The organism is Stutzerimonas nitrititolerans, from assembly GCF_003696285.1.
Classification (GTDB): domain Bacteria; phylum Pseudomonadota; class Gammaproteobacteria; order Pseudomonadales; family Pseudomonadaceae; genus Stutzerimonas; species Stutzerimonas nitrititolerans.
Map to the genome: position 1 here is coordinate 228,977 of NZ_RFFL01000006.1, position 43,335 is coordinate 272,311.

Sequence of the window (43,335 nt, forward strand, 5' to 3'; positions counted from 1 at the left end):
GACGCAGGACGTGAGCAGCGCGGCCAACAGCAAACCGGCAGCGCGCAGCGGTCGCGACACGCGCACCTGCTCGACCGCCAGCGCGGCGAACAGCCCCGACGTCAGCAGGCTCAGCGTCAGCGCCAGTCCCATGGAACTGTCCAGCGCGGCGCGGCTCTGCGCGAACAGCTCGGGACTGAGCCATTGGGTGACGGCAAACGCGAGAATGAAGATCGCGAACACTGACAACTCGACCAGAATGAAGAACCACATGGCCAGGTCGCCCGGCAACCGCAGGCCGGACCTGGCAAAAACCTCAGGCGAAGTGGACATCGACTACATCCATCAGTGCGGCAACGGTTTGCGGATCATCGGACAGCGGCTCGGCCAGGCAGGACATGCACGCCTCGCGCGGGCTCATGCCGGCGCGGATCATCCGCGCCGCGAAGATCAGCAGACGGGTCGAGGCCACCTCTTCCAGGTCGTGCTGTTCCAGTCGCCGTAACGCCTGCCCCAGCTTGACGATCTGCGCGGCCAGCTCAGCATCGACCTGCGCCTCGTTGGCGACGATGCGCTGCTCCTCGGCCGCGGATGGATAGTCGAAACGCATGGCCACGAAGCGCTGCCGGGTACTGGGTTTCATGCCCTTGAGCAGGTTCTGGTAACCGGGGTTGTAGCTGACCACCAGCATGAAGCCCGGCGGCGCCTTGAGCGTCTCGCCCGTGCGCTCGATGAAGAGCTCGCGACGATCGTCGGCCAGCGGGTGCAACACCACCGCAGTGTCCTGACGCGCTTCCACCACCTCATCGAGATAGCAGATGCCACCCTCACGCACCGCGCGGGTCATCGGCCCGTCCTGCCACCAGGTGCCCTGGGCGCCGATCAGGTGGCGGCCGACCAGGTCGGCGGCGGACAGGTCGTCGTGGCAGGCCACGGTGTACAGCGGCAGATTCAGCCGGTGCGCCATGTACTGCACGAAGCGGGTCTTGCCGCAGCCGGTCGGCCCCTTGATCAGCACCGGCATGCCATGGCGCCAGGCCTGCTCGAAGAGCGCCTCTTCGTTGGCCTGCGGTTGGTAGAACGGAGCGCCATCCAGACCAACATCAAGATGTACAGGCGCATTCATTGGCAATACCTCACTGCAGCAGTTGGTTAATCATCTGCCGCCAAACTACCCCCCGCACCGCCCCCTCTCAAGCCATCCGCCGGCGAAGCTTGATTACGGTCAAGTCCCGCTTGAAATGGCACCTTCTCGAGGCCGTGCACCCGCCAGCAGCGCAGGCCGTACGCGGGCTCGCCGAGCCCTTTCGTTTCTGCATACAACCCTCGCCCGCACTGGCCTCCCCGCGACACGACGTCACGTTCGGGGGGTCGCCGAAAGACTCTTGACTGCCATCAAGCGCGTTCGCAAGAGGCCCACCTAGGATGCAAACCGCGCACAAGAAGAAAGCACCCGGGAACTGCCACATCGCCGTAACTAGCAGGAGCCGCCCCAAGCGCTCCAAAAAGGAGAGACATCCATGAGTACCATTGGTAAACCTCTGATCGCCGGCCTGTTCGCCGGCATGTCGATGCTCGGCATGGCCGTCGCCCATGCCGCCGCACCGGACATGACCGCGGAAGAAAAAGAAGCCGCCAAGAAGATCTACTTCGAGCGCTGCGCCGGCTGTCACGGTGTTCTGCGCAAGGGCGCCACGGGCAAGAACCTCGAACCGCACTGGGAAAAGACCGAAGACGGCAAGAAAATCGAAGGCGGCACCCTGAAGCTGGGCACCAAGCGCCTGGAGAACATCATTGCCTTCGGTACCGAAGGCGGCATGGTCAACTACGACGACATCCTGACCGCCGAAGAAATCAACCTGATGGCGCGCTATATCCAGCACACGCCGGACATTCCGCCAGAGTTCTCTCTGCAGGACATGAAGGACAGCTGGAACCTGATCGTTCCGGTGGCCGAACGCCCGAAGAAGCAGATGAACAAGGTCAACCTGCAGAACGTCTTCGCCATCACCCTGCGTGACGCCGGCAAGCTCGCGCTGGTCGACGGTGATACCCACGAGATCTGGAAGATCCTCGATACCGGCTACGCGGTGCACATCTCGCGTCTGTCCGCCTCCGGCCGCTATGTCTACACCGTCGGCCGCGATGGCCTGACCACCATCATCGACATGTGGTATCCGGAACCGACCACCGTCGCGACCGTTCGCCTGGGCTCCGATGCCCGCTCGGTGGACGTCTCTAAGTTCAAGGGCTACGAAGACAAGTACCTGATCGGTGGCACCTACTGGCCGCCACAGTACTCGATCATGGACGGCGAGACTCTGGAACCGATGAAAGTCGTCTCCACCCGCGGCCAGACCGTCGATGGCGAGTACCACCCCGAGCCGCGCGTGGCGTCCATCGTCGCCTCGCACATCAAGCCCGAGTGGGTGGTGAACGTGAAGGAGACCGGGCAGATCATGCTGGTCGACTACACCGACATCAAGAACCTCAAGACCACCACCATCGAATCCGCCAAGTTCCTGCACGACGGCGGCTGGGATGCCTCCCATCGCTACTTCATGGTCGCCGCCAACGCCTCCAACAAGGTCGCGGCAGTCGATACCAAGACCGGTAAGCTGGCAGCTCTGATCGATACCGCGAAGATCCCGCACCCGGGACGCGGCGCCAACTTCGTGCACCCGCAGTTCGGCCCGGTATGGTCCACCGGCCACCTGGGCGACGACGTGGTGTCCCTCATCTCCACGCCTTCGGATGAATCCAAGTACGCCAAGTACAAGGAGCACAACTGGAAGGTGGTGCAGGAGCTGAAGATGCCGGGCGCCGGCAACCTGTTCGTCAAGACCCACCCGAAGTCGAAGCACTTCTGGGCCGACGCGCCGATGAACCCGGAGCGTGAGGTAGCCGAATCGGTGTACGTGTTCGACATGAACGACCTGAGCAAGGCACCGACCCAGCTCAACGTCGCCAAGGACTCCGGTCTGCCGGAAAGCAAGGCAATCCGCCGCGCTGTGCAGCCCGAGTACAACAAGGCGGGTGACGAAGTGTGGATCTCCCTCTGGGGCGGCAAGACCGACCAGTCCGCGATCGTGATCTATGACGACAAGACACTGAAGCTCAAGCGCGTCATCACCGACCCGGCCGTCGTCACTCCGACCGGTAAGTTCAACGTGTTCAACACCATGAACGACGTGTACTAACCCGCCCGAGAACGGCATGCCGACTCCCCCGTGCCTGGCGCGGGGGAGCTGGCCAGGGAATCGCACCCATGACAGACCACAAAGACCCGAAACCGAAGGCTAGCCGCCTTTCATTCCTGCGCCGGCCGAGTACGCGCTACTCGCTCGGGGCCATTCTCATCGTCGGTATCGCGACAGGGGTGATTTTCTGGGGCGGCTTCAACACCGCCATGGAAGCCACCAACACCGAAACCTTCTGCATCTCCTGCCACGAGATGGGCGACAACGTCTATCCCGAATACAAGGAAACCATCCACTATTCCAACCGCACCGGCGTACGGGCGACCTGCCCGGACTGCCACGTGCCCAAGGAGTGGACGCACAAGATGGTGCGCAAGGTCGAGGCCTCCAAGGAGCTCTGGGGCAAGCTGATCGGCACCATCGATACCCGCGAGAAATTCGAGGACAAGCGCCTGACCCTGGCGCGCCGCGAATGGTCGCGGATGAAATCCAACGATTCGCGCGAATGCCGCAACTGCCACAGCCTGGAGAGCATGAGCTCCGACAAGCAGAAACAACGGGCGCGCGTGCAGCACAAGATGGCTGCCGAAGACAACATGACCTGCATCAACTGCCACAAGGGGATCGCCCACCATCTACCCGAAGGCATGACCGAAGAAGACGAAGAGTGATCGGCCGGTCCAGGCGGGCCAGCACCATCGAAGATGAGGAACCGAAGATGAAAAAGATCATGATGGCCAACGCTATCAGCGCCGCACTGGCGCTCACGGCATTCAATGCCCTGGCTGCCGCGCCCGCCGACTGGAGCGCCGTACCAGCAATCGAAACCGGCGTGTTCTATCCTGGCGTGTCGCCGGTCGAATGGATCACCAAGGGCACCGAGCACGGTGGCGCGCGCGTCCTGCGCAAAGGCGAGACCTGTGCCGCCTGCCACTCCGAAGAGATCGCCGACATGGGCGAGAAGATGGTCAGCGGCAAGAAGATCGAACCTTCGCCCATTCCCGGCAAGGCCGCGTTCATCAGCACGACCGTGCAGGCCGCCCATGATGGTGAGAATCTCTACCTGCGCTTCTCCTGGAAGCAGCCGGCGGCTTCCGGCAGCGCGCCGATGGATGAGCTGAACCCGATGAAGATCGCCTACATGCTAGAGGCAGGCGACAAGGTCGAACTGGCCGGTCAGGCCGGCTGCTGGGCCAGCTGCCACGGCGACGCCCGCACCATGCCCGGCGCGGACGCCAACAAGACCAAGTACGTCAAGGACGGCTCGCTGGCGGGCGGTATCTACTACGACCTGAACCAGTGGCGCAGCGGCGAGAACAAGAGCTTCGACGGTTATGTCGCCGATCACCGAGAAATGGAAGGTGGCCAGGCGCTGGTAGGGGCCGAAGGCAAGCTCGAAGGCGATACCTGGTCCGTGGTATTCACCCGCAAGTTCACCGGCGGTGAAGGCGATGTCGCGCTGGTGCCCGGCAACACCTACAACTTCGGCTTCGCGATCCATGATGACGCCACCTCAGGGCGGTTCCACCATGTGTCCCTCGGCTACAAGCTCGGTATCGATGCCGAAGGCGACATCACCGCAACCAAGCTCTGACCCCCTCCCCCGGGAAATGACGGGCCAGCACGACGCCGGCCCGTTCCATTTCCACCTCTCAGCAAGACGCGTCTTGCGCCGTAACCGGCCGCTGCAATGCCACGTCGCCAACGCAACGGGTTTTCAACGGTCTGTTAGGTTGATCCCAGTCAAGGACTCACCCGACCGCGCTGGCTCATGCTCACCCCGTCGCCGCAATGACATTTGCGCCGGGAGATGCATCGCCTGCGAATGGAAACAGTGATCCGGAACAAAAGGTTGCTTACCCATATCGGTAAATTTAACGTGCATCCACCCAGTACATTTGTTGCTGGGTTTTTCCACCGGGGCGGGCTCAGATCCTCCCCTCAATTAGCCTTGAGGAAGTACTCATGAAAAAAATCCTGGTTCCGCTGTTCGCCCTGAGCGGCGCGCTGATGCTGCAACCGGCGATTGCTCAGGACGGCGAAGCGCTGTTCAAGAGCAAGCCTTGCGCAGCCTGCCACAGCATCGATGCCAAGCTGGTTGGCCCGGCATTCAAGGAAGTCGCCGCCAAATACGCGGGCCAGGAAGGCGCAGCCGACCTGCTTGCCGGCCACATCAAGAACGGCAGCCAGGGCGTCTGGGGTCCGATCCCGATGCCGCCAAACGCTGTAACCGAAGAAGAAGCCAAGATCCTCGCCGAGTGGGTTCTTAGCCAGAAGTAACCTAGCGTCCTGGAGGACGTCATGACAGTGTCCCGACACGCAGTATCACGTTTGGGGCTCGCCCTGGCGTCCCTCCTCCTGATTCCCGCAGCCCTGGCCGCGGCACCTGATGCCGAACGCCAGGCTCAACTCGAACACCTTCTCGTGCAGGACTGCGGTTCCTGTCACGGCCTGCGCATGACCGGCGGCCTCGGCCCCGCCATCACCCGCGACGCACTGGCCGGCAAACCCCGCGACAGCCTCATCGCCACCGTGACCCACGGAAGACCCGGCACCGCCATGCCCGGCTGGAATGCCCTGCTCGACGAGCAGGACATCGTCTGGCTGGTCGATCTGCTTCTCGAAGGATATCCAAAGCCATGATCCGTCCCTTCCTGCTGCTGGCTGCGGCCGGCCTGCTTTGCGCCTGCGCGCAACAACCCCTGCGCGGCACCGGCGACCTGGGCGTGGTGGTGGAACGCGCCACCGGCAGCCTGCAACTGATCGAGAGCAGCGGCATGAGCAGCCTGGCGCGCATCGAGGGGCTGGGCGACCTGTCCCACGCTTCGGTGGTGTTTTCCCGTGACCAGCGCTTCGCCTATGTCTTCGGCCGCGACGGCGGGCTGACCAAAGTCGACCTGCTGCGCCAGCGCATCGACAAGCGCGTGATCCAGGGCGGCAACAGCATCGGCGGCGCCATCAGCCAGGACGGCCGTCTGATCGCCGTGGGCAACTACGAGCCGGGAGGCGTCAAGGTCTTCGACGCCCAGACCCTGGAGCAGATCGCCGACATTCCCGCCACGCCGCTGGCCGACGGCAGCCGCAATTCCCGCGTGGTGGGCGTCACCGACGTACCGGGCCAACGCTTCATCTATAGCCTGTTCGATACCGGCGAAACCTGGCTGCTGGACTTCAGCCAGAGCCGCACGCCGCAGATCAGCCGTTTCGAGAACATCGGCAACCAGCCCTACGATGCGCTGCTCACGCCGGAGGGTCGTTACTACATCGCAGGCCTGTTCGGCGAGGACGGCATGGCCAAGCTCGACCTCTGGCACCCCGAGCGCGGCGTCGAACGCATCCTCGACGGCTACGGCCGTGGCCAGCAGAAACTGCCGGTCTATAAGATGCCGCACCTGGAAGGCTGGACCGTGGCCGGCAACCAGACCTTCGTGCCCGCCATCGGCCAGCATCGCGTGCTGGTAATGGACAGCGAGAACTGGCAACAGACCGGTGCCATCGACGTCGCCGGCCAGCCGATCTTCGTCATGGCGCGCCCAGATGCGCGACAGATCTGGGTCAACTTCGCCCATCCGGACAACGGCAAGATCCAGGTCATCGACAGCGAAACCCACGACATCATCGCCACCCTGGAGCCCGGCCCTGCCGTGTTGCACATGGAGTTCACCGCGCGCGGCGACCAACTCTGGCTGTCGGTGCGCGACGGCGGCGAAATTCAGGTCTGGGACCCCTACACGCTGAAACTGCTCAAGCGCCTGCCGGCGGAAAGCCCGAGCGGCATCTTCTTCAGCAGCCGCGCCCACGAGACGGGGTTGTGACATGCAACTGGACAGCCTCAGCCGCCGCCTGATCGACCGCTTCCAGCACGGCATGCCACTGTGCGCCGAGCCCTACCGCGCCATGGCCGAGGCGCTGGAGTGCAGCGAAGAAGAGATCCTCGCCAGCCTTGAGCAGCTGGAACGCAGCGGCGGGCTTTCCCGGATCGGCCCCGTCTTCGAGCACAGCCGCGCCGGCGCCAGCACCCTGGTGGCGCTCGCCGTGCCAGTGGCGCGCGTAGAAGCGGTGGCAGCGCGGATCAACAGCTTCCCCGAGGTCAACCACAACTACCTGCGCGAGCATGACTACAACCTCTGGTTCGTGGTCACGGGCCCTGACCGCGCGCACCTGGACGCTCTGCTGGCGCAGATCGAGGCGGAAACCGGCCTCACGCCGCTGGACCTGCCGATGGAATGCGCCTACCGCATCGACCTCGGCTTTCCCATTGGAGATGCGCCATGACCGGCACCCTCGACCACTCGCAGGCAATGCAGCTGCGCAGCCTGCTCGAAGCGGGCCTGCCGCTTGCCGCCCGTCCTTATCGGATGCTGGCCGAACGCATCGGCGCCAGCGAACAGGCAGTGCTCGAACAGGTCCGGCACTGGAGCGAGGACGGGTTGTTCCGTCGCGTCGGCCTGGTGCTCAAGCATCGCGCGCTGGGTTTTCGCGCCAATGCGATGCTGGTGCTGGACATCGCCGACGATCAGGTCGACGAAGTCGGCCGACGTCTCGGCCAGGCCGCCGGCATCAACCTCTGCTACCAGCGCCCGCGCCGCCTGCCGGACTGGCCCTACAACCTGTTCTGCATGGTCCACGGCCGCGAGCGCGAACAGGTCTGCCAACTGATCGAAAACCTGCTGGCCGAACACGGATTGAGCGAAGTGCCGCACCAGCTGCTGTTCAGCACCCGCGCCTTCAAACAGTGCGGTGGCCGCTATGCTCCACCCGCTGCCCGGGAGCTGGCCCATGGATGACCTCGACCGCCGACTGATCAACCGCTTGCAACATGGCCTGCCGCTGGTAAAGCAGCCCTGGCAGGCGCTGGCCAACGAACTGGATAGCGATCCGCACACCCTGCGTGCGCGGGTTCAGGCGCTGCTGGACGACGGCACCCTGACCCGTTTCGGCCCCATGTTCGACATCGACCGCCTGGGCGGCGCCTTCACCCTCGCCGCCCTGTCCGTGCCGGAAGAACGCTTCGACGCCGTGGCCGCACAGCTCGACGCCCTGCCCGAAGTCGCCCACAACTACCGCCGCGAGCACGAGTGGAACATGTGGTTCGTACTGGGCTGCGCGACCCCTGAAGGCATCGCCGAAACCATCGCCCACATCGAGGCACAGACGGGCCTGCCGGTACTCAACCTGCCCAAGGAGGAGACCTACCATGTCGGCCTGCACTTCTCAGTTTGATAGCCGGTTTGATCCCGACCTGGTGCGCCGCCTGGTGAAACTCACCCAGTCCGGCCTGCCGCTGGTGGACAATCCCTGGGCCTGGATCGGTGAACACCTGGACCTTGAAGAAGACGCCGTGCTGTCCCTGCTGCGCCAGCTGCAGGAAGACGGCGCCATCCGCCGCATCGCCGCCGTGCCCAACCACTACCGCCTGGGTTATAAGCACAACGGAATGACCGTGTGGGACGTGGACGACGCCCATCTCCCTCGCCTCGGCCCACTGCTCGGCTCACAACCCTTCGTCAGCCACTGCTACCGCCGCCCCCGCCGCGAAGGCTGGCGCTACAACCTGTTCGCCATGGTGCATGGCCGCAGTGCTGAGGAAATCGAGGTATACCGCGCACAGATTCGCCAACTGCTCGGCGATGCGTGCCGAGCGGACGAGATGCTGGTAAGCAGCCGGATATTGAAGAAGACGGGGTTGCGCCTAGGCAATCGCCGCTAGTCAGCGACACGTCGCTGACGTCAGAACTGACTGCACAGCGCCAGGAGCAGCAGACAGAACACCACCAACCCGACACAGCACACGTAGCTGTCCGCTCGCGAGCCGTCCGGTCGGGCGTGCGTCGGGTAGCGGCCCAGCGTGAAAAGCCGGACCACTGGCCAGCCGCAGAAAAAGAAGAAGGTGCTCAGGATCAGCTCGGAAACCACATACCCGACGTATTGCACGAGCATGCTGATTAGAAATTCCACGCAACCACCGAGCCTGTCAGAACCGCCATTCGGGCTTGAACAGGCCAACCACGAAAACCAGCGTGGTAAAGCCCCACATCACGACCGCATAGAGGCGGATCTGCTCGGCGTTCCATGGCCAGGCGAACCACTCCAGCAAGGCCATGGCTTTCCAGCCCTCGAGCCAGTGCGCGCCACCCCAACTGATGATCCATTTCCAGAACAGGCTGTTCAGGCAGTACAGCGCAACGAACTCTCCAGTACCCATGGATCACCTCGGCATTCAAGCTGCGCCAGTCTATGCGAAGCGATCTTTAGCTGAGCTTGACGGCGATCTCGTTGCGAGCCGAAAAGCAACGCAGCGCTGGAGAGGCCTGCGACCAACCACCCGCCTTGCTTACCAGCCTTTATTTGTTTCGGATCAAGGACCTCTCCCACCGCCTCGGTAATGCTGCAGCCATCGATTCACCCACGAAGCCGCCGCTTCCTGAGGAGACACCCGATGTTGAGAATCAGCCATTACCTGCGTGCCCTGGCCCGGCCGACCCTGCCGGTGCTGGGCGCCCGCAGCGCCGGCGGCACACGCCCACCGGTGGTCATCTGGAACCTGCTGCGGCGCTGCAACCTGACCTGCAAGCACTGCTATGCCACCTCCGCCGACAGCGAATTTCGCGACGAGCTGGATACTGACGAAGCCCTGCAGGTGATCGACGATCTGCACGAAGCCGGTGTGCGCGTGCTGATCCTTTCCGGTGGCGAGCCGCTGCTGCGGGACGACATCTTCGAGCTCTCCGCCCATGCCCGCGAAAAGGGCTTCTTCGTGGCGCTGTCGACCAACGGCACGTTGATCGACGAGCGCAATATCGAGCAGGTGGCTGCGGCGCAGTACGACTATGTCGGCATCAGCATCGACGGCCTGGAAGCGGTTCATGACGAATGGCGCCAGCTCCAGGGCAGCTTCGTCGCCTCGATGCACGCCATCGACCTGTGCCGCCAACACGGCATTCGCGTCGGGCTGCGCACCACGCTTACGCAGAACAACTATCCACAATTACCCGCCCTGCTGGCGCTGATGCGCGAGCACGACGTGCAGAAGTTCTATCTCTCGCACCTGAACTACAGCGGGCGCGGCAAGCGCAGCCGCAAGGCCGACGCGCATCACCAGATGACCCGCGACGCCATGCGCCAGCTGTTCGAACAGGCCTGGGACGACGTGCAGAACGGCCGCGAGACCGATTTCGTCAGCGGCAACAACGACGCCGACGCGATCCTGCTGCTGCAGTGGGTCGAGGAGCGCCTGCCGCAACATCGCGACCGCCTGGAGCAGATGCTGCGCGCCTGGGGCGGCAACGCCTCGGGCAACGGTATCGCCAACATCGACAACATCGGTGATGTGCACCCCGATACCTACTGGTGGCAGCACACCGTCGGCAACGTGCGCCGGCAGAGTTTCCGCAAACTCTGGCTGGATGAGCCCGAGCCGCTGCTGCGCGAGCTGCGCCAGCACCCGCGCGCCGTGGGTGGGCGCTGCGCCGAATGCCGCTGGCTGCCGATCTGCAACGGCAACACCCGCACCCGTGCCTGGGCCGCCGGTGACCTGTGGGCGGAAGATCCCGGCTGCTACCTGAGCGACGAGGAAATCGGATTGCCGCTTCCCGTACGCATCCCCAGCGTGGAAATCAGTGCCCTGTAAATCAGTCACACCCAGCGGTCGTCAGAACCGTACTCAGCCAAGCGCAACCGTCAACCTGATGAGAATCACAGGAGTCCGCATGGACCAGCCAATCACACTCCCCGCTTCGCTGAGCGCCCCGTTCGCCCCCGGCGAGGTGGCCCTGGTCGGAGCCGGTCCTGGCGACCCGGGCCTGCTCACCCTGCGCGCCTGGAGCCTGCTGCAACAGGCCGATGCGGTGGTCTACGACCGCCTGGTCAGCGATGACCTGATGGCGCTGCTGCCCACCGCCTGCAGCCGCCACTATGTCGGCAAGACCAGCGGCTACCACAGCCTGCCACAACCGCAGATCAATCAGCTGCTGGCGGACCTGGCACGGCAGGACAAACGCGTGGTACGCCTGAAAGGCGGCGATCCCTTCATCTTCGGCCGTGGCGCCGAGGAGCTGGAGTTCCTGCTCGAACGTGGCATCGACTGCCAGGTTGTGCCCGGCATCACCGCCGCGGCCGGCTGCAGCACCTATGCGGGCATTCCCCTGACGCACCGCGACCTGGCGCACTCCTGCCAGTTCATCACCGGCCACCTGCAGGAGAACGGCGAGCTGCACCTGCCCTGGAACGCCCTGGCCGAGGGCAACCAGACCCTGGTGTTCTACATGGGGCTGGGCAGCCTCGGCGAAATCTCGCGCAACCTGATCGCCGCCGGCCTGCCGGTGGACACCCCAGCCGCGTTGATCGGCAATGGCACCCGTCAGGACCAGCAGGTGGTGCGCTGCAGCCTCAAGCAACTGCCGAGCATGGCCGAGGAGCAGCAGCTGACGCCACCGACGCTGACGGTGATCGGCAAGGTGGTCGGGCTGTTCGATGGCCGGCAGGTCCAGTACCCCGCCCGCCTGCATGGCGACAGTGCCGGACACGCGGAGGCCATATGCGGCTGATCTATGCCCTGCTGGCCGCGGCTGCGCTGCCGGCCGCCACCTTCGTCGCGCTCGACATGGCGATTCCGCGTGCCGCTGCCGCCGAGACAACCGATGCCCATGCGCTCTACCAGCAGTACTGCCAGAGCTGCCATGGCGTCGATCGCCTCGGTGGCGCCGGCCCTGCGCTGTTGCCGGAGAGCCTTGGCCGGATCAAGCCGGACGAGGCGCGCAAGGTCATCCGGGACGGCCGTCCGGCGAGCCAGATGGCTGCCTACTCGTCGCTGCTCGACGCAGCGCAGATCGACAGCCTGGTCAGCTACCTCTATCGGCCTTCCGCCATGCCGCCGACCTGGAGTGATGCCGACATTCGCGCCAGCCACCGGATGCTGGCGGATGTCGCCAAGCTGCCCGACAGTCCGCAACACGGCGCCGACCCGCTCAACCTGTTCGTAGTGGTCGAGGCCGGCAATCATCACGTGCGTGTTCTCGACGGCGATCGCTTCGAGGAACTGGCCAACTTCCCCTCGCATTTCGCTCTGCACGGTGGGCCTAAGTTCTCGCCGGACGGGCGCTTCGTCTATTTCGCCTCGCGCGATGGCTGGGTCAGCGTCTACGACCTGCATAACCTGACGATGGTCGCCGAGGTCCGCGCCGGGCTGAACACCCGCAACCTGGCCGTGAGCAACGACGGCCGCTGGGTGCTGGTGGGCAACTACCTGCCGGGCAACCTGGTGCTGCTGGACGCCCGCGACCTGTCGCTGGTCAAGCACATACCCGCGGTGGGTCTGGACGGCACACCGTCCCGGGTCAGCGCCGTGTACACCGCGCCACCGCGCGACAGCTTCGTGGTCGCGCTGAAGGATGTGAAGGAAGCCTGGGAGCTTTCCTATGCCGGCGAGCCGGACTTCGAACCTCGGCGCATCGAAGCCGCGGACTTTCTCGATGATTTCTCCTTCACCCCGGACTACCGCCACCTGCTCGCCACCTCGCGCAAGGCCCATGGCGGCCAGGTGATCGACCTCGACACCCGCAAGGCGGTCACCGACATCCCGCTGCCCGGCATGCCGCACCTGGGTTCGGGCATCTACTGGAAACGCGGCGGCGAATGGGTATTCGCCACCCCGAATGTCAGCAAGGGCCTGATCTCGGTGCTCGACATGCAGAGCTGGAAGCTGATCAAGGAGATTCCCACCGAAGGGCCGGGCTTCTTCATGCGCAGCCATGAGCATTCGAAGTACGCCTGGACCGATGTGTTCTTCGGCCCCAACAACGATGCCGTGCACCTGATCGACAAACAGACCCTGGAAGTCGCCCACACCCTGCGCCCGATGCCCGGCAAGAACGCCGCGCACGTCGAGTTCACCAAGAACGGCAAGCACCTGCTGCTCAGCGTCTGGGACACCGACGGCGCGCTGATCGTCTACGACAGTGACACCCTGGAGGAGATCAAGCGCATCCCGATGAACAAGCCCTCGGGCAAGTACAACGTCGGCAACAAGATCGAATTCGCCGAAGGCACCTCGCATTAGCGGCAAGAGACGATAAAGCGCTGGAAGCCTGAGGCTGGGCGTGATCGGTGCTCTCCAAGGGGTGCCTTTTCGTCCAGCTTTCAGCCTCCAGCGCTCTTAATCGGCCTTTCAGCTTCAACTTTTCATCTCAAAGTGCTCTCATATCAATTTCCCTGATACGAGCACAGCATGGATATCGATCTCGCCCGCACCTTTCTCGAGATCATCCGCAGCGGCAGCTTCATCGCCACCGCCGATCGCCTGCACATCACCCAGACCGCCGTCACCGCACGCATACGCAACCTGGAGCAGCAGCTCAACTGCCGGCTGTTCGTGCGCAATCGGGCAGGCGCGAAGCTGACACCCGATGGCGAGCGGTTCGTCGCCTATGCGACGCAACTGGTGCAGACCTGGGAAGCGGCGCGGCGCGATCTGCCGTTGCCGCAGGGCTATGGCGACCTGCTGTCGATCGGCGCCGAGGTCAGCCTGTGCAACCCGTTGATGCTGGCCTGGTTGCAGCGCATGCGGCAGACCATGCCCAGCCACGCGCTGCGCACCGAAGTCGCCAGCGACGGCGAATTGCAGGAGAAACTCGAACTGGGCGTACTGGATGCCGCGCTGGTGCATCGCCCCGAATACCGACCGGGGCTGCAGGTCGAACAGTTGCTCGAAGAAAAACTGATCCAGGTGGTGCAGACGGCCAATCCCGAGCCCTATCTGTATGTCGACTGGGGAACGGCATTCGGCAAGCAGCACGACATGGCGCTGCCCGACCATACACGCTCGCCACTCAGCTTCAGCCTGGGGCCGATGGCCCTGCAATACCTCCTGCAATGCGGCGGGCGTGGCTACTTCCGGACTCGCGTGGTGCAGCGCTACCTGGACGAAGGCATTCTCAAGCGCGTCGAACAGGCGCCGGAATTCTCCTACCCGGTGTACCTGGTCTACTCGCGCGCCAGCGAATCCCCGGCGCTGAACAAGGCCCTGGAATTGCTGCGCGAAGTGGCGCGGGACGACTACGACTGGTCGCGCTGGTATTACGAGATCTGACCAAGGTCCGCGCCCAGGCGCCGACCATCAGTCCGGTAGATGCTTGAGCCAGTTCTGGTACAGCGCGGCGATCAGGTCGGTCTGGGTGATCATGCCCACCAGCCGCTCCTGCTGGTCGACTACCGGCAGGCAGTGCAGGCCCCGGTCCGACAGCATGAAGACCAGGTCGGCCATGTGCGCGTCCTCCCTCACCGAGACCACAGGGCTGCTCATGATCGCGCGCAGCTTGGTGCCTCGCAGAAACTTCAGCTGACCGAAATTGACGCCCGCCGGGCTCGGCCGGAAATGCTTGAGCAGGTCCACCAGGGTGACGATGCCGATCAGCTTGTGGCTTTCCTTCTCCAGCACCGGCATCGCGCGCAGGCGGTGCTGCTGCAGGGTCTGCCAGGCCTGCTGGATGAAGGCATCCGGCGTGCTCCAGTAGAGATCGCGGGACATGATGTCCGCCGCGGTGATCTCGCCCATGCTGCGGCGCAGGGCATGCTTCTCGGTCTGCTTGATCAGCTGCGCCAGGTCGTCACGGGTCACGTCGACGTACTCGCCGAAATCCTCGAGCGCGCGCGTCACGTCGTCCTCGGTGAAGCTCAGCCGATCGCCCGGCAGCGGATCGCGGGTGTGGTGGATGTTTTCCTTGTTGGGTCGCCCCTTGGGATAGGCATGCCCGGTCAGGTTGTTGTAGACCAGCGCCACCGAGATCAGCAGAAGCGACACGAACGCCACCGGGATCAACAGCGTATAGCCCAGCGCATGCAAATCGGCGCTGCCGACCGCAGCGACCATCGCCAGCGCCGCCGCCGGAGGGTGCAGGCAACGCAGGCAGAACAGGCAGAGCAGCACCAGCGCGCCGGTCATGGCAGCCGCCGTCACCGGATCGAAGCCGCTCAACCCGAGGCTGATGCCCACCGTCGTCGCCACCAGGCTGCCGGCGAGCACCGACCAGGGCTGTGCGAACGGGCTGGACGAGGCCGCGAACAGCAGCACGGCCGACGCCGCCGCCGGGGCCGCCATCGGCAACATCACGGCCGCACCGAACAACCAGATGCCGAACGAAAGCGCGATCGCCAGGGCAATGGCGATGCCCAGGGCGACGCGGATCCATTCTTTGGGTGGGGCAGTCAGGGGAGCGGGCGCGAACGAACGGCACCAGAGCAATAGGCGGTCTTGCATGTTTTCTGCTTGAGTGGGGATTACTGGAGTGGGAACTGCTGGGGTGCGTTACCGGCGCCGAAAAAAATGCCCTTCCCTGGGCCGCGCACTAGCAACGCGTAAAAGGGGGTTCAGACACCACTGCCAACGAGCGGCTGCGAACCTTGGAGCGAGCGGCTTTCGCTGCGTGTGTGGCGCAGTGTCAGCCAGGTGTTGAGCGCCATCAGCAGCATCCCCGAAGCGAAGGCACCGCCGCCGATCAGGCGAACGATGTAGCCCGGATGGCTGGCTTCCAGCGCCTCGACGAAGGAGTAGGTCAGGGTGCCGTCGCTGTTGACCGCACGCCACATCAGGCCCTGGGCGATGCCGTTGACCCACATCGAGGCGATGTAGAGCACGGTGCCGATGGTGGCCAGCCAGAAGTGCGCGTTGATCATGCCGACGCTGTACATCTGCTTGCGATCGTAGAGCCGCGGAATCAGGTGATACAGCGAGCCGATAGAGATCATCGCTACCCAACCGAGGGCGCCAGCGTGGACGTGGCCGATGGTCCAGTCGGTGTAATGGGACAGCGCGTTGACGGTCTTGATGGCCATCATCGGGCCTTCGAAGGTGGACATGCCGTAGAAGGCCAGCGACACCACCAAGAAGCGCAGCACCGGATCGGTGCGCAGCTTATGCCAGGCGCCGGAGAGGGTCATCATGCCGTTGATCATGCCGCCCCAGCTGGGCGCGAGCAGGATCACCGACATCGCCATGCCCAGGCTCTGCGCCCAGTCCGGCAGTGCGGTGTAGTGCAGGTGATGCGGACCGGCCCAGATGTACAGGGAGATGATCGCCCAGAAATGCACGATGGACAGGCGATAGGAATAGATCGGCCGCTCGGCCTGCTTCGGCACGAAGTAATACATGATGCCGAGAAAGCCCACCGAGAGAATGAAGCCCACCACACTGTGCCCGTACCACCACTGGATCATCGCGTCGGTGGCGCCGGAATAGATCGAGTAGGACTTCATCAGGCTCACCGGCACCAGCGCGTGGTTGATCACGTGCACCATGCCGGTGACGATTATGAAGGCGCCGAAGAACCAGTTGCCCACGTAGATGTGGCTGACCTTGCGATACGCGATGGTGCCGAAGAACAGGTAGGCATAGGCCAGCCAGACCAGGGTCACCCAGGCGGCGATCGGCCATTCCATCTCCGCGTATTCCTTGGAGGTGGTGTAGCCCAGCGCGTAGCTGACCACCATGGCGACGCACGCGGCTTGCCAGGCCCAGAAGACGAACTCGCCGAGGCTATCGGAGATCAGGCGAACACGGCTGGTGCGCTGCACCACATAGAGTGAGGTCGCGAACAGCGCGTTACCGCCGAAGGCGAAGATCACCAGGTTGGTGTGCATCGGCCGTACGCGACCGAAGCTGGTCCAGGGCAGATCGAAATTCAATACCGGCCAGACCAGTTGCGCCGCAATGAACACGCCCAGGCCCATGCCGATGATTCCCCACACCACCGTCATCAGGGTGAACTGACGCACGACGCGGTAGTTGTAGAGGGGAGATGCCGATGTGGACGCTTCGATCATGGACGTGCATGAGGCAACTGCGCACGCGCCTGGGAAACACAGGCATGCCGCGCACCTGCCACTCCTTCGTGAGGTCAGGTTCGTGAGCGCGGCAAGCGGCCGCGTCGACTGGGAATGCCGCCCATTGTCGACCGACCGTTGAGTTATCTCTAATGAATAGTGTTGCCGTTATAGCGCAATTTTTTTGCTATATACGGTAACGCTTTGGCGGCATGTGAAGCGCCTGTTTAGCGATGCGCGGCTTCAGGCGATCGCCGCGCAGGCCTGACGTCCGTACTGCTCTACCACCGCGGCGACGATGCGCATCACTTCCAGGTTGGCTTCTTCCATCTGCTCGAGATGCTGCAATGCCTTCTCCAGATGCTGCGCCTGGAAGGCATCGATGGCGGCCTGGCCCTGATCGTGCACTGCAGTGTGCGGCCGCTCGATCCGCTGGAAGTGCTCCAGGTCCTGCATCTCGCGGTTGCCTTCCCCGTAGTACCAGCGGCCGAAACGACATTCGCGCTCGCTGGGCAGTTGCGCGCTGCCCTGGGTATCGCTGCCGAGCAGCTGGTTGTAGACGACGAACTTGAGTGACAACTCGTCGAGGTTGGCCAGTTCGATACCGGCACGGAACGACGAATTGTCGATGCCATGCCGCATGCTGCCGGCCAGCTGATGCAGGGTCCGCATGGCGCCGACGGCCAGCTCGGTGGTCTGGCTGAAACCCTGGGCGAGCTTGCCCTGCAACTGGATGTAGTCGTGAACGCTGGCGATTTCGGCCTGGACTTCGCCGATCTTGCGCACGATGTCCTCGGTGGCGAGCGCGGTCTTTTCCGCCAGGCTGCGAATCTCCCCGGCCACCACGGCGAAGCCGCGCCCCGCCTCACCGGCCCGGGCGGCCTCGATCGCGGCGTTGAGCGCCAGCAGGTTGGTCTGGCTGGCGATTCCGCTGATCAGATCGACGATCCCGTTGATCTCCTTGGAATGGCCGGCCAGGGTGTCGACTTTGTGCGAGGCCTGGTTGAGCCCGCTCTCCATGTCCGAAGCCTTGCTCTGCAGCTCGCCGAAATGCTTCTGGTTGCTCAGTGCCGCCGAGGCCACCTGCTCGGCATGCGCCTTGTTCTGGCCCAGCTGTTCGGTGAGGTATTCGAACGAATCCCCCAGATGCGCGATCGAGTGGCTGAAGCGAATCAGGTTGCCGGCCACGCCGCGGTAATAATCGAACTGCCGACCGCTGGTTCGATTGGCCTGCCTGGCGGCCTCCAGCTCCTGCTCCAGTTCGGCGATCCGCGAGCGCTGCTCGTTACAGGTCGCCTGGAGACGATCCTGTTCCTGCTGCAGCTTGCGCGCCGTTTTCTTCCATCCAAACAGCATCGAGGGTTCCTCGCTCTTTCAGCTCAGGGTGAAGCCGTTATCGACGACCCAATCCTGACCGTAGACGCCACGCGCTCCTTGCGACAGCTGAAACAGAATCACGTTGGCCACCGCGGCCGATTCCAGGAAATGCCCCGGCAGCAGGCGCTGGGCGATGCCATCGGCCACGCCCTCGAGCTGCTCGTCCGACAGGCCCAGGGTGCCCCAGATCGCCGTCGCGGTAGGGCCGGGCGAAACCATGTTGATGCGCACGCCCAGCGGCGCGAACTCCACCGCCAGGGTACGGGCCTGCGCCGCCAACGCCGCCTTGCTGGCGATGTAGGCCGCCAGGCCCGGATAGGTCGAGCGCGTCAGGAAGGTACCGATGAAGACCACCGAGGCAGACTTCGCCAGCTCATGACGCAGCGTTCCCAGCGTATTCAACGCACCCGCTCCGTTGACCGCCCATTGCCGATCGAACGCCGCCATGTCGAGGCCATCCGCCAGCTCGGCGATACCGGCATTGGGCACCAGATAATCGACCTGCCCCAGCTGCGCGGCGCGTGCCCGCAAGGCCTGCAAGTCGGCCGGCACGGTCACGTCGCCCGCCAGCCAGACCAGTTGCTCCGCGTAGGTCTGCAGCAGCGGCTCCAGTCCGCCCAGCGCGCGGGACATCGACAGCACCCGGGCGCCGCGTTGCAGCAGTGCCGTGCACAGCGCCAGTCCTATGCCCGAGCTGGCGCCGGTGACGACCGCCAGGCGATCCTGAAAATCGTTTTTCATCATCATCTCCGATGCTCGACATTGCCGAGCCGCAAGCTGCCCCTCCCCTCCGGGAACGGACAGCGGTTTGGAACTCTCGCCGGAAGACCTGAAAGGGCCGGCATCGCCCTCAGCCCGGATGCCCGTCGACCCGCGCGGCGACCAGCATCGGTGCGTAGCGCCAGACATACAGCGCGAAGGCCGACGCCCAGCAGATCGCCGCCAGCCAGAGCCCCGGCACAGGCCATGCGGTCGCCAGGAATACGCGTGCGAAGGCGCCCAGATTGAACAGCACGAAGGCCCAGACCACGCCCGCCGGCAGCTGCAACGGCCGGCCGGTGTGACCGAGGGTTACGCGCGCGATCATTGCCAGGATCAGCCCGCTCATGGACCCCACACTCAGCGCGTGCAAAGCGGGGCTGGATTGCGCCAGCACGCCGAAATGCCACAGCGCCAGGCCGAAGCAGGCCACCACCAGCCAGAGCATCGCCAGGTGCAGCGACCACAGCAGCGGCACCTTTCTGAGGTCGGCGTCGTACCAGCGGACCAGGCGCAGCAGATGCCCCAGACCGATAGCCAGGAACAGCAGCCCGATCAGTGCATGGGGCGCCAGCGCCACACCGAATGCATGCAGAAGCGCGATCAGCGCACTGCCGACCAGCAGCGACCAGTCGAGCCAGGGCCAGGCCTTGACCTGCGCCGTACGCCCCAGGCCGCGCTGAGTGAAGAAAGGAATCACCCGGCCGCCGATCAGCGCCATCAGCGCCGCCACAAGCCAAAGCCCCGCCAGTACGCCCTGGCGCTGCAGCGCGTCATTGCCTTGCAGCACGCCGGCCAGCATCAGCGCATCGGCACCGATCATCAGCGTCAGCACCACCACGATGGGGTAGTTGCGCTGCTGCCGCACGGCCCAGAGCATGCGCGCCATCATCCAGGCGACGACGAGCAGGAACAGCAGATCCAGCGGCACCAGCAGTGGCGCCGGCAACCCGAGCAGCCAGCCCAGGCGCGCCGCCAGCCAGATCAGCGCCACGCCCATCAGGCGGTTGCCGGAAGGCGCCACCTGACCGGTCCAGGTCTGGACCGCGGTCAGCAGGAAGCCGGCGACGATGGCCATGGCGAAGCCGAACAGCATTTCGTGACGGTGCCAGGCCAGCCAGCCGCCAGTGGGTTGGAAGCCGGGCCAGAAACCCGTCCAGGCCGCGACCCAGAGCGGAATCGCCAGCAGCGCATAGACGCTGCCAGCGAGGAAGAAGGGACGAAAGGCGAGACGCCAGACAGGCGGGATACTCAGGGCTTTTCGCCGGTCGACTACTTGCACGGAAGGCCTCCAGGGTTTCTTCTAAGCCCGCCGCGCAAAAGCGTCACTGCGCAGCGGAAACGACGCTCCAGCCAATGCGGGAGCCAGGACTACTTTCTACAGGGTAGGCGGCCTCGACAGACTTGATTGCAATCAGCTTTTTACCGAGGCGAGGGGAAAGCGACAGTCGGCGGGACAAAATATGGCATATGGCCATGGCGCCCTGCCGACGAGCAGCATCGTAGGATGGCGTTGAGCGAAGCGATACCCATCGTGATGCACCCGCATGCAAATGGGCTGCGAGCCTGATGGATTGGATGCACTTTCCTCTGCGAGAAAGGGCGTCTCAGGCAAGACGACAGATGCCCGGCGGATGCCAGGCGAAGGGGTGACCTCAGCAGGCCGGGTTCACCCTTCGGTGAACCCGAAGCAAGATACTTACTTGAGCTCCGGCTTGACCGGCTCCACCTGGGCCGTGCTTTCACCCTCGCTCACCGACTTGCGAAAGCCCGCGATCGCGCTGCCCAGATCCGAGCCCAGGCCACGCAGGCGCTTGGTGCCGAACAGCATGACCACGATCAGAAGAATGATCAGAAGCTGCCAGATGCTGATACCCATCATTTTGCTTACCTCGATTGCGTCGAATGCGGTCAATGACCCGCGTGATCGTTGTGTTCGGTTTCGGACATGTGCTCATGCATGTCGTGGTGCTGCATGTCCGCGCCCTGCTGCAGCACCGCATGGTCGATCTCTTCGAAGCGCAGCACCCGTCCGCCATGCTCGGCAGCAAGCTGCTGCGCCTGCTGCTCATCGGCGAAACTGGCCAGGGAGACACCCATGGCGCCCTTGAGCGGCGTACCGGCGACGTACCAGGCCGTGCGGGCGTCGATCAGGTGCTCGTCGCTGGGGTGCGCCCATTCGCTCTTGCCCATGTCATGCACGTAGAGCTTGGCATCGAGCAGCTTGTTTTCCGGCTGCAGGTACCAGCCGAGCATCTCGGCGGTGGAGCAGAATTTCTTCACGCCAGCCTTATCCACCGCCTGGCCTTTCGGGCCGGGAAAGTCGGCGATGATCATGCCGCAGACGTGGCATTCGTCACTTTCATGGAAAGCCACCGGGTCGAGCGATTGCTGGACTTCTTGCTTGTCGCCACAGGCGGCCAGCCCGAATGCCAGGAGCATCGCGAGCAGCGCCTGGCCGCCGGTACGGTACAGATTGTTCATCATTCGTTTCCCTCCAGAAAGTCAGGCCAGGCGCCGACGGAAGATGCCATAGGCCAGCAGCAGCGATGCGCCTGCCCAGGCCAACAGGCAGAGCCAGAGCACGGCGTTCGGCACGGGCAGGTCGCCGCCCAGCGACAGCACGCCCATGGCGCCGCCGCCTTCGAAGCCGGACAGGTTGATCAGCCGGTAGATGTCGGTGGGGTTGAGCAGCAGCAGCCAGGGCAGCAACTCGGGGCTGAACTTGCCTTCGCTGAGCACCAGCAGCGCCAGCAGCACCAGGTCGAACACCAGCACGAACAGGAACCAGATCCCCAGCGCCAGGCCGGCGGCGCTGGATTTCTCGTTGACCTTGCCGCTGAGCACGTAAGCCAGGGCAAGGAACACCCAGCCCAGCAGCGTGGAGGAAACCATGAAGCGACCGAAGGCCCAGAGCAGCAGGCCCAGCTCGATATCCTCGACCAGCAGGGCGATGGCCAGAGCGGCGCCGCCGAAGCCGATCAACACCGCCAGGGCAAGGATCAGCCCGTGGCCGACGAACTTGCCGAGCAGGATCTCGCCGCGCCCCAGCGGGTAGGTCAGCAGCAGCATCAGCGTGCCGCCTTCGTCCTCGCCGACGATGGCGTCATAGGCCAGCAGCAGCGCGATCAGCGGCATCAGGAAGGTGGCCAGGCTGGCCAGGCTGGCGATGGTCGCCGGGATCGAGGTGAACCCCACCTGCCCCGAGGCGGCCGCACCGAGCCAGGCGATCCCCACGGCCAGCACCGCGAACAACAGGCTGATGGCCAGCAGCCAGCGGTTGCGCAGGCCATCGCTGAGTTCCTTGCGGGCGATGTTCCAGACCTGGTTCATACCCTGCCCTCCGCGGCCTGCACATCGCCGGCGCGCTCCATGTAATAGCGGTACAGATCCTCCAGCGAAGGCTGGTGGATTTCCACATCGTCGGGTTCGCTTTCCCCGAGCAGCTCACGCAGCAACGGCAGCTTGTGGCCGTTGATGGCGATCACCTCGACGCCATCCTCGCCGAGACGCTGCGCCGAGTGCCCCGCATTGGCCCAGCGCTCCAGCCAGGCCTCGCTCTGACTGATGCCACTGGCGCGGATACGCACCGGCAGGCCGGCCTCGCTGCGCAGCTGCTTGAGGCTGCCGATGGCCTGCAGGCGCCCCTTGGCGAGAATCGCCGCACGGTTGATATGCGCCTCCACGCCGGGCAGCACGTGGGAACAGAGGATCACGCTGGTACCCGTCTGGCGCAGCCGATCGATCAGCAGGTAGAGCTCCTGGGTGGCGATGGGGTCGAGCCCCACGGTAGGTTCGTCGAGCAGCAGCAGGCGCGGCTCGCCGAGCACCGCCTGCGCCAGGCCGAGCCGCTGGCGCATGCCCTTGGAATAGGTCTTCACGCGGCGATCGGCGGCGTGGGCGAGGCCGACCTGCTCGAGCAGATCGTCCACCTGGCCCAGCGGCGTGCTCTTCAGGCGCGCGAAATGACGCAGGGTCTCGCGCCCCGTCAGTTGCGGATAGAAGGTGACGTTCTCCGGCAGATAGCCCAGGTGACGGCGCACGTCGGTGGTGCGCGGATCGCGACCCAGTACCTGGACGCGTCCTTCGCTGGCCTGCAACAGGCCGAGAATCAGTTTCATGCTGGTGGTCTTGCCGGCGCCGTTATGGCCGAACAGTCCCAGCACCTCGCCTTCGCCGAGGTTCAGGTTCAAATCATGCAACACGGTCATGTTGCCGTAACGCTGGCTGACGCCCTGGATCTCGACGGCATTCATGAGTGGGGCCTCTGCGTTGTGTTCATCGGTTCCTCTGTCACGCCTCGGGTAGGTGGCTTCATCAACGGATGGCTGTCCTGTACGCCCGGTGACTTGATCACCGGAAACGCGCGCTGCACCCAGCGCAGCACTTCGATGCTCGGGCTGTTCATCAGCAGACGCACCTGCGGATACATCCACAGCAGGCGATCGACGTTGTCGTTGGGCTCGTAGGCGATGTCGCCCAGGCCGTCTTCGTTGCGGTCCCAGCCCAGGTAGTCGCTCCAGTAGTTGCCGCGCCCGTCGACCGACCACTCCTGGGTCCGTATGGCGACGTACTTGACCTGCTGCGCGTTGCCGACGAAGGCGTTGCTGGAAATACGGTTGTCTTCCGAGCCGGCGGTCAGATGGATACCCAGATCGCTGCGCTGGAAGTGGTTGTTCTCGATGGTGTTGAACAGCGAGTTGTAGATGAACAGCGCCTTGCCTTCACCGCCGCTGATCATGCTGTCGCCACCGGTATCGCCACGCTCGACATCGGTGACGAAATTGTCCTTGAGGGTCGAGTAGGTGATGTAGTTCATCAGGATGCCGTAGTTCTGATCGTGCTCGGAGCGGTTGCCGATCACGGTCAGTTTGCGGCTCTGCATCAGCGCGTAACCGGTGCGGGTGCGGCGGGTGACGTTGGCGATCACGCGGTTCTCATGGGAGAACATGTAGTGCACGCCGTAGCGCAGGTCCTCGAACAGGTTGCGCTCGATGCTGTTGCCGTTGGAGTTGTCGATGTAGATGCCGTCGCGGGTGTTCCAGACATGGTTGTCGATGACTCGAGCACCGCGCACGGAGAACAGGTGGATGCCGTTGCCGCGATCCTGGGAACGCAGGCCGAGGTCGCCCTCGATACGGTTGCCTTCGACCAGCAGGTCACGATTGCGATCGGCCCAGATGCCGAAGCCCGGCCCTTGCAGGTCGTTGTTGCGAATCTGCGCGCCGGTGGCGGTCGGTTCGAGGAAGATCGCCGCGTTCATCGCCGTGAGGTCGCGCCCCCAGTCACGCAGCGCGCACCCCTCGATGGTCACGTTCGCTGCGCGCACTGTCAGGACGTTGCCTTGCCCCGGTGCCTTGATCACCGCACCCGGCGCGCAGTGCAGCGCCAGCGGTTGATCGATGATGAATTGCCCGATGTATTCGCCGGCGGGCAGTGTCCAGCGGTTCTCGCCCTGCGCTTGCAGCGGCAGCGAGGTGAGCGGTTGCGGTTCCGCCAGGGCGGATCCCGCGGGAATCATGAGCGCGGTAAGCGCCAGGGTGTAGCACGCACGCATAGCCTGAAATCTGAGCACATCAATTACCTTCTCTTCAGCGTCAGGCGGGGTTCGGAAACCCGGCGAAGCCAGTTCGCCGGGTTGGAAATGATCATGGGAGCGACTCGGCGCCATGCTGCGCGATGGCATCATCCACCGCTCCCACGACCAACACCGGGCCTCAGGCCGGTTCGACGATCATGCGGCCGACCATCTCCATGTGCAGCGCGTGGCAGAACCAGCTGCAGTAGTACCAGTGCAGGCCGGGCTTGTCCGCCACGAAGGTGATGGACGAGGTCTGCTGCGGGCTGATCTCCATGCTCACGCCATGGTTGACCACCACGAAGCCGTGGGAGACGTCTTCGATCTGGTCGATGTTGGTCACCACGACAGTCACTTCGTCACCCTGCTTCACGGTGAAGTCGGTGATGCCGTAGGCCGGCGCCATGGAGGTCATGTAGACACGGACCTTGTTGCCGTCGCGGATGACCTTGTTGTCGGTAGTCAGGTTGATACCGTCCTTCTCGGCCATCTTCACGGTCGGCGCGAAGAACGGATCGTTGCGGTCCCAGATCTTCTTGGTCTTGATCTGATCGCGGCGGGCCATGATGCAGTCGTGCGGCTCGGCGAAAGTCGGGCCGTCGTGCACCAGCTTCATCTCGTCGCCGGAGATATCGATCAGCTGATCGTTTTCCGGGTGCAGCGGGCCGGTAGGCAGGAAGCGGTCCTTGGAGAACTTGGACAGCGCCACCAGCCATTTGCCGTCGGCTTCGCTGGTTTCGCACAGCGAGGCGTGCAGGTGGCCCGGCTGGTAGTGCACGTCGAGCTTCTGCTTGATGTAGTTGACCTTCTCGCCCTTGTAGGCGCGACGGGCCTCTTCCATGTTCCACTTGACCACCTGGCTGTCGATGAACAGCGTGGTGTAGGCGTTGCCGCGACCGTCGAAGGTGGTGTGCAGCGGGCCGAGACCCAGTTCCGGCTCACCGACCACCACGTCACGCTCGTCCTTCAGCTTGCCGGCGAACAGGTCGGGCAGCATGTCGATGGCGATCATCGAGCAGGTCGGCGACAGCTTGCCGTTGGCGATGAAGTACTTGCCATCGGACGAGGTGTTCAGGCCATGGGGGTTCTTCGGCACCGGCACGTAGCGGGTGAACTCGCTGTTCTTGCCGTCCTTCTTGCGCCCATCGACCACCGGTACCTTGGAGTCGCCCAAGGTGATGAACTTGCCAGCCTTGACGGCTTTTTCGATCGCGTGGATGTCGAATACCACCACCCAGTCACGCTCGTTACGCATCATCCCGCCCAGGTCGAAAGCCTTCTCCGAGTTGTAGCAGGTGGCGGCGGCGAAGCGGCCGGTGTAGTCGGCGTCGGTGTTGTCGAGGTTGCCGTCGACGATCACCTGGAAGGCCATCTCCATGCTTTCCGCATCGATGGCGTTGTACATGGTGTAGCTGTTCTCGTCCTGCAGGTCGAAGACCTTGCCATCGTTCGGGTGCGGGATGATGAATTCGGCGTTGGCGAAGACATACTTGGTGTGCGGCACCTTCTGCAGACGCAGACCGTGGATCGCCTGCACGTTCGGCACGGTGATCATCTTGTCGCACTTCATGATGTCGAGGCGGATACGCGCGACGCGGCTGTTGGCCTTGTCGTTGATGAACAGGTACTTGCCGTCGTACTTGCCGTCGGTCATGGAGATGTGCGGGTGGTGGCAGTCGCCATTCAGGAACTTGGCGCTGTCGCCCATGATCGCGCGGCTTTCGTTGGTCAGGCCCCAGCCGGTGGCGGAGTCGACGTTGAACACCGGAATACGCATCAGCTCGCGCATGGACGGTACGCCCAGCACGCGGACTTCGCCCTGGTGACCGCCGGACCAGAAGCCGTAGTACTCGTCCAGTTCGCCCGGGCCGACGTGAATCTTGGATTGTGCGTCCTTAACGGCTGCCGCCCAGCTTTCACGGCTCATGACGGCACCACCCAGGGCAGTGGCCGCCACCGCGGCACCGGTCAGGGCACTGGCGCCGAGGAAGCCGCGGCGACTCAGGCCGTTCTTCTCCAGCGTTTGCGGGGTGTTCTTGGAATCATTGTCGCTCATGGGTTTTGCTCCTAATTGAACATCTTCAACACGGTCGACCGACCAGTTTTGAGCGTTTCGCCCGGTGGCGATCACTCAGGGTTCCACCACTTGCACTACAGGGATCAGCTCGGCCCCGACCGGCGCTTTCTTGTCGCGCTTCTTGCGCTTGTTCTTCTGAATAAGCGGTGGGCACTTGTTTTCGTTGTGGTAGGTCATCTGGCAGTCCAGGCAGTAATGGCATTCGTTGTGGTTGATATGCCCGTCCGGATGAATCGCCTGCACTTCGCATTCGTTGGCACAGATCTGACAGGGGTTGCCGCATTCCTTGCGCCGCTTGAGCCAGTCGAACAGCCGGAAGCGTCCGGTGATCGCCAGCCCCGCGCCCAGCGGGCAGACGTAGCGGCAATAGACCTTGCGGGTGAAGATGTTGATTACCAGCAGGAATACCGCGTAGGCGACGAACCACCACTGGCGGTCGAACTTCAGCGTGATGGCGGTCTTGAAGGGTTCGATCTCGGCGGCCTTCTCGGCCATCATCATGGATTCCAGCGAGATGCCGAACAGCACCAGCAGCACGATGTACTTGATGGCCCAGAGCCGCTCGTGAACGCCGAAGGGCAGGTCGTACTGGGGAATCTTCAGCTTGCGCGCGGCCTCGTTGATCAGCTCCTGCAGGGCGCCGAAGGGGCACAGCCAGCCGCAGAACACGCCACGCCCCCACAGCAGGATGCTGGCGGCGGTGAATACCCAGAGAATGAAGATCACCGGATCGGTCAGGAACAGCTCCCAGCGGAAGTCCTGCACCAGCGCATGGACGAAGGTCAGCACGTTGACCACCGACAGTTGCCCCAGGGCATACCAGCCGATGAACACCACGGTGAAGACCAGGTAGCCATGGCGCAGCCGCTTGAGGAAGTTGGGATGCTGGGTGAACTTGTCCTGCAGGAAGAGGATGACCGTCAGCAGCGCCAGCGCGACCAGGATCACCCCCACCTGGAAGCTCTTCTGGTACCAGATGTTGACCCACAGCGGCCGGTTGGCTTCCTCGATGGCGGCCAGCTCTTCGGCGGTCAGCGGCACCCGCTCGATGTACTCCTCGGGCATCACGTAGGGCATCTCGAAGCTGGTGAAGATGCTCTCCACCGGGCCGACCTGGCGACGCACCAGAAGCTCGAGGTTCCAGGGCGAGCCCGGATCGAAGCGATACTGCTCGCGGGCAGTGAAGATCGCCATCTCGAAGAATTCCGGCATGCCTTCGGCATACACGTCGGATAGACGGATGAAGTCCAGGTCGCGGAAGCTGATGGTGTCGCCGAACTGGCGCAGCTGCACCCGATCGAAGATGCCGCCACGCACGTAACCCGAGCCCTTGAATGAGTATTCGCCGTTGGCCAGCACCGCGAAGGCATGCTCGCCCGGCTTGAGGTTCGCCATCAGATCGGCGTACTGGCGCTCGCCCAGCAGGTTGCGGCCGATGGTCGGCGGGTTCAGGTGCGTGGCGTAGAGATCGATGAAGGTTTCGTCGCGCTGTTCCGCCGCGGCAACGTCGACACCCTCGGCCTCGGTGCCCTTGAAGGCATCGTCGACCTGGCCACGGGTCAGGTGCATGCGGCGGATGGCGCCATTGCCCACCAGCTCGGTCCAGCTGGTCGGCTGGAAGACGTCCTCGCGCACCAGCGCCGGCTTGGGTCGCGCGGTGGCCCCCGCCTCGACCAGCCCCAGATCCACCGCCACGGTGTGGGCCGCACGCATGACGATCTCGTTGATCACCATCACGGTCACGGTGGCGCCGGTAACGGCGTCGACCGTGACCGCGCTCTTGTCGCTGGAACGACCGACTACCACGCGCTGGTCGACGTGGATGCCGCTGTAGTTGGCGTTGAAGTCGTGAACCTTCTGCTCGGGAATACCGATGAGCACGATGGGTTCGTGGTGCTCGAGCATGTAGGCATCGACGATGACGCCCTTGGGGTCGAGCAGGATCTGCATGTTGATCGGCTTGCCGGAGTAGGCCGGCATGTCCGTGACGTTGATGCTCTGGAAGGCGTACCCGTAGATCGTGCCCACCCCGTCCGCAAGGGTGCGCACCTGGTACTCGCCCTCGGGCTCGGAAATTTCGGTGACTTTCGGGAAAAGCAACTCGATGCGTTGCTGCTCTGCTTCGTACTCTTTTGCCTGTGCCACGGATACACAGAACATCAAAGCCAGGAGGATCGTAAAGCCAGCTACCCAGCGGCGCGAGGTGCCAACGACTGCAAAACCTAGGGGTTTCATGGATTTACCTTACTTCCACTGCTGGATGTAGTCGCCATGTTAGGGATGGCGCCCCAAGCCATCCTTGACGCTGATCAACCTCACGTCCTTGGGAGCTGTTTCATTGCGCCAAGTCAATGCCGTGCCGCTTAGTCACGTGAGACTCAGCCTAGACGATATCCTCTGCACTGTCTCCCGGCCGAAGCGGCGCCGCCTGGGGAGCCGCCCGCATCACCGTCGTTCACTTCCGTCCAGGCGGCGTCAGGTAGGCCGCGGTTGCACCTCGATTCGCTTCGCTGGCCTTGATCTCCATGCGCGCGATGCTGCGCAGATGGACCTCGTCGGGACCATCAGCAAAACGCAGCGCGCGGCCGCCGGTCCACATGTCGGCCAATGGCGTATCCGGTGTCAGACCCATGGCGCCGTACGCCTGCATGGCCCGGTCGACCACCCGTGTATGCATGCGCGGCACCAACGCCTTGATCATGGCGATCTCCTTGCGGGCTGCCTTCGCTCCCACTTCGTCGATCATCCAGGCGGTCTTCAGTACCAGCAGGCGCGCCTGCTCGATCTCGATACGCGATTCGGCGATCCGGTCTGCGATGTTGGAATACTGCTGCAGGTAGCGGCCGAACGCCTTGCGCTCCTGGCAGCGCTCGATCATCAATTCCAGCGCCAGCTCTGCCATGCCGATCGAACGCATGCAATGGTGGATGCGCCCCGGCCCGAGGCGCGCCTGCGCCATCATGAAGCCCTCGCCCTCCCGGCCCAACAGGTTGCCAAGCGGAACCCGCACGTTGCGCAGCACCAGCTCGCTGTGGCCCTCGGGAGCGATGTGGTTCATCACCGGGATGTTGCGCACCAGCTCGACACCAGGCGTATCGAAGGGCACCAGGATCATGCTCTGCTGGTGGTGCGTGTCGGCTTGCGGATCGGTCTTGCCCATCACGATCAGCAGCCGGCAGTCGGGGTGCGAGGCGTTGGTGATGAACCACTTGCGCCCGTTGATCACGTACTCGTCGCCGTCGCGGCGGATCAGCGTCTGGATGTTGGTGGCATCCGAGGACGGCACGTCCGGCTCGGTCATGGCGAACGCCGAGCGAATCTCGCCTTCGAGCAACGGCTTGAGCCAGCGCTCGCGTTGCTCTGGCGTGGCGAACAGGTGCAGCAGCTCCATGTTGCCGGTATCCGGCGCGTTGCAGTTGAACACCTCGGACGCCCAGTGCACGCGCCCCATGATTTCCGCCAGCGGCGCGTATTCGAGGTTGCTCAAGCCCGTGCCGGGCTCATCCGCCTGCAGGGAGGGCAGGAACAGGTTCCACAGCCCCTCCGAGCGGGCGAGTGCCTTCAGGTCCGCCATGAAGGGCACCGGAAAGTGCCCCTGCCCCACCTCCTGGTGCCACAGGCCGATGCGCGGCACGATGTGATCGTCCATGAAGGCGCGCAGTTGCATGCGCAGCGCTTCCACGCGTGGGCTATAGGCAAAATTCATGCGGTAACCTCTCGAAATGCAATGCGATAGCCTGACCATAGCCCTCCGCATGCAGAATGCGAACGACGCTAAGGACGCTGAATCGGGCCTGATCAGCCCGGCAAAAGCTGCGCCGACATTGACCGAAGTCATCGCCTGCCGTTACGAATTGGCCTAACGGCCCGTGTGACTGGTTCGGTTCGACAATTGCATGCATTCGAATCTGAGCCGAGCAACCGCAGGCCAAAAGGCGAGGCACCTTGGCCCCGGGAAGCAGGTCAATGTCTTCTACGCCATGCGCCCCCGACCACCCAGAAGGATTTCGATGTGCTGATACGTGACGCCCAGGATGCCGATCTCGAAGGCATCCTGCATATCTACAACGACGCCGTGCAGAACAGCACGGCGATCTGGAACGACTCACCGGTCGACCTGGCGAACCGCCGTGCCTGGCTTGCCGAACGCCAGGAACAGGGCAACCCGGTCCTCGTGGCGCTGGACGATGATGGCCAGGTGGTCGGCTATGCCAGCTACGGCCCCTGGCGGCCACACGAAGGCTACCGTCATACCGTCGAGCATTCGGTGTATGTACGCGAGGGCCAGCGCGGCGGCGGCGTCGGCCGCAGCCTGATGCGCGAACTGATCCAGCGCGCCCGTAGCGCCGGCCGACATGTGATGGTCGGCGCGATCGAAAGCGAGAATCGCGCCTCGATCCATATGCACCAGCAGCTCGGCTTCACCCACGTCGGCCAGATGCGTCAGGTGGGCTGCAAATTCGGCCGCTGGCTGGACCTGACACTGGTGCAGTTGATGCTTCACTCGGAGCGCAGAAACCCATGAAGCTCGCAGAAGACTTGGCCGCACGGGCGGTTAATCCAAGCTGAAACATGGGCGCCAGAAGAGCACTTCACAACGGATCTATGTCCTTATCGAAGAATCTTCTTCCAGAAAGTGCACCGCGTCGCAAACATGACGCGGCGACGGCTCACCAGCGGAATAACCCAAGCCTGGTCACAGAACTTGCAGAACCCAGCGATAAAAACTAAAGCGCCTCACAGTTTCTTGTAAGCCATGACTCACAACAATACTGGAGATATTAGCGACCATCAGATTAATTCAATAAAGCTCGAATAAAATCGGTTATGCCCTCGTCGCAAGCCAATCCCCGCACCTGCAAAGTGCTTCACATTCTTCATATTGCCCACCTGCCAGCAGCGGGCTAGGATGCGCCCCTCAAAAGGAATTGCGCAACTTATTGCGCATTGAACGTGCGCAGGAAGTTGCGCAGCCGGTAATTCGAAGCAGGCCGAATCGTTTCGAATTCCGAATTATCGTTGAGTCATGGAATGACCTACTCTCACAAACTTGCCACTCATTATCTGCAAGTAGCACAGCTACCTATTGATGAAGTGTCGTTCTCCGGCAGTGATATTCGCTATTGCAGCGACTATGAACTACTGGAAAACGAACTGGGCAAGGCCACGGCCCTGCATGAGACAGCAGGCACCGATTGGGAAAAGGTAGGCGAAGTCAGCGAAGCGCTTCTGCGCACCCAGTCGAAGGACTTGCGTATCGCCGCATGGCTCACCTGGAGTCTCTATCAGCGTGAATCCTTCGTCGGCCTCCAGGCGGGGCTGGGCATGCTTCGCTACCTCTGCAGCGAACGCTGGGAAACCCTATTCCCGCAAAAATCCCGCACCCGCATAGCGGCCTTTACCTGGCTCATACCGCGCATGGAGCAGGCAGTGGCCGAGCATGTACCGATCGGCGAGCAGCTGGGGCTGTTCACCCGGATGGCTGAAGACCTGCGCGCGCTGGATGCCTGCCTGAGGGAGCATCTGGGTGAAGAAAGCGCACCTCTGCTGCTGCCGCTCGGCCGGCGCCTGGAAGAGATGGTCAAGCGGGCCAGCCAGGGGCAACCACAACCGGGGCCCATCGAGAACGCCATCGCCCAGGTCAAGCAGGTCTTCAACACCTCGCCTACCGTCGAAAACGAAAAGGACGCGCACAAGCAGTTGCGCGCCTTGCAGGACCAGGCACGCCCGCTGTGCAGCTGGTGGCTCAAGCAGAAAACCACCGACATCAAGCCGCTGCGCCTGACGCGCACCCTGCTCTGGCTACCGATCGACAGCCTGCCGGAGCGCAATGCCGAACAGATCACCGCCTTGCGCGGCATCCCGGCCGACAAGCTGGCCAGCTACCGGGAACGCTTCTCCCAGGGGCTATATGCCGATCTGCTGGTGGATCTGGAAGCCAGCACCGCCCGCGCGCCCTTCTGGCTGGACGGCCAGCGCCTTGCCTGGGAGTGCCTGCAGGAACTGAACGCCGACCTGGCGATGCGTGAACTCGAGATCCAGCTCGCGCTGTTTCTGAAACGCCTGCCCGGACTCGACGAATTGCGCTTTCACGACGGAACCCCGTTCGCCGATGCCGAAACCCGCGCCTGGATCAGCGCTCAGGTGTTGCCGACCCTGGATCCGGCGCCGGCAGCCAGCGAACGAGACAGTATCCCAAACGGCGCCACGCCGCCCTGGGAAGAGGCCCTGCAGAACGTACTGCCGCAACTGCGCAAGGACGGACTCAAGCCCGCCGTGCAGCAACTCAAGAAAGGACTCGCCACTGCGCGAGGCGGCCGCGAGCGTTTTTTCTGGCAACTCACCCTGGCCCGGCTCTGCTACCAGGCCAAAAAATACGAGCTGGCGAAGACCCAGCTGGAAACCCTCGACCAGACCCTCAAGGCCACTGGCCTTGCCGACTGGGAACCCGATCTCGCCCTGGAAATTCTGCGTCTGCTGCACAGCTGTTGCGAGCTGCTGCCGCAAAACCATGCCACGCGTGAAAGCAAGGATGAGATCTACCGCAGGCTGTGCCACCTCGACCTCGAAGTGGTGCTGGATTAACCGCAAAGGAGAACACCCATGGCCAAAGAAGGCTCAGTAGCACCCAAGGAACGCATCAACGTCACCTTCAAGCCCGCCACCGGTAATGCCCAGGAAGAAATCGAACTGCCATTGAAGCTGATGGTACTGGGCGATTTCACCCAGCGCGCCGACGATCGCAAGATCGAAGAGCGCAAGCCCATTTCCATCGACAAGAACAGTTTCGATGAAGTCCTGGCCAAGCAGGAGCTGAGCCTGACCCTGGGCGTACCCAATCGCCTGAACGACGAAGCCGTCGACGAAGACCTGGCCGTTCAGCTGAAAATCAACTCGATGAAGGACTTCAACCCCGCCAGCCTGGTCGAGCAGGTGCCGGAACTGAAGAAGCTGATGGAATTGCGCGACGCGCTGGTCGCACTCAAGGGCCCGCTGGGCAACGCGCCCGCCTTCCGCAAGGCCATCGAGAGCGTGCTTTCCGACGACGACTCGCGTGAACGCGTACTCGGCGAGCTGGGCCTCGCCGCCAAGAACAAGCTGGACGCCTGACCCCACAAAAGGAATTGATCCATGACTACAACCGCAGCCGCCGTCGAAACCGGCAACTTCGCCGAAGCCGGCATCCTCGACCGCATCATCGCCGAAACCCGCCTGACCCCGGATGACGAGGCCTACGACATCGCCAAGCGCGGCGTATCGGCCTTCATCGAGGAACTGCTCAAACCGCAGAATGAAAACGAGCCGGTGAAGAAGGCGATGGTCGATCGAATGATCGCCGAGATCGACGCCAAGCTCAGCCGGCAGATGGACGAGATTCTCCACCACCCCGAGTTCCAGGCGCTGGAATCCTCCTGGCGCGGCCTCAAACTGCTGGTGGACCGCACCAATTTCCGCGAGAACATCAAGCTGGAGATCCTCAACGCCTCCAAGCAGGACCTGCTGGAAGACTTCGAGGACAGCCCGGAGATCGTCCAGTCCGGCCTCTACAAGCACATCTATACCGCCGAGTATGGCCAGTTCGGCGGCCAGCCGGTAGGCGCCCTGATCGCCAACTATTTCTTTGACCCGAGCGCACCCGACGTCAAGACCCTGCAGTATGTGGCCAGCGTCGCCAGCATGTCCCACGCGCCCTTCGTCGCGGCAGCCGGGCCGAAATTCTTCGGCCTGGAAAGCTTCACCGGGCTGCCTGACCTGAAGGATCTCAAGGATCACTTCGAAGGCCCGCAATTCGCCAAGTGGCAGAGCTTCCGCGAGCAGGAAGATGCCCGCTACGTGGGTCTCACCGTTCCGCGCTTCCTGCTGCGCAACCCCTATGACCCCGAAGACAACCCGGTCAAAAGCTTCGTCTACAAGGAAAACGTCGCCAACAGCCACGAGCATTATCTCTGGGGCAACACCGCCTATACCTTCGCCAGCCGCCTGACCGACAGCTTCGCCAAGTTCCGCTGGTGTCCGAACATCATCGGCCCGCAGAGCGGTGGCGCGGTGGAAGACCTGCCGCTGCATCATTTCGAAAGCATGGGCGAGATCGAGACCAAGATTCCAACCGAGGTCCTGGTCTCCGACCGCCGCGAATACGAGCTGGCCGAAGAAGGCTTCATCGCCCTGACCATGCGCAAGGGCAGCGACAACGCCGCATTCTTCTCCGCCAATTCGGCGCAGAAGCCGAAGTTCTTCGGCAACAGCGAGGAAGGCAAGACCGCCGAACTGAACTACAAGCTCGGCACCCAGCTGCCCTACCTGTTCATCGTCAACCGCCTGGCACACTACCTGAAGGTGCTGCAGCGCGAGCAGATCGGCGCCTGGAAGGAGCGCACCGACCTGGAGCTGGAGCTGAACAAGTGGATTCGCCAGTTCGTTGCCGACCAGGAGAACCCCAGCGCCGAAGTGCGCAGCCGTCGCCCGTTGCGCGCCGCCCAGGTCAACGTCAGCGACGTGGAAGGCGAGCCGGGCTGGTACCGAGTCAGCCTGAGCGTCCGGCCGCACTTCAAGTACATGGGTGCCGACTTCACCCTGTCGCTGGTCGGCAAGCTGGATAAAGAGTGAACAGGAGCTGAGCCTTGAACGGATACGGCAGCCTTTTCGAACGCCTCGCCGGCGATGCCGGCCTGCGCGCGGGCTGGAGTCACGAGATCGCGGCGATGGACTCGGTGGCCACCCATCTGTCCAAGATGCTCAGCACCCGGGCGGGCAGCGTGCAGACGCTGCCCGACTACGGGTTACCCGATTTGAACGACATGCGCCTGTCGCTGCACGACTCGTTGCAACAGGCGCGTGTCGCCATCGAACGCTTCATCGAAGCCTACGAACCACGCTTGAGTCAGGTCCGGGTAGTTTCCCTGCCCCGTGACCACGACCTGCTTCGCCTCGCCTTCGCCATCGAAGGCCTGCTGGAAGTCGATGGAATCAAGCGCAAGGTCAGCTTCTCCGCCAGCCTGGATGGCAGCGGGCAAGTGAAGGTTCAAGGCAACGGCTAAATCATGGATGACCGGGAAATGATGCGCCCAGGAAAGAAATATCTGCTTGTCAGCCTTTTGCTGCCCGTACTGCTATCGGCCAATCCCGCCCATGCGGAAGGTTGCATCGGCGGCGGCTGTGCTTTTGGCAGCGACAACCCATTCATCGTGACCGCCGCATTATCAGCCTTGACCCTGTATGCCGCGGTGAGCTCCTTTTCGATCATCACAGACACATCAAAGGAAAACAGTCGTCGCTATTCGCAACTGGTCCACGACGACGCGGCGTACTTCGTCGCCAGCAGTGGCGAGCGGCGTGGCGCCTATTTTGAAAACGCACTCAGAGCCTATCGACTCGAATCACGCACACAGACGTCGCCCGTAAGCGACCTGGCGTTCGCCCAGCTCGTCCTGGCATCTCCCACACAGGACTGAAGCCGTCATGTCTTTCAACCATTACTACCAGAGCGAACTCACCGCCCTGCGCGAGCTCGGCAAGCGGTTCGCCGAGCGCAACCCGGCCCTGGCGCCCTTTCTGGGCCAGAGCGGACGGGATCCGGATGTCGAGCGGCTATTGGAAGGCTTCGCCTTTCTCACAGGACGCCTGCGGCAGAAACTCGACGACGAACTGCCGGAGCTGACCCACTCGCTGATGCATCTGCTGTGGCCGAACTACATGCGCCCGCTGCCGGCATTCAGCATGCTGCAGTTCGATCCGCTGAAGCGACCGGGACCGGCGCTGACGGTGGCGCGCAACACCCCTGTCGAGTCCCGGCCAGTACAGGGCGTGGCTTGCAGGTTCCGCACCGCCTACGAAACGGAAGTGCTGCCACTGGCGCTGCAAGCGCTGGAATACTCGGTCAAGGGTAACGGCGCGCTGCTCAGCCTGCATCTTCGGATGAGCGCCGATGGGCATATCGGCGAAGTGGGGCTCAAGCGCTTGCGTCTGCATCTGGCAGGCGAGCCCTACATCAGCCAGTTGCTGTACCTGGGCCTGCTACGGCATCTCGGCGGTATCGAAGTGGTGATACTGGATGATCAGGGCAAGCCGCTGCTGGGAGCGGACGAGCAACCTCTGCCCCCCCTGCAACTGAACACCAAGCAGGTCGAGCCGGTAGGCTTCGCCGAAGACCAGGCGTTGATTCCGTACCCGCTCAACACCTTTCGCGGCTATCGCTACCTGCAGGAATATTTCGTCTTCCCCGAGAAGTTCCTGTTCGTCGACATCAAGGGGCTCGAGATTCTTGCACGTCTACCGGAAGAACAGCTCAAGCAGGCGCGCGGCCTGGAGCTGCGCTTCGATATTCAGAAAGCCGGTGCTCAACGTATCCGCCCCACGCTGGATAACGTGCGGCTGTACTGCACGCCGGTGGTCAACCTGTTTCAGCACGACGCCACACCGATTCGCCTCGACGGTCGGCAGGACCAGTACCTGTTGCGCCCCGCCGAGTTCGTGCCCCAGCAATGCGGTGTCTTTTCGGTGGATCGCGTGACCGGCTGGAAACCCGGCGGTCTGGGCTACGAGGAATACGTGCACTTCGAATCCTTCGAGCACGATCCCAGCTTCGACGTGCCGCTGTCGCGCCCGCACTACAGTATCCGCCAGCAACCTTCGCTGCTGGGCGAGAGCCAGGACACCTACCTGAGTTTCGGCCTGCGCGATCACAGCCAGCACGAAACGCTGTCGGTCGAGCTGACCTGCACCAACCAGAACCTGCCGCGCCAACTCAAGCCCGGTGATATCTGCATGTCCAGCGAGGACACGCCGGAGTTCCTCACCTTCCGCAACATCAGCGCGGTCACGCCCAGCTACGCGCCTCCACTGGAGCAGGATTTCCTTTGGAAGCTGATCAGCAACATGTCGCTGAACTACCTGTCGCTGGCCAACGTCGAGGCGCTCAAGGTCATTCTCGAAACCTATGACCTGCCGCGCCACTACGACAAGCACGCCGAAAGCGTCAGTCGCCGCCGGCTTGGCGGGCTGAAGGGCATCGCCCACGAGCATGTCGATCGCCTGTACCGCGGCCTGCCGGTGCGCGGTGTGAGAACCGACCTGGCCATGGATCTGGAGAGCTTCATCGGCGAAGGCGACCTGTTCCTCTTCGCCTCGGTGCTCAATGAATTTTTCGCCCTGTACGCCAGCCTCAATTCGTATCACGAACTGCGCGTACGGAGCACACAGGGAGAGGTGTATCAATGGACGCCGCGCATGGGTCAACAACCGTTGCTCTGAATCCGTTGCGCCGCGGCATTCGCGAGTACAGCCTGTTCCAGGGCGTGCTACTGGTGCTGGATAGGCTGCGCAAGGCACATCCGGAACTGGATGACGAATCGCTGTACGAACGTCTGGAGTTCGAGGCCAACCCGAGCCTGGGCTTTCCCGGCAGCGATATCGATCAGGTGCAGTTCTTCGAGGAGCAGGGCGAGCTGCGCGCGCGTCTGCGGGTCAATCTGATCGGATTGTTCGGCTCTTCCTCGCCGCTGCCGGCATTCTATGGCGAGCAGGCTCTGGGTGACGGCGAGGATGGCAATCCGACACGCGCCTTCCTCGATCTGTTCAACAACCGACTGCAGCGTCTGATGCTTCCGATCTGGCAGAAGTATCGCTATCGCGCACGCTTTACCAGCGGCGCGCGCGATCCTTTCTCCTCGCAGTTGTTCGCGCTGATCGGCCTGCGTGGCGAAACCATCCGCGGCGCCAGTGAGCTGAACTGGAAGCGTCTGCTGCCCTACCTCGGGCTGCTCAGCCTGCGAGCCCATTCGGCGGCGCTGATCGAGTCGGTGCTGCGCTACTACTTCAAGCACGCCGAACTCCATATCGAGCAATGCCTGGAACGACGCGTCGAGATTCTGCAGGAGCAGCGCAACCGGCTGGGCATGGCCAACAGCGAGCTGGGCGAAAGCTTGGTGCTGGGCGAGCAGGTGCGCGATCGAGGCGGCAAGTTCCGCATCCACATCCTCCAGCTCAGTTGGGATCGCTTTCACGAATTCCTGCCGATCGGCAACGGCTACCAGCCACTCTGCGCGCTGGTGCGCTTCACCCTGCGCGACCCGCTCGACTACGACCTGCGCCTGCAACTGCGCGCCGATGACATTCGCGAGCTGCGCATCGGCTCGGACAATACCTGCCGCCTCGGCTGGACCAGCTGGCTCGGGCGCGAACGCGCCGATGGCCTGGTCACGCTGGGAACGGCCCGCACTCAACAAGGATAGCGAGATGATCAACGTCGATTTGCAACAGCTGGTACAGGCGCTGGATGTCGAAACCCGCCGTGACCTGGAAACCGCAGCCGAGCGCTGCGTCGTACGAGGGGGCAGCAAGGTGCTGGTGGAGGACCTGCTGCTCGGCCTGCTGGAGCGCGGCGATGGTCTGCTGGTGCGGGCCTTGCAGAATGCAGCTGTCGATGCGGGCGAACTGGCCCAGGCGCTGCAGCCTCGTGGCGAGAATAGCGAATCGCGCAACCCGGTATTTTCCAGCGAGCTGGTGCAATGGCTGCAGGACGCCCTGCTGGCAGCGAGCCTCGAGCTCGGCCAAAGCCACGTGGACCAGGCGGCGCTGATTCTGGCGTTGCTGCGCAATCCCCTGCGCTATGCCGGCAGCCATTACCAGCCACTGTTAGCGAAACTCAATGCCGAACGCCTGCGCGAATTCGCTCTGGCCCAACAGCCACAACAAGCTGGCCAGCCGGCCGCACCGGGCGATACCAACCTCCAGCGCTTCACCCACAACTTCACCCAGCAAGCCCGCGACGGCAAGCTTGACCCGGTACTCTGCCGCGATGCGGCGATCCGCCAGATGATCGACATCCTCGCCCGCCGGCGCAAGAACAACCCCATCGTGGTCGGCGAGGCAGGTGTCGGCAAGACCGCCATCGTCGAAGGGCTGGCACTGCGCATCGCCCATGGCGAGGTGCCCGATGCGTTGAAGGGCGTCGAACTGCTGTGCCTCGACCTCGGCCTGCTGCAAGCAGGTGCCAGCGTCAAGGGCGAGTTCGAGCGTCGTCTTCAGGGCGTGATCGATGAAGTAAAGAACTCGCCGAAACCCATCATCCTTTTCATCGACGAAGCCCATACCCTGATCGGCGCTGGCGGCCAGGCCGGCAGCGGAGATGCCGCCAACCTGCTCAAGCCGGCTCTCGCACGTGGCGAGCTCCGTACCATCGCCGCAACGACCTGGAGCGAGTACAAGAAATACTTCGAGAAAGACCCTGCGCTGGCGCGGCGCTTTCAGCCCGTGCAACTGCATGAACCGAGCGTCGACGAAGCCGTCACCATCCTCCGCGGTCTGGCGCCGGTCTATGAAAAGAGTCACGGCATCTATCTGCGCGATGACGCGGTGGTCGCCGCGGCCGAGCTGTCCGCACGCTATCTGGCAGGACGCCAGTTGCCGGACAAAGCCGTGGACGTGCTTGATACAGCCTGCGCACGGGTGCGCATCAGCCTCGCGGCCGCGCCCGAGATATTGGAACGTCTGAGAAACGAAATCGCCGAGGGCGAACGCCAGCATAAGGCGCTGGAGCGCGACCAGGAGGCCGGGCTGCCAATCGACACGCAGAATCTGGATCGCCTCTACGCTCGTCTGGCCAAAGCACAAACCGAACTGGAGCAGATCGAAACACGCTGGACCGAGCAACGTGAACTGGCCGAGCGAATGCTCGAGCTGCGCAGACAGTGCGCAGCCGCACGCGTGGACGACGAACGGGTGACGTGCCTGGAAGAACTCGAAGCCGATCTGCGAGCGCTCCAGGCACGGCTGGCTGCAGCGCAGGCACAGGAACGGCTGGTTAGCCACGAAGTCTGCCCCCGCCTGGTCGCCGAGGTGATCAGTCACTGGACCGGTGTGCCGCTGTCGCAGCTGGCGCGCGAGCACAACAGCAAGGTGATCACCTTCGCCAACGATCTCGGCAACCGCGTTCGCGGACAGAAGCAGGCGGTCGAAGCGCTCGACCGGGCCATGCGCGCCACGGCTGCCGGCCTGAACAAACCCGACGCGCCGGTAGGCGTCTTCCTGCTGGTCGGCCCCAGCGGCGTCGGCAAGACGGAAACCGCGCTGGCACTGGCGGACCTGCTGTATGGCGGCGAGCGCTTCCTGACCACCATCAACATGTCCGAATTCCAGGAAAAGCACAGCGTTTCACGACTGATCGGCGCCCCACCGGGCTATGTCGGCTATGGCGAAGGCGGCATGCTCACCGAAGCCGTGCGCCAGAAACCCTATTCCGTGATCCTGCTGGATGAAGTCGAAAAAGCCGACCCGGAAGTGATGAATGTCTTCTATCAGGTCTTCGACAAGGGCGTGGCCAACGATGGCGAAGGTCGCGTGATCAATTTCCGCAACACGCTGATCCTGATGACGTCGAATCTCGCCAGCGATCGCATCGAGAGCCTGTGTGCCGATGGCCAGCGACCCGAGGTGAGCACGCTCGAGCAAGCCATTCGCCCGAAATTGACCCAGCATTTCAAACCAGCATTGCTGGCACGCATGCGCGTGGTGCCGTACTACCCGGTCAATGGCGAGGTGCTGAACGAACTGGTGGCGCTGAAGCTCGCGCGTTTTGGCGAACGCCTGGCTCGACGCCAGTTGCAATTCAGTTACTCGCAGGCACTGCTCGAGCACCTCTCTCAACGTTGCGACAACGGTAACAGCGGCGCCCGCCTGATTGATCAGCTGATCGACCAGCACCTGCAGCCACTGGTAGTGGATCGTCTGCTCGATGCCATGGCCGGTGGCGAACCCCTGCAGCGGGTACATGCGACACTCGATGGCGAAGGAGCTGTGATCTGTGAGTTCGCTTGAGCAGCCCGGAATGCTTCCCTCGCTTCGCCATGCCGAATTCCTGCTCGAGCGCTATGCCGATCTGGCACGCGCCATCAACGCGGAAAGCCTGCTCGGCAGGCTGGTGGAAACCGCCGCACGCCTGAGCGATTGTCGGCTGAGCCAGATCTATCTGCTCGATGCCACCCACACGCGCCTGATGCTCGCAGCCGAATGGTGCGACGGCTTGCTGCAGCCACGGGAGGCAGCGAGCCTGTCCAGCGATTACGATGGCGAGCAGCTGCTGCAGTACTGCCTGTGCCAAAACCGAACGCTATGCCTTGCCGAGCTCGACACCAGTCTGCATGCGTCGGGCTTCCTGCCCAATATCCAGGAAACCTGGCGTAGTCTGCTCTGCCAGCCCCTGCAGGACGAGCACCAACGCGTCGTCGGCCTTCTGCTCGTCGCTCATACACAGTCAAAGGACCTTCAGGGTTTGAGCGCCTCGCTGGCGCAACTGGGCACCTTCGGGATCGCCCAGCTGCACTTGTTGCAGCGGTTGCATACGAGCGGTAAGGAACTATCGGTAATGCCAAGCAGCCCCTGTGCCAGCGGATATGGCCTGATCGGCGATAGCCTGCACATGCGCGCGGTGTATCAACTGATCGGCAAAGTCCTGCATAGCCCGGTCAGCGTGTTGCTGACCGGGGAAACCGGCACCGGCAAGGACCTGGTTGCACGGGCCATCCATGACTGCGGCTATCGGCGCAGCAAGGCCTTCGTCGTGCAGAACTGCGCGGCGCTCCCTGAGCACCTGCTGGAAAGCGAGCTGTTTGGTTACCGCAAGGGCGCGTTCACCGGAGCCGAGCAGGACCGCACCGGCCTTCTCGACGCAGCGGATGGCGGCACACTTTTCCTCGACGAGATCGGCGACATGCCCTTGTTGCTGCAAGCCAAGCTGCTGCGTGTCTTGCAGGAGGGAGAAGTACGCCCGCTGGGCTCAACCAAGACTCATAAGGTCGACGTGCGCATTATCGCCGCCACTCACCGCAACCTGCGCGCACAAGTTGAAGATGGACGATTTCGTGAGGACCTCTTCTACCGCCTCTCGAATTTCCCCATCGAGCTGCCGGCCCTGCGCGAGCGTGGCGAAGATATCTTGCGTCTGGCCCGCCATTTCGCCGACAAAGGCTGTGCCTTTCTCCAACGCGACCTCTGTCGCTGGTCGGACGCGGCACTGGAGCTTCTCGCCAGCTACGCGTTTCCCGGCAATGTGCGCGAACTGAAGGCCATGGTCGAGCGCGCCGTCCTGCTCTGTGAAGGCGGCGAGCTGTTGCCGGAACACTTCAACTTTCGCGTCGAAACGGGCCTCGATAGCAGTATGAATCTGCGTGAACGCATGGAGCGCGTCGAGCGAAGCCTGTTGATGGACTGCTTGCGCAAGAATGGAGGCAACCAGAGCCAAGCCGCACGCGAACTTGGCCTGCCCCGTCGGACCCTGCTCTACCGCATGGAACGCCTGAACATCAGCCCGGCGGATCTATAGGCGACGACACTGCCTGCTCCGGCCGGTGGAGTTTCTATCGCTTCCAGACTTCGCTGGTGCGCCTCGAACAGCGCTTTCGATACAGCCACCCACTCCCACGGTTAGTTAGGTCTCCTGCGCCGAGCCGCAGGGCCTGGCGATCGCCGGGAACGCTCTCCAATCAGCCCTGGGCCGTGAAGAAATGCATGGTGTGCTTCCGCTTTTTCTTCCACGCAAAGACAAACCCCCGACC

At 63.3% G+C, this 43,335-nt stretch carries 41 protein-coding genes (1 of these 41 running past the window's edge); 24 read left to right on the forward strand and 17 right to left on the reverse strand.

From position 1 onward, the window contains the following. Both EA795_RS09915 and EA795_RS09920 read right to left on the reverse strand, forming a co-directional pair. Positions 1–312, reverse strand: the 5' portion of a protein-coding gene (locus EA795_RS09915; RefSeq protein ID WP_014851541.1) for a cytochrome c oxidase subunit 3. The gene continues 276 nt to the left of window position 1, outside the view; only the first 312 of its 588 coding nucleotides appear in the window; it begins with the start codon at positions 310–312; the stop codon falls past the left edge of the window. Then, a complete protein-coding gene (locus EA795_RS09920) occupies positions 296–1,105 on the reverse strand; it encodes a CbbQ/NirQ/NorQ/GpvN family protein (protein WP_014851540.1) in 810 nt (269 codons plus the stop codon). Before EA795_RS09920 ends, EA795_RS09915 begins: the two co-directional genes overlap by 17 nt. A gap of 394 nt (positions 1,106–1,499) precedes the next feature. Here EA795_RS09920 and EA795_RS09925 point away from each other — a divergent pair, with 394 nt between their 5' ends. The 10 genes from EA795_RS09925 (at position 1,500) to ahbB (EA795_RS09970) (ending at position 8,889) form a co-directional block, all read left to right on the forward strand. Then, a complete protein-coding gene (locus EA795_RS09925; protein ID WP_014851539.1) occupies positions 1,500–3,179 on the forward strand; it encodes a nitrite reductase in 1,680 nt (559 codons plus the stop codon). 68 nt (positions 3,180–3,247) lie between these two features. Continuing rightward, positions 3,248–3,850, forward strand: a complete 603-nt coding sequence (locus tag EA795_RS09930; RefSeq protein WP_014851538.1) for a NapC/NirT family cytochrome c — start codon at positions 3,248–3,250, stop codon at positions 3,848–3,850. Positions 3,851–3,897: 47 nt separating this feature from the next. Beyond that, a complete protein-coding gene (locus tag EA795_RS09935) occupies positions 3,898–4,773 on the forward strand; it encodes an ethylbenzene dehydrogenase-related protein (protein ID WP_043942716.1) in 876 nt (291 codons plus the stop codon). A 371-nt stretch (positions 4,774–5,144) separates the two neighbouring features. Further along, the gene (locus EA795_RS09940; RefSeq protein ID WP_014851536.1) at positions 5,145–5,459 is read left to right on the forward strand and encodes a c-type cytochrome; all 315 of its coding nucleotides are present in this window, start codon (positions 5,145–5,147) and stop codon (positions 5,457–5,459) included. Positions 5,460–5,480: 21 nt separating this feature from the next. Then, positions 5,481–5,822 carry a c-type cytochrome gene (locus EA795_RS09945; RefSeq protein WP_043942501.1) on the forward strand — a complete coding sequence of 114 codons (342 nt, stop codon included), beginning with the start codon at positions 5,481–5,483 and terminating at the stop codon, positions 5,820–5,822. Continuing rightward, a complete protein-coding gene (locus EA795_RS09950; RefSeq protein WP_014851534.1) occupies positions 5,819–6,994 on the forward strand; it encodes a cytochrome D1 domain-containing protein in 1,176 nt (391 codons plus the stop codon). Before EA795_RS09945 ends, EA795_RS09950 begins: the two co-directional genes overlap by 4 nt. Position 6,995: 1 nt before the next feature. Continuing rightward, positions 6,996–7,454 carry an Lrp/AsnC family transcriptional regulator gene (locus tag EA795_RS09955; protein WP_014851533.1) on the forward strand — a complete coding sequence of 153 codons (459 nt, stop codon included), beginning with the start codon at positions 6,996–6,998 and terminating at the stop codon, positions 7,452–7,454. Further along, entirely contained in the window at positions 7,451–7,966 is a 516-nt protein-coding gene (gene ahbB / locus EA795_RS09960) for a siroheme decarboxylase subunit beta (RefSeq protein WP_014851532.1), read from the forward strand. The genes EA795_RS09955 and ahbB (EA795_RS09960) overlap by 4 nt, the downstream gene beginning before the upstream one ends. After that, positions 7,959–8,402, forward strand: coding sequence for an Lrp/AsnC family transcriptional regulator (locus tag EA795_RS09965; RefSeq protein ID WP_014851531.1), 444 nt, complete (start codon positions 7,959–7,961; stop codon positions 8,400–8,402). The genes ahbB (EA795_RS09960) and EA795_RS09965 overlap by 8 nt, the downstream gene beginning before the upstream one ends. Next, on the forward strand, positions 8,377–8,889 hold the full coding sequence (ahbB, locus tag EA795_RS09970) for a siroheme decarboxylase subunit beta (RefSeq protein WP_014851530.1): 513 nt from the start codon (positions 8,377–8,379) through the stop codon (positions 8,887–8,889). The genes EA795_RS09965 and ahbB (EA795_RS09970) overlap by 26 nt, the downstream gene beginning before the upstream one ends. A gap of 20 nt (positions 8,890–8,909) precedes the next feature. On the opposite strand, the gene EA795_RS09975 is transcribed toward ahbB (EA795_RS09970), so the two are convergent. After that, the gene (locus EA795_RS09975; RefSeq protein WP_125864718.1) at positions 8,910–9,137 is read right to left on the reverse strand and encodes a hypothetical protein; all 228 of its coding nucleotides are present in this window, start codon (positions 9,135–9,137) and stop codon (positions 8,910–8,912) included. 16 nt (positions 9,138–9,153) lie between these two features. Continuing rightward, positions 9,154–9,384, reverse strand: coding sequence for a hypothetical protein (locus EA795_RS09980; RefSeq protein WP_014851528.1), 231 nt, complete (start codon positions 9,382–9,384; stop codon positions 9,154–9,156). Between the two features lie 234 nt (positions 9,385–9,618). Between EA795_RS09980 and nirJ the strand changes: the two genes are divergently transcribed. The 4 genes from nirJ (at position 9,619) to EA795_RS10000 (ending at position 14,265) form a co-directional block, all read left to right on the forward strand. Continuing rightward, entirely contained in the window at positions 9,619–10,809 is a 1,191-nt protein-coding gene (gene nirJ, locus EA795_RS09985) for a heme d1 biosynthesis radical SAM protein NirJ (protein ID WP_122076962.1), read from the forward strand. 79 nt (positions 10,810–10,888) lie between these two features. Further along, positions 10,889–11,725, forward strand: a complete 837-nt coding sequence (cobA, locus tag EA795_RS09990) for a uroporphyrinogen-III C-methyltransferase (RefSeq protein ID WP_122076965.1) — start codon at positions 10,889–10,891, stop codon at positions 11,723–11,725. Further along, a complete protein-coding gene (locus EA795_RS09995; protein WP_122076968.1) occupies positions 11,716–13,236 on the forward strand; it encodes a nitrite reductase in 1,521 nt (506 codons plus the stop codon). Before cobA ends, EA795_RS09995 begins: the two co-directional genes overlap by 10 nt. Before the next feature lie 168 nt (positions 13,237–13,404). Next, positions 13,405–14,265 (forward strand): LysR family transcriptional regulator, encoded by an 861-nt coding sequence (locus tag EA795_RS10000; protein WP_014851524.1) that lies wholly within the window; start codon positions 13,405–13,407, stop codon positions 14,263–14,265. Between the two features lie 27 nt (positions 14,266–14,292). Here EA795_RS10000 and EA795_RS10005 read toward each other — a convergent pair whose 3' ends face one another. The 13 genes from EA795_RS10005 to EA795_RS10065 form a co-directional block, all read right to left on the reverse strand. Continuing rightward, on the reverse strand, positions 14,293–15,432 hold the full coding sequence (locus EA795_RS10005; RefSeq protein ID WP_065982979.1) for an HPP family protein: 1,140 nt from the start codon (positions 15,430–15,432) through the stop codon (positions 14,293–14,295). 110 nt (positions 15,433–15,542) lie between these two features. Then, on the reverse strand, positions 15,543–16,994 hold the full coding sequence (gene ccoN, locus EA795_RS10010; RefSeq protein ID WP_122076971.1) for a cytochrome-c oxidase, cbb3-type subunit I: 1,452 nt from the start codon (positions 16,992–16,994) through the stop codon (positions 15,543–15,545). Positions 16,995–17,237: 243 nt separating this feature from the next. Continuing rightward, complete coding sequence (locus EA795_RS10015; protein ID WP_205891480.1) at positions 17,238–18,350, reverse strand: methyl-accepting chemotaxis protein; 1,113 nt, start codon at positions 18,348–18,350, stop codon at positions 17,238–17,240. 18 nt (positions 18,351–18,368) lie between these two features. Further along, entirely contained in the window at positions 18,369–19,112 is a 744-nt protein-coding gene (locus tag EA795_RS10020; RefSeq protein WP_014851520.1) for an SDR family NAD(P)-dependent oxidoreductase, read from the reverse strand. Positions 19,113–19,221: 109 nt separating this feature from the next. Continuing rightward, the gene (locus tag EA795_RS10025) at positions 19,222–20,412 is read right to left on the reverse strand and encodes an NnrS family protein (RefSeq protein ID WP_058077813.1); all 1,191 of its coding nucleotides are present in this window, start codon (positions 20,410–20,412) and stop codon (positions 19,222–19,224) included. A gap of 417 nt (positions 20,413–20,829) precedes the next feature. Beyond that, complete coding sequence (gene tatA / locus EA795_RS10030) at positions 20,830–21,012, reverse strand: twin-arginine translocase TatA/TatE family subunit (protein WP_014851518.1); 183 nt, start codon at positions 21,010–21,012, stop codon at positions 20,830–20,832. 29 nt (positions 21,013–21,041) lie between these two features. Next, positions 21,042–21,614: a nitrous oxide reductase accessory protein NosL gene (locus EA795_RS10035; RefSeq protein ID WP_058077829.1), complete on the reverse strand. Its 573-nt coding sequence runs from the start codon at positions 21,612–21,614 to the stop codon at positions 21,042–21,044. Positions 21,615–21,635: 21 nt separating this feature from the next. Further along, a complete protein-coding gene (locus EA795_RS10040) occupies positions 21,636–22,463 on the reverse strand; it encodes an ABC transporter permease (RefSeq protein ID WP_047306344.1) in 828 nt (275 codons plus the stop codon). Then, on the reverse strand, positions 22,460–23,386 hold the full coding sequence (locus tag EA795_RS10045) for an ABC transporter ATP-binding protein (RefSeq protein WP_014851515.1): 927 nt from the start codon (positions 23,384–23,386) through the stop codon (positions 22,460–22,462). Before EA795_RS10045 ends, EA795_RS10040 begins: the two co-directional genes overlap by 4 nt. Beyond that, the gene (locus tag EA795_RS10050; RefSeq protein WP_212758003.1) at positions 23,383–24,687 is read right to left on the reverse strand and encodes a nitrous oxide reductase family maturation protein NosD; all 1,305 of its coding nucleotides are present in this window, start codon (positions 24,685–24,687) and stop codon (positions 23,383–23,385) included. Before EA795_RS10050 ends, EA795_RS10045 begins: the two co-directional genes overlap by 4 nt. Positions 24,688–24,847: 160 nt before the next feature. Continuing rightward, positions 24,848–26,764: a TAT-dependent nitrous-oxide reductase gene (gene nosZ / locus EA795_RS10055; RefSeq protein ID WP_058075127.1), complete on the reverse strand. Its 1,917-nt coding sequence runs from the start codon at positions 26,762–26,764 to the stop codon at positions 24,848–24,850. Between the two features lie 75 nt (positions 26,765–26,839). Next, entirely contained in the window at positions 26,840–29,020 is a 2,181-nt protein-coding gene (nosR, locus tag EA795_RS10060; protein WP_058077811.1) for a transcriptional regulator NosR, read from the reverse strand. A 220-nt stretch (positions 29,021–29,240) separates the two neighbouring features. Further along, entirely contained in the window at positions 29,241–30,491 is a 1,251-nt protein-coding gene (locus tag EA795_RS10065) for an acyl-CoA dehydrogenase family protein (RefSeq protein WP_058075129.1), read from the reverse strand. A 306-nt stretch (positions 30,492–30,797) separates the two neighbouring features. On the opposite strand from EA795_RS10065, the gene EA795_RS10070 reads away from it, so the two are divergent. The 10 genes from EA795_RS10070 (at position 30,798) to EA795_RS10115 (ending at position 43,103) form a co-directional block, all read left to right on the forward strand. Continuing rightward, positions 30,798–31,310, forward strand: a complete 513-nt coding sequence (locus tag EA795_RS10070) for a GNAT family N-acetyltransferase (RefSeq protein WP_115027433.1) — start codon at positions 30,798–30,800, stop codon at positions 31,308–31,310. A gap of 506 nt (positions 31,311–31,816) precedes the next feature. Then, on the forward strand, positions 31,817–33,370 hold the full coding sequence (tssA, locus tag EA795_RS10075; protein WP_122076973.1) for a type VI secretion system protein TssA: 1,554 nt from the start codon (positions 31,817–31,819) through the stop codon (positions 33,368–33,370). A gap of 18 nt (positions 33,371–33,388) precedes the next feature. Continuing rightward, on the forward strand, positions 33,389–33,895 hold the full coding sequence (tssB, locus tag EA795_RS10080) for a type VI secretion system contractile sheath small subunit (RefSeq protein WP_014851508.1): 507 nt from the start codon (positions 33,389–33,391) through the stop codon (positions 33,893–33,895). 21 nt (positions 33,896–33,916) lie between these two features. Continuing rightward, the gene (gene tssC / locus EA795_RS10085; RefSeq protein ID WP_058075132.1) at positions 33,917–35,392 is read left to right on the forward strand and encodes a type VI secretion system contractile sheath large subunit; all 1,476 of its coding nucleotides are present in this window, start codon (positions 33,917–33,919) and stop codon (positions 35,390–35,392) included. A gap of 14 nt (positions 35,393–35,406) precedes the next feature. Beyond that, the gene (gene tssE / locus EA795_RS10090; protein WP_014851506.1) at positions 35,407–35,823 is read left to right on the forward strand and encodes a type VI secretion system baseplate subunit TssE; all 417 of its coding nucleotides are present in this window, start codon (positions 35,407–35,409) and stop codon (positions 35,821–35,823) included. 3 nt (positions 35,824–35,826) lie between these two features. Further along, a complete protein-coding gene (locus tag EA795_RS10095; protein ID WP_014851505.1) occupies positions 35,827–36,237 on the forward strand; it encodes a DUF2388 domain-containing protein in 411 nt (136 codons plus the stop codon). A 7-nt stretch (positions 36,238–36,244) separates the two neighbouring features. Then, positions 36,245–38,035 carry a type VI secretion system baseplate subunit TssF gene (gene tssF / locus EA795_RS10100; RefSeq protein WP_122076976.1) on the forward strand — a complete coding sequence of 597 codons (1,791 nt, stop codon included), beginning with the start codon at positions 36,245–36,247 and terminating at the stop codon, positions 38,033–38,035. Then, positions 37,999–39,015 carry a type VI secretion system baseplate subunit TssG gene (tssG, locus tag EA795_RS10105; RefSeq protein ID WP_065982991.1) on the forward strand — a complete coding sequence of 339 codons (1,017 nt, stop codon included), beginning with the start codon at positions 37,999–38,001 and terminating at the stop codon, positions 39,013–39,015. Before tssF ends, tssG begins: the two co-directional genes overlap by 37 nt. A 4-nt stretch (positions 39,016–39,019) precedes the next feature. Then, positions 39,020–41,599 carry a type VI secretion system ATPase TssH gene (gene tssH, locus EA795_RS10110; protein ID WP_122076978.1) on the forward strand — a complete coding sequence of 860 codons (2,580 nt, stop codon included), beginning with the start codon at positions 39,020–39,022 and terminating at the stop codon, positions 41,597–41,599. Positions 41,600–41,609: 10 nt separating this feature from the next. Beyond that, complete coding sequence (locus EA795_RS10115) at positions 41,610–43,103, forward strand: sigma-54 interaction domain-containing protein (RefSeq protein WP_014851501.1); 1,494 nt, start codon at positions 41,610–41,612, stop codon at positions 43,101–43,103. Positions 43,104–43,335 lie beyond the last annotated feature (232 nt).

Coding starts and splice junctions, on each gene's coding strand:
- EA795_RS09930 (WP_014851538.1), top strand. CDS start 3,248: ATGACAGACCACAAAGACCCGAAACCGAAGGCTAGCCGCCTTTCATTC.
- EA795_RS09945 (WP_043942501.1), top strand. CDS start 5,481: ATGACAGTGTCCCGACACGCAGTATCACGTTTGGGGCTCGCCCTGGCG.
- EA795_RS09920 (WP_014851540.1), bottom strand. CDS start 1,105: ATGAATGCGCCTGTACATCTTGATGTTGGTCTGGATGGCGCTCCGTTC.
- EA795_RS09935 (WP_043942716.1), top strand. CDS start 3,898: ATGAAAAAGATCATGATGGCCAACGCTATCAGCGCCGCACTGGCGCTC.
- tssC (WP_058075132.1), top strand. CDS start 33,917: ATGACTACAACCGCAGCCGCCGTCGAAACCGGCAACTTCGCCGAAGCC.
- ahbB (WP_014851532.1), top strand. CDS start 7,451: ATGACCGGCACCCTCGACCACTCGCAGGCAATGCAGCTGCGCAGCCTG.
- EA795_RS09950 (WP_014851534.1), top strand. CDS start 5,819: ATGATCCGTCCCTTCCTGCTGCTGGCTGCGGCCGGCCTGCTTTGCGCC.
- EA795_RS10050 (WP_212758003.1), bottom strand. CDS start 24,687: ATGCGTGCGTGCTACACCCTGGCGCTTACCGCGCTCATGATTCCCGCG.
- tssA (WP_122076973.1), top strand. CDS start 31,817: ATGACCTACTCTCACAAACTTGCCACTCATTATCTGCAAGTAGCACAG.
- EA795_RS09925 (WP_014851539.1), top strand. CDS start 1,500: ATGAGTACCATTGGTAAACCTCTGATCGCCGGCCTGTTCGCCGGCATG.
- ccoN (WP_122076971.1), bottom strand. CDS start 16,994: ATGATCGAAGCGTCCACATCGGCATCTCCCCTCTACAACTACCGCGTC.
- EA795_RS10015 (WP_205891480.1), bottom strand. CDS start 18,350: ATGCTGTTTGGATGGAAGAAAACGGCGCGCAAGCTGCAGCAGGAACAG.
- EA795_RS09965 (WP_014851531.1), top strand. CDS start 7,959: ATGGATGACCTCGACCGCCGACTGATCAACCGCTTGCAACATGGCCTG.
- EA795_RS10045 (WP_014851515.1), bottom strand. CDS start 23,386: ATGAATGCCGTCGAGATCCAGGGCGTCAGCCAGCGTTACGGCAACATG.
- EA795_RS09980 (WP_014851528.1), bottom strand. CDS start 9,384: ATGGGTACTGGAGAGTTCGTTGCGCTGTACTGCCTGAACAGCCTGTTC.
- EA795_RS10095 (WP_014851505.1), top strand. CDS start 35,827: ATGGATGACCGGGAAATGATGCGCCCAGGAAAGAAATATCTGCTTGTC.
- EA795_RS09940 (WP_014851536.1), top strand. CDS start 5,145: ATGAAAAAAATCCTGGTTCCGCTGTTCGCCCTGAGCGGCGCGCTGATG.
- EA795_RS10035 (WP_058077829.1), bottom strand. CDS start 21,614: ATGAACAATCTGTACCGTACCGGCGGCCAGGCGCTGCTCGCGATGCTC.
- cobA (WP_122076965.1), top strand. CDS start 10,889: ATGGACCAGCCAATCACACTCCCCGCTTCGCTGAGCGCCCCGTTCGCC.
- EA795_RS10020 (WP_014851520.1), bottom strand. CDS start 19,112: ATGAAAAACGATTTTCAGGATCGCCTGGCGGTCGTCACCGGCGCCAGC.
- nosR (WP_058077811.1), bottom strand. CDS start 29,020: ATGAAACCCCTAGGTTTTGCAGTCGTTGGCACCTCGCGCCGCTGGGTA.
- EA795_RS09955 (WP_014851533.1), top strand. CDS start 6,996: ATGCAACTGGACAGCCTCAGCCGCCGCCTGATCGACCGCTTCCAGCAC.
- EA795_RS09995 (WP_122076968.1), top strand. CDS start 11,716: ATGCGGCTGATCTATGCCCTGCTGGCCGCGGCTGCGCTGCCGGCCGCC.
- EA795_RS10040 (WP_047306344.1), bottom strand. CDS start 22,463: ATGAACCAGGTCTGGAACATCGCCCGCAAGGAACTCAGCGATGGCCTG.
- EA795_RS10115 (WP_014851501.1), top strand. CDS start 41,610: ATGCTTCCCTCGCTTCGCCATGCCGAATTCCTGCTCGAGCGCTATGCC.
- tatA (WP_014851518.1), bottom strand. CDS start 21,012: ATGATGGGTATCAGCATCTGGCAGCTTCTGATCATTCTTCTGATCGTG.
- tssG (WP_065982991.1), top strand. CDS start 37,999: ATGGACGCCGCGCATGGGTCAACAACCGTTGCTCTGAATCCGTTGCGC.
- EA795_RS10065 (WP_058075129.1), bottom strand. CDS start 30,491: ATGAATTTTGCCTATAGCCCACGCGTGGAAGCGCTGCGCATGCAACTG.
- tssB (WP_014851508.1), top strand. CDS start 33,389: ATGGCCAAAGAAGGCTCAGTAGCACCCAAGGAACGCATCAACGTCACC.
- EA795_RS10000 (WP_014851524.1), top strand. CDS start 13,405: ATGGATATCGATCTCGCCCGCACCTTTCTCGAGATCATCCGCAGCGGC.
- ahbB (WP_014851530.1), top strand. CDS start 8,377: ATGTCGGCCTGCACTTCTCAGTTTGATAGCCGGTTTGATCCCGACCTG.
- tssH (WP_122076978.1), top strand. CDS start 39,020: ATGATCAACGTCGATTTGCAACAGCTGGTACAGGCGCTGGATGTCGAA.
- EA795_RS10005 (WP_065982979.1), bottom strand. CDS start 15,432: ATGCAAGACCGCCTATTGCTCTGGTGCCGTTCGTTCGCGCCCGCTCCC.
- nosZ (WP_058075127.1), bottom strand. CDS start 26,764: ATGAGCGACAATGATTCCAAGAACACCCCGCAAACGCTGGAGAAGAAC.
- tssF (WP_122076976.1), top strand. CDS start 36,245: ATGTCTTTCAACCATTACTACCAGAGCGAACTCACCGCCCTGCGCGAG.
- nirJ (WP_122076962.1), top strand. CDS start 9,619: ATGTTGAGAATCAGCCATTACCTGCGTGCCCTGGCCCGGCCGACCCTG.